The following is a 57671-nucleotide window of genomic DNA, read 5'->3' as shown; positions in this document are numbered from 1 at the left end:
CGTCGGGCTATATCGAGTTCAATACACTGCCATTGGATTATGGTCCTATTTTTTCCACTTTTGGGTTTAACGAAGTGGAAGGTTTGCGACTGCGAACGGGTGGCCGCACCTATTTTGGGCCGAACGATTTATGGCGTTTGGAAGGTTTTGTGGCTTATGGGCTTCGAGACGACAAGTTTAAATATGGTTTGTCTGGAAAATGGCTCCTCGATAAAAAAAGCCGGTTTATTATTTCCGGCGGAAACCGTCGTGATGTGGAGCAAACAGGGGCGAGCTTAACCACCAGTACCGATGTATTGGGGCGCAGTTTGGCGTCGTCGTCATTGGTGACCACGAGTGCCAACGATAAGCTTACCAATATCAACCTTACCAGTGTAGCTATTGAGGCCGAACCGTGGCGAAATGTGGTACTGCGCTTGGGCGCCAACTACCGAACGTTGGAGTCGGCATCGCCAACTTTTAGTTTGGATTACAATACGCCCGATGGTGTGAAATCGGAAATTAAGCAATATGAATCTACCTTTTCGGTATCGTATTTCCCAAAGCGGAAAATGACCGGTTTTGGTGTGGAACGCCGAACCGCCAACGATGATTTTGCACGCTTGTTTGCGCAAGTGAGTCGTGGTGATAAAACGGTAATGGATAGCGATTTTGATTATACCAAACTGCAGCTTTCGTATTTGCAGCCCTGGCAAGTGGGCGGCTTTGGGCGATTGACCACCTCGGTGGAAGTCGGCAAAACCTTTGGCGAAGTGCCTCTGGGGCTTTTAAGCGTCGTGCCGGGTAACCAATCGTATTTTTCCATTTATAACACCTTTTCGCAACTCGATTTTTATGAGTTCGTAACCGATACCTATGCCTCGTTCCATTTTGAGCATAATTTTAACGGGCGATTCTTTTCAAGAATTCCGTGGTTGCGCAAACTTAACCTTCGTGAAATTGTGAGCGTTCGTGGGGCTTGGGGCGAACTGTCCGACGAAAATATAGCACTAAGCACTACCAATAATCCCAACAACATCGAGTTGGTAGCGCCATCAAACGAGCCGTATTACGAATACAGTTTGGGTATTGGCAATATTTTTAAGGTGTTTAGAATAGACTTCAATTTTAGGGGCAACTATAAAGATAACGGGGCTTACCCCGATGTCCGAAAATTTGGTGTTACGGGTAGCTTTGGGTTTTATTTTTAAGGAAGAATTGGTTTGGGTTTTATAAAATAATGTGCCTCCTTAAAATGGGCGTTTTTTATAGTGTTTTACGAGATTATTGGATTGTGCGACGATTGCCGTTGTTGCTAGTAGTTTTTATTTCAGATTTTTCAATTTGACTTAATGTTCTTCCTTTAGAATCTTTCCAAGTTCTTCTGCCGTTTATTGAATATCCAACGATTACTGCAGCTGCAGCAGAAGGACTTGCAAACAAATACTTTTTAGTAAAAATGAAAGGTCCATTTTCAGTTTCTTCGATAGTTCCGTCTTGAATTAATTCATTTCTTAATGTCTTATATCCGTAATTTTCCGAAGGATTTTCCGAGACTTGTGAACCCGCTAGAACGACAATCCCTTCATCAGTTTGAATTGCCTTAGCTGTAATGTTTTTTACTTTTAAATTCAGTTCAGTTTCCTCTTCCTCGCTAATTAGAGTTGTTTTGTCAATTTTGTCATTTGGAGTTGCTAGTTTTTCAATTTTATGACTTATCTGACTTTCTAGAAATTTATGTCCTAAAACACCATTTAATAACTTGATGTTATTTATAAACTCTTCCATGGCATCTCTGTCTGGTAATGGCAGGGAGTTTAAACTTGGAAAACTACTGTTATCTAATAAATAGCGTTCGGTCTGTTTTGTGATTTCTATTAATCTACTCTCAAGGTATTTAATGTGTGATTTTGTAATGTTGTCGTCTTTACTTGTAAATAATACGACTTCGCTCCAAAAATCTTTTTTAACTGCGTGACTTTTTAGTCTTTCCCAAACATTTTCTCCTTCACCTATATATACTTTTGATTTTCCTGTTTCGTCATCTGTCCCAATTAAAAAGTAGACACCTTGCGTATTTATCTGACTTTGGAAAAACTCATTCAATTCTAATAGTTTCTTTCGAGGACTTGATAAAGCTTGAATAGTTAAATTTACAACTTCAGCAAGTTTAATTCCAGTAACAGAACCTTCTTTTAAATAAATTCTAATGCTTTTTCCTAATATCATTGGCTGGTTTTAAATTGTTGGCAACGGTTCCGAATATGTAAAGTAGCGCTGAAAATCAGCTGTTACTTTGACGACTTTTCAAAAATGCCAAACCATTATGTTTTCAATAACTTTCACTATTTTTATATACAATGTAACCCGCAGTTTAATACGTGCTTGTTGTGTTTCGAATTACTAAAACAATATCCGCATTTCTCTCTGATTTTTGCTCATCATTTTTATTTAAATCTTGACTTGCGTTACTGTCAATAGCCTTGCTAAAATATTCCTCAATATTTTCACTATCTAATCTTTCGTAATTATTTAGCTCTTTACCAATTTCTTCATGATTATAAGATTTGATGCCATTTTCTTTTTGGTTTTTGCAACAAACAAGTTCTGATAAAGGTGATGAACGATTTGGGTGAAAGAAATTAAAATTCCAGCTAGCTTTATTTGAAATCACTGATTTAATATTGTCAATACTGGTGTAACTCAATCCATATTGCTCTTCATTGAATGCGGTTCTGCACTTATTGTTTCCAGAATATGTATAATTGGCAACACCATTATAGAATAGATAATTTACATAACAGCTTTTATAAATACCATAATTTTCGAGCTTTTGGTATTGGTATGATCCATTTGAATGTCTATTCAAATCACTATATGTTTGACCGATTTTTAAGAGTTTTGCTTGAAATGCATAAAGTAAGAAATCATCAACACCTCTTTCGATATAAATATCAATATCACTTCCCCATTTTTTTTCCAGTCCAGGCTCTTTTGCAAAAATTGAATAATTCCAAGATTTGGTGTGAGTTAAAATAAATGAAATTATTTTTTTTGTGTAATATATTTCAGAAGATTCTTGACCGGTAGAATGTAATGAGATTATATCTTCCCAAATGTTTTTCGATACGTTCTGTATCAAATGACAACGATTAGTGTTTCGATGTAATAGATTACTCATTATTATTTAATTAAGGGGGTGTTCCTTATAAATTACAGGTGACAAGTGAATAAATATAAATAATTGTCTGCAATCAATAGTTGAAAAATGCTACAAAATTAAAATGGTATAAAAAAGAGGCGGTTTAAAACGTAATAAATAAACGTCATTGCGAGGAGGTACGACGCGGCAATCTATTTAAATGGAGTAGTTCCCTTTTTAACAGATAACTTCGGTCATGCTTCCCTCGTAATGACGATGTGTTGGCCGTTTTAAGCTATAAATCTAAATAATTCCGTCATTGCGAGGAGGCACGACGTGGCAATCTCATCATCAGTAACTAGAATTTTAAAGATTCCCACGTCGCTTCTGTTGTCGCTCCTCGTAATGATGGTCTTACTTTTTAAACCGCCTCTTCAATTTTTTTTAGAAGCCGGGTTTACACAAAGGTAATACCGTGTTCGCCGCAAATGGCAGCCACTTTTTCGAAGTCGGGTGGGCCAGGAGGCAGTTGCGCCAATGTATTAAACATGTGTTCAATGCCGGCGGGAAAGGCGGAGGTAATCATTTTGGCTTTTTCGGTGCCCACCACGGTCCAAGCATGGGCGATGCCTTTGGGGGCAAAGGCGGTGTCGCCAGCTTTTAAAACAGTGGTGTTGCCATCAACGGTTATTTCAACTTCGCCTTTAATCACCCTAAAAATTTCGTCTTCTTTGGTATGGATGTGCGGCGGAATGCCCACTCCGGGTTCTACGTTATCTACCCATTCCACAATTTGGTTGTTGGTGTCGCTGCCCACCAGTTTGTGGGTTTGTATGTCGCCGATTACGTTTAAAACCTCGCCCTCGCTGTCTTTAACGATTTTGGGCTGGGCGGTGGTGTTGCCGTTGTCTGCTTCTGCGGTTTGGCACTGAATGCTACTGGGAATAAGGACCAGCCCTAAACCTAATCCTGATGTTTTGATAAATGTTTTTCGGTCCATAATAAATGCTTTTATGCAATTTACAATGGGAATGAAAGTGGCACAATGTGAAAAGTGCCGTAAAACCTTAGATTTTGTTTTGGCTTAGGCTTTTCGGAGTTCGGAAGGTGGTATGCCTGTATGGGTTTTAAAGAAGGCACTGAAATAGTCGGGCGACGAAAATCCCAATTCGAAACTGATTTCCTTTATGGTTTTGTTCGAAAATTTTAGGGCGTGCCTAGAGCGCATAAGCAACTGTTCTATTAAAATACTTTTAGAACTCACGTGCAGCACTTCCTTAACGCATTCGTTGAGGTATTTTGGTGTAATGTTGAGCATTTTGGCGTAATCGCCCACCTCGTGATAGTTGAAAATATGCTGGTCGGCCAGTTTTTTAAAGCTGTAAACAATGTTGGCTTTAGAGCTGTTGTCGTGTACCATCGTTTTGATGTTGCATTGTCCGTCGCAATAAATAAAAAAGGTATTGAGCAACGAAAGGATGGCTTCATCTTTGTGGTTGAGGTGTGAACCCAAAAGTTCGTCGATCATTTCTAAAATGGACTGTGTGCGCTTTTCAATACCCGGGCTTAACTTAAACATCGGGATATTGTCGCTGCTGAATAAGCGCACTTTATTAATGTGCAGATTGCTTAACGTGGGCAGGTTCAACACGGCTTCACTTAAATACAGTACGTAACCGGAAGCATTGGTGTTTTGGATGGAGAGACGCCATTGGTGTTTGGAGTCGATAAAGAATACGGTATCAGACACGTTTTTATGAAAAGCACCGTTAATTTCGATGCCGTCAATTTCATTTTTCACCCAACACACCACAGAGTAACCTGGTTTTTGTTTTGGGATTTCAGTTTGGCTAATGGGCGATATGCTAACGGAACTTGGCGTCATTAACACAAATATAAGCGTTTTCGTTTTAAAATATGGGTGCTGGTTTAAAACGAAAAAAGACGGTTTAAAAAGTGAAATCGTCATTCCGAACAAAGTGAAGGAATCTTTAAAATCAAGTTACTGATTATTAAGATTGCTTATTGAGCGTTTCATTTTATAATAATGCAGCATAGCGATTCAGGTTACACATAACAATTGAATAAATACCATAGCGTTTATGCTAAGATGTTTTTTTCGGATTAACACCCGTTGTGCATTTTAACCATAAAATTTAGTTTGAACGTCAGTTCGAATGATTTTTTTTCAAAATGCACAACGGGTGGATTAACATAAAATATTAGTTGTTGAAATAACTGAAAATATTATAGTCTAAAAAGCTTCAAAAAAAAACAGGTTGTAAAATTTGCAGCCTGTTTTCAACGTTATAAAAGATTCCTTTTTTTCAAAGGAATAGTTATTCTCCCAAAAACGGGTAACGGTAATCGGTTGGGGTTACAAAAGTTTCCTTTATCAATCTTGGCGATACCCAACGCATTAGGTTTTGTGCGCTACCGGCTTTGTCGTTGGTGCCAGACGCTCTGGCGCCTCCAAAAGGTTGTTGGCCTACAACGGCTCCGGTACATTTGTCGTTAATATAAAAGTTTCCGGCACTGTTTTGCAGGGCGTCGGTAGCCTCGGTAATGGCGTATCGGTCGGTGGACAAAATAGCTCCCGTTAAGCCATAATCGCTGGTTTCGTCAACCAGTTTTAAGGTTTCCGCGTAAGCGTCGTCTTCATAAACATAAATGGTCAACACAGGGCCGAACAGTTCGGTGCACATGGTGGTGTATTTAGGGTCTTGTGTAACGATTACGGTAGGCTCCACAAAATAGCCTTTGCTTTTATCGTAGTTTCCGCCGGCAATGATTTCGGCTTCATTGTCATTTTTGGCCGCGTCGATGTACTTCGCCAATTTATCGAACGAGCCTTCGTGGATTACAGCCGTGATAAAGTTGTCCATATCTTCTGGTGAGCCCATTTTAAATGATTTCACATCTTCCAAAAGATATTTTTTTACATCACCCCAAATGCTTTTCGGGATGTAGGCACGGGAGGCCGCACTACATTTTTGGCCTTGGAATTCGAACGCACCACGCGAAAGCGCCGTTGACACCTGTTTAGGCACTGCCGAGTTGTGGGCTATGATGAAATCTTTTCCTCCGGTTTCGCCCACAATACGTGGGTAGGTTTTATAATTATGGATGTTGTTTCCTATTTGTTTCCAAAGTTCCTTAAATACAAAAGTAGAACCTGTAAAGTGCAATCCAGAAAAATCGGGACTCGACAATACGGTGTTGCTAATCATCTCTGGGTCGCCAAACACCACGTTGATTACTCCTGGTGGCACACCGGCTTCTTCAAAAATATCCATAATAACCTTGGCAGAATACACTTGGCTGTCGCTGGGTTTCCAAACCACCACATTGCCCATTAAGGCCATGCACGAGGGTAGGTTTCCGGCAATAGCCGTAAAATTGAAAGGGGTTACCGCATATGTGAAGCCTTCCAATGGACGGTACTCCACACGGTTCCAAGCGTCGCTGGTGCTTTCGGGCTGTTCCATGTAGATTTCGGTCATGTACTGCACGTTGAAACGCAGAAAATCGACCAATTCGCAAGCCGAATCAATTTCAGCTTGATGTATGTTTTTAGATTGCCCCATCATGGTGGCGGCATTTATTTTGGCGCGGTAAGGGCCGGCAACCAGTTCGGCAGCCTTTAAAAAGATGCCCGCACGTTGTTCCCACGGCATTTTGCTCCATTTTTTTCGGCCTTCCAAAGCCGTAGCAATAGCGTCTTCCACATGCTGCTTTTCGGCCAAATGGTAACTGCCAACTATATGTTGATGGTCGTGGGGAGGCGAAATAGGCTTAGTATTGCCCGTAGAAACGTATTTCCCGTTAATGTACAATGGTATTTCTATCTTGCTGTTGTACATGGTTTTGTACGCTTCTAAAACAGCAGTACGTTCTGGCGTTCCGGGCGCATAAGATTTTACAGGTTCGTTTACGGCAATTGGTACATTAAAAAAGCCTTTTCCCATAGTTTTGCAGTTTTTATTATTAAAAATTCAGTAAATATGTAACAAAGCTAGTAATTTTCAAATGATAAATGGGGGCGCGAGTTGCTAAATCGGCGTTAAAATTTGTAGAATTTTTGTAAGTTGGCTATCTGATTTAAGACTACTGGTTTTATGTGTACTGTAACGATTGTTCCGCAGAATAACAACGACTTTGTTTTGACCACCAATAGGGACGAAGCATCCAATAGAGTATCGCTCGACCCCGATTTTTATAACCATGAAAATACCAAACTATTATTTCCGAAAGATAAAATGGCCGGAGGTACGTGGATTGGTGTAAGCGAAAAGCAGCGCGTAGTGTGTGTGTTGAATGGTGGATTTGAATATCATAAACGGAAATTAAGTTACGGAAAAAGCCGGGGCATTATCGCTAAAGATGTATTGGCAGCCGATGCTGTTTTAGAAACTGTTAACGATTATGATTTGATTGAAGTTGAACCGTTTACTATGGTAATTGCCGATTGGAACCACGGTTTAAAATTCATGGAATGGGTTTGGGATGGAAACCAAAAACACATTACCCAATTGCCTCTGGAAGCCTACATTTGGTCGTCGTCCACTTTATATTCACCAAAAATGAAAGCGGAACGGTTAAAGTGGTTTCAAAATTTTAAATTGGATCATCAACTGAATGCCGAGACGCTGTTGCGTTTCCATAAAACCGGAGGTTGCGGCAATACTGATTTTGGTGTAATTATGGACAGAGGTTTTGTGAAAACTACGAGCATTACCCAGGTGAAAAAAACTGACAAAAAAGTAAGTATGCGTTATGAAAATCTTCAGAATAGTACCTCGTCTTCAGTCAACTTCAATTTACCACAAACCGTAAATGAATAATACCGGCATCATTTTAACCTTAGCTTATCCGGAAACGATTGTTATGGTTTCCAAAGAATGGTTTTCGCCATTTTTACGTTTCTTCGGCATTGGTAAAAAGAATTACTTGCGGGCTGGGCATGCGGCTTTGGTGCTCATTAATAAAGAAACGGGTATTTTGGAATACCATGATTTTGGGCGCTACATTACGCCCGAACCCACCGGACGTGTTCGTGGAAAGGATACCGATAACGAATTGGATTTTCCGTTGATGGCGACCATTGAAGGTGGGAAAATCACCAATTTAGATGACATTCTGTCTTTTTTGGGTACACATCCTAAATTGACGCACGGCGACGGAAAATTGATTGCTTCGGTGTGCGATGTGGTTGATTATCAAAAAGCGAGAACGCACATCACCAACATGCAAAATAAGCACTTTATTCGCTATGCCGCTTTTATTAAGGACGCCTGCAATTGTGCCCGCTTTGTTACCGATAGTTTGATTGTTTCGGTAACCGATAGCAAGATTAAAAGGAGACTTGAAAAATCGAAATGGTTTACGCCCAGTACGGTTGGAAATGTGGTGTTGGCCAATACCGAAAATAAGGTCTATGAGGTTTCGGAAACGGGTGATATTTCAGAATTTAAAGGCTCACAAAAAAGTGAAAATATCCGTTGTTTTTTGGACAGGTTGAAAAATCATAAAGTGAATTTTGTGGGAACGTTACAGCCTAAACCTGTTGACGACTTGCATGAAAAAGCACAATGGTTGCCCGGTATTGCTGCTGGTGCGTGGTTCGAATTACATGCTAACGGTCACGACACAGAATTTGATTATAAACGCATTTCACCTCATGGGAATATTGATGTGCACGATAGGTTTGTGGCGCAGGACGAAGGTTTTGATTACAATTCAGAATTTGAATTCGTGCATTATTCCAACTGCAAATTTTTTCATGTGAAACAAAATGGAAGGGTATTTCGGTTTAAACGAAAGGTTGACTGATTTTGTCCTTTATAGAAACCGACCTTAATTTATAGCAAACGGCGCACTCAGCCTAAACGTAGGGATGGCCACTAAAAACTTTTTGGTGGTGGTAAAATTAACCATGCTGTAATGGCCCTGCATCGCTCCAAAAGGAGAGGTAAGCAAACAGCCCGAGGTGTAAGTGTGTGTTTCTCCAGGTTTCAATACCGGTTTTTTGCCAATTACGCCTTCACCGGAAACAGTTTCCACATTATTGAGGGCGTCCATGATTTCCCAATGGCGGGCATTCAATTGTACGGTGTCTTTGCTTTGGTTATGTATGGTTATGGTGTACCCAAAAGCGTACTGTATTTTATAGTTTTTATAAAATGAGCCTTCGTAGTGGGTTTCCACCGAAATTTTTATGCCTTTTGTAACTTGTTGAACCATGCTAACTATTGATAAACAAAGCGTTTTGCGCTGCTAAAATAACTAAAATAAAGCGGATGGCGTTAAATTTTAACGCATACCGATAAAATATTAGTTGAAATGCGCGATTAGTTCGAGATATTAACCGAGCTGCCTTCGCCCAAACCAATAATTTGGTCGTAGCGCGCACCCAGATCGCGATAATACACCAGTACTTTGTAGTTGTTTTCGGTTTGGTAAAAGTTTCCGCCAATATGGCCTTCGTCAATACTGCCGTCGTTGTTTGCCACTACATATTTGTAGTTGTAAAACCCTTGTTTTAATAAGATGGGTTTGGTGAAAACTTGATTGTTTTCATCGTATTCCAAGCGGGTGGATTCGTCTGTCACATAATTGTTGAAGTTTCCGTAAACATGGATGTTTTTGCCGGCTAAATGCGCTTTGTTTTCCAACGAAAAATGTACCCAAACATAATCGGCCTCAATGCTGGGGTTGTCGGCATCAATGTTTAAAATCACATAGTTTCCGTTAATATCGGGGTTGTAAGTGTAGGGTCTGTTGGCTCGAACAATATTAGTGTAAAGGTAATTGTGATACAGGTCTTTTAAATCGATAAACTGAATGCCCGTATTGGCTGCCCGAACATCTTTGTTTTCAAAGAAAAAATACTCGTTTCCGCCCCAAAAACTGGTTTCGGTGTCGTATTTGTAAATCAGCTGGTTGCCAATGGTGTACTGTGGTTTTAGGTTCGAAATGACGTTATGCAGATTGTTGTTCTGAACAATAACAGCCTTTACGGTTTGTTTGGGGTTGTTCAGTTGCATGTTGTTGGGGGTGATAACAATATCCACACGTTGTTTTTCTTCAATATATTGAATATCGCGAGAGCGTTTAATGCTCACGCCGACCGAAGCTTTGTCTTCGTAAATCATAAATTTCCGTGAAAATACCAACTCGTTGTTGCTGTTGAAAATGGACAGGAGGTAGTTGCCCGAAACCTTTAACGCCCTGGTTTGGTTGTTCGGGATGGTGAGTTTGTAATGCGAATAGATTTGGTAGGTGTTGTACGAGTTCTCATAGTCGCGGATACGTTGGTTATCGAAACCGTCCATAAATTCGGAGCGCACCAAAACCGAAGGCGTCCAATCGAAATTAAAATGTTCTATTTTATAGTAGTAATCGTCTTCATTGCCGTTTAGGGCATCAAACTCCAAAACCAAATATTCGCCCAGCCTTAAAATCGGCAATTGGGTTTCGGGGGTGTCGCCTTTAAAATTTATGGTTTTAATATAATCTGGCGGCGGGGTTTCTTCCACTTGTGCAAATCCGATAACGGAAAAAATGGCTATAAAAATGGAAGTGATGAGGTTTTGTTTCATAGGGAAAAGCGAATAATAAAACGTAAAGATATGCAAAATCCATTCCTTTTTGAAAATCGATTATTTAGAATGGATACAAATAACAAAGTCTGAAGAACATTACGTTTTTTTACTGAAGAAATTCGTATTTTTGCACCGATTTTTAGACAACTAATTTCAATAAAAATAAATATGTCAAACGACATTCGTATTAAAAAAGGTCTGGACATTAAACTTAAAGGTGAAGCTGAAAAAACCTTAGAACAGGCGATTATCAGCAACTACTGCACCGTAAGACCAGAAGATTTTCATAGCGTTACACCCAAACTTGTTGCAAAAGAAGGTTCCTCAGTTAAAGCTGGGGGCGTTTTGTTTTACGACAAAAGTAACGAGGCTGTGAAATTTGCATCTCCAGTTTCAGGACAAGTGATTGAGATTGTTAGAGGGCCAAAAAGACGTATTGATGCCATTAAAATCCAAGCGGATAAAACGCAGGAATTTGAGGATTTCGGAGCATTTAATCTAGATGCCGCAAAACCGGAAGAATTAAAGGCGCATTTACTTAAATCGGGATGTTGGCCGTTTATTAAGCAGCGTCCGTACGATGTAATCGCTAATCCGGCAAAATCGCCAAAAGCTATTTTTGTTTCAGCTTACGCTAGCGCACCATTGGCAGCCGATTTAGACTTTACGTTAAAAGGAAAGGAAGCCGAATTGCAAGCCGCGATTACAGCACTTGGAAAATTAACTGAAGGTAAAGTGCACGTTTCGGTTGGTAAAAACGCCAATTCTCCATTGGCAGGACTGTCGGGTATTACTTTACACAAAGTATCTGGGCCGCACCCATCGGGGAATGTGGGCACGCAAATCAATAAAATAAACCCTGTAAACAAAGGTGAGGTAGTTTGGACGGTTAGTCCGCAGGATCTTGTGATTATTGGGGAACTTTTATTAACCGGGAAATTCAACGCCGAGCGTATCGTTGCTTTGGTAGGTTCTTCAGTTAAAAAGCCACGTTATTTTAAAACCCTTATCGGTAGTGAAGTATCAACCATGATTTATGATAACGGCGTTGAGAAACGAGGCAACGACCGTATTATTTCAGGAAACGTGTTGTCTGGTAAGGAAATTAAACCGGATGGCGCTCTTGATTATTACAGCAATACACTATCGGTGATTCCAGAAGGCGACGACTACGAATTGTTCGGGTGGAATAAGCCTGTTTTCAATAAAATTTCTACCACTAGAGCCATGACCTTTTCGTGGTTGAACCCAAACAAGAAATACGAATTGGATACCAATACCAATGGCGAGCACAGAGCCTTTGTGGTAACTGGAAATTATGAAGAGGTTTTTCCGTTGGATATCTATCCTTTGCAAATCCTAAAAGCCTGTATGTATAAAGACTTAGACGAAATGGAAGCTTTGGGTATGTACGAAGTGGCTCCAGAAGATTTTGCCTTAACGGAATTTGTTTGTGTATCTAAACAACCACATCAAAAAATAATAAGAGAAGGCTTAGATTTAATGCTTAAAGAGATAGGATAATGGAACTTAAAAAGAGATTACATATTTTAAAGAGAAAGTTCAGGAACAAAAAAATGGCTCCTGCTTTTAATGCCTTGCATACTTTCTTATTCCTGCCTGATGAAACCACTCATGGTGGTACACATATTAAAGCAGCAGACGATTTAAAGCGTACCATGAACACCGTAATCATGGCTTTGGTGCCTTGTTTGATTTTTGGTATGTTCAATGCCGGTTACCAACATTATGTAGCTATTGGTGCGCCGGTAGAATTCTTGTCTTGGGATGCCTTTTACATCGGTTTAATCAAAGTGTTGCCGTTAGTAATTGTGTCCTACGGTGTTGGTTTGGCCATTGAATTTTTATTCGCCGTAATTAAAGGTCACGAAGTAGAAGAAGGTTACTTAGTAACAGGTATGTTAGTGCCGCTAATTGTACCAGTAGATTTACCACTTTGGATGTTGGCCGTTGCCGTTGCTTTTGGCGTGGTGATTGGAAAAGAAGTTTTTGGAGGAACAGGAATGAACATTCTTAACCCTGCATTGACTATCCGTGCCTTTTTATTCTTCGCTTATCCAACTTGGATGTCGGGTGATAAAGTTTGGGTACACGGAGCTGTAGATCGCGCTCAGGAAATTGCCGGTGGAGCCAATCTTGATGCTATTTCGGGCGAAACCATTTTAGGTAGCTTGGCACAAGGTAATCCAGCAGGGTATTCCATAGCCGATATGTTCTTCGGATTTATTCCCGGTTCAGTAGGAGAAACATCAACTTTATTGATTCTTTTAGGTGGGTTGTTTTTAATCTTTACCAAAATTGGAAGTTGGAGAATCATGTTGTCATCTGTAATCGGTGCTTTGGTAATGGGCTTGATTTTCAATGCTGTTGTAAGTAGCGGATGGATTGCAGAAAGCAGTAAGTTTTACGGATTGATGAGTACTGAATTCTGGCACCATTTATTAATTGGTGGATTTGCTTTTGGTACGGTATTTATGGCTACCGACCCGGTAACGGCTTCTCAAACCAACAAAGGAAAATGGATCTACGGATTTTTGGTTGGTTTTATTTCCATCCTTATCCGTGTGTTCAACCCGGCTTACCCAGAAGGTGTGATGTTGGCCATCTTATTGATGAACGTATTTGCACCAACCATCGATCACTACGTGGTACAAGGTAATGTGAAGAAAAGAATGAAACGTTTAAAAGTTAAAACGGCTTAATACAATGAGTAATAAAACAGATAGTAACGCATATACTATAATATTTGCCATAGGCATGGTATTGGTAGTTGGAGCATTATTAGCGTTCACTGCAGCGTCTTTAAGGCCTTCAATAGATAAAAACAGAGAAATTGAAACCCAGCAGAACATTTTGTATGCTATGGGCGTAAATGAAAACGACGAAAGCAGCGCGCAGTTTGTTGACGCTTCAAAAGCTCCCGATTTATTCAGCCAATACATCAAAAAACAATTGGTGATTACTGAAGGGACTAACGTGAAGGAAAACGATAAAGCATTTTTGATCGACGTTAAAAAAGAGCAGGCTAAAGCTAAAGAAGGTGAAGAAAGACGTTTGCCATTGTTCGTTGGTGAAAAGGACGGACAAAATTATTACATAGCTCCAATCCGTGGAAAAGGACTTTGGGATGCTGTTTGGGCATACATCGCTATGGACGAAAACATGGTGATTCAAGGGGCTTACTTCGACCACAAAGGGGAAACACCAGGTTTGGGAGCCAACATTAAAGAACGTTTCTTTATGGACGACTTTATTGGCGAGCACTTGTTGGACAACAACGGTAACTTTAAAGGGGTGGAAATCACAAAAAGTAACGCCGACCCAACCAACCAAGATAAAACCGATAACGAAGTAGATGCAATTGCAGGTGCTACAATTACAGGAAATGGTGTGGCAGCAATGATTAAAAGTGATTTGTCGTTGTACGTGCCGTATTTCAAAACTTTAAAAAATTAATCGTATGGGATTACTTTCTAAAAAAGACACAAAATTAATTACAGATCCATTAGCGGATAACAACCCTATTACCATTCAGGTATTGGGTATCTGTTCGGCATTGGCTATTACGGCGCAGTTGAAAGCTTCAATTGTAATGTCGTTGTCTGTATTGTTCGTATTGGGGGCTGGTAACGTCGTTATCTCTTTAATTCGAAACATTATCCCATCAAAAATTAGGATCATCGTTCAGCTTACCGTTGTTGCTGCTTTGGTAATTATTGTAGACCAAGTGTTAAAAGCGTTTGCTTATTCTTTAAGTAAAGAACTTTCGGTTTTCATTGGTTTGATTATCACCAACTGTATCATTATGGGACGTTTTGAAGCCTTTGCTTTAGGTAATGGCCCTTGGAAATCGTTCTTGGACGGGATTGGTAACGCTTTGGGTTATGCCGTAATCTTGATAATTGTTGGGTTCTTTAGAGAGCTATTGGGTTCTGGAACCTTATTAGGATTCAAAGTGTTGGGAGACCCTATTGAGAAAACGGGATTGTACGCTATTGGTTATGAAAACAACGGATTTATGTTGTTGTCGCCTATGGCATTGATTGTTGTGGGTATCATTATTTGGGTACAACGTAGCAGAAACAAAGACTTAATTGAAGATTAATAAAATTAGTAAGCAGTTAGCAGTCGCCAGTAAGCACTTACTAAGGACTGAAGACTGAAGACTGAAGACTTAAAAATATGGAACATATAGAATTATTTTTCAAATCGATTTTTATAGATAACATGGTATTTGCCACATTCTTGGGGATGTGTTCTTACCTTGCGGTATCTAAAAAAGTAAGTACAGCCGTTGGGCTTGGTGCTGCCGTAATCTTTGTATTGGCAGTAACCGTTCCTGTTAACTGGCTATTAGATCAATATATATTACAACCTGGAGCTTTAAAGTGGTTAGGTGCAGAGTATGCCGATTACGATTTAAGTTTCCTATCGTTTATCATGTTTATCGCAACTATTGCAACCATGGTACAGTTGGTTGAAATCGTGGTAGAGAAATTCTCTCCATCACTTTACAACTCTTTAGGAATATTCTTACCGCTTATCGCCGTAAACTGTGCGATTTTAGGAGGTTCTTTATTTATGCAGTCTCGTGAAATCCAAACCATAGGGTTGGCTTTTAACTACGGAATATCTTCAGGTATCGGTTGGTTCTTGGCTATTTTGGCCATTGCCGCCATTCGTGAAAAAATACGATACTCTAACGTTCCTGCTCCATTAAGAGGTTTGGGTATTACGTTTATCATTACCGGTTTAATGGCGATTGGATTTATGAGTTTTGGTGGTATGTTAACAGGTGGTGACGACGAAGGAAAAGAGCAAACCGAAACGGCAAAAATTGAGCAGGCCGAGCAAAAAGAAGAGAACAAATTAGCTGAAAACACCACTACAATAAACGAGTAATATGATATTAGCAGCAGGTACATTAGGAACCATTTTAGCAACCGTAGCCGCCTTTTTAACGGTAACCTTACTTTTGGTGGCCTTGCTATTGTTCGTAAAACAAAAACTTTCGCCATCTGGTCCGGTAAAGATCAAAATCAATGGTGAAAAAGAAATAGAAGTAGAATCAGGTGGAAGTTTACTTTCTACCTTGGGTAACAAAAAAATATTCTTGCCATCGGCTTGTGGTGGTGGTGGAACGTGTATCCAGTGTGAGTGCCACGTTCTTGAAGGAGGTGGTGAAGCACTTCCAACGGAAACACCACACTTTACGCGTAAAGAATTACAGCACGGTGCCCGTTTGGCTTGCCAGGTGAAGGTAAAGCAGGATATGGAAATCACCATCCCTGAAGAAGTGTTTGGTATTAAAAAATGGGAAGCCGAAGTAGTACGTAACTACAACGTAGCATCTTTCATTAAGGAATTCGTTGTACGTATTCCAGAGGATATGAATTACAAAGCGGGTGGATATATTCAAATTGAAATTCCACAATGCGAGATTAAATATTCTGATATCGACATTACGGCTCACCCAGAAGAGCACGAAACACCAGATAAGTTTCAAGCAGAATGGGATAAGTTTGGTCTTTGGCCATTGGTAATGAAAAACGATGAAGTGGTAGAGCGAGCTTATTCTATGGCTTCTTACCCAGCTGAAGGTCGCGATATTATGCTTAACGTACGTATTGCGACCCCGCCATGGGACAGAGCTAAAAATGGATGGATGGATGTAAACCCAGGGGTGGCTTCATCTTATATTTTCTCAAGAAAAGCAGGAGATAAGGTTACTATTTCAGGACCTTACGGTGAATTCTTCATTAATGAAAGTGATGCCGAAATGCTTTATGTTGGTGGTGGTGCTGGTATGGCACCAATGCGTTCGCACTTATACCACTTATTCAAAACATTGGAAACAGGCCGTACAGTGACCTATTGGTATGGTGGACGTTCTAAGCGTGAATTGTTCTACTTAGAGCATTTCTACGAATTGGAGCGTAAATTCACTAACTTTAAGTTCTTCTTGGCATTGTCTGAGCCATTACCAGAAGATAACTGGAAAGTGAAAAAAGACATCCACGATGCAGAAGGAGATGGTTTTGTTGGGTTTATCCACAATTGTGTGATTGATAACTACCTAAGTAAACACGACGCTCCAGAGGATATTGAATTGTATTTCTGTGGACCGCCATTAATGAACAAAGCGGTTCAAAAAATGGGAGAAGATTTTGGTATCCCAGATGAGAACATTAGATTCGACGACTTTGGTGGATAGACAATAAATGCTGAACTTGATTCAGCATCCCACAAATAAAATTAAGCCCAATACTGCTGTATTGGGCTTTTTGTTTTTATTAATTGTTTGTGGTTTACAATGACATTTGGTCATGTTCGAACTCAAATAATTTGGTATAATCCATGACGTTTGGAATGCCATCCAATTCACATAGAAAAGTAACCACAGCACTCAATCCTTCAAAAAGAATGGTTTTGTCGGTGGGATGTATTGGTTTATTGTTATTATGGTGAAGCGGAAGTTGGTATCCACAGGCTTTTAAAAAGATGGCTTCAATATTCAAAAGTTCATGAGGGGTATAACCGTTAAAGGTTCGTCCGAAGTTTTGGTGTACCAGCCCCACATAGTTCAATTTGGTGGATCCGTGTTCATCCGAAAGGTGTTTCCAACTATCGGTATGGTCCAAAATGTTTCCAACGGCACATTGCTTGCAACACTCAGGATTCAGGGTATTAGAATGAAAAGCGGTGTAAAGCTTTTTAATGGCGGCATCAAAACGATTGGTGGTTTCCATAACTTCTTTCTTTCTAAGATAAGAAAAAAGAACGACTTTGCCGCCTTACCTAAAAAATCAAAGGCAGAACAAAATTAAACAAAGTTATTAAAAGCAATACCGAAATGATGTTCAAAACAATGCCAACCCTCGCCATTTGACTCACTTTAACGTGACCGCTAGCAAAAACAATGGCATTGGGGGGTGTCGCCATGGGAAGCATAAAAGCACAACTACTGGCTATAGTAACGGGAATTAAAAGGTGTAGAATGGGGATGTTCAAACCAAGGGCTATACCTGCCACTACGGGAGCTAAAACTGCTGTTAGGGCCACGTTGCTCATCAGTTCGGTCATAAACAGCATTAAGAAGATGAGGGCAGAGGCCATCAACAAAACACTGATGTTGCTATTTGAAATGGCCGTTGCGACTACATCAACAATACCAGTGGCCGACATGCCATTGGCCAGCGCTAAACCACCACCAAATAATATTAAAATACCCCAGGCCAGTTTTTCGGTATCGTTCCATTGCAATACAAAATTGCCTGTTTTTAAGTTGAAAGGAATTGCGAAAAGGGCAATAGCACCCAATACACTAATGATGGTGTCTGAAAGTGCTAAGGCAGGAAGTAACGAATTGATTAGACTTCTGAAAATCCACAGAAACACAATGCAAGCGAAAATGATTAATACGTGCCGTTCTTTTTTAGAGGTTTTTCCGAGTTTTTTCAGTTCGGTATCAATAAATTGTTTTGAGGCTTTAAATTCCATGTCGTGGTTTGGGAACATCCATTTAACTAAAACCCAATAAATAATAGCTATTAAAATGATGGAAAACGGAAGCCCCATAACCATCCATTTTACAAAGGATATCTCAATGTTGTATTCGTTTTCCAATAACCCAATCAATACCGAATTGGGTGGTGTGCCAATCACGGTAGCAATACCTCCTGCATTGGCCGAAAACGCAATACCGAGCATCACGCTAAGGGCAAAATTTTTATCATTTTTTGTGAATCCGTCGGCATCATCAATGAGTAGTTTAATAACCGACATGGCTATGGGCAGCATCACAACGGTACTGGCGGTGTTGCTTATCCACATGCTCATAAATCCGGTGGCTATCATAAAGCCCAAAACAACCCGATTGGGTGAGGTGCCCGTTCGTTTTATGATGTTTAAGGCAATCCGTTTGTGTAGGTTCACTTTTTCGAGCGCCAAGGCTAAAACAAATCCGCCAAAGAAAAGAAACACAATGGGGCTGCCGTAGTTGGCGCCAACCTCGTCCATGGGCATCACCTTAAACAACGGAAAAATAAAAAGTGGCAATAGGGCAGTTACCGAAATGGAAACGGCTTCGGTAATCCACCAACAAATCATCCAACAGGCCATGGCAATCACCGAATTGGCTTGCGTAGAAATGATTTCGGGCGTGAAAAATTGTATGATTATAAACAACAAAGGACCAAACAAAAGTCCGAGTCTTTTAGATATAGGGTGTGTTTTCATGTCCCAATGATTGTTGGTTTAGTTAGCTAAAGGCATGCGGAATTTAGTGAAACTTTTTTGGGAAATCAAACTGAAGTATTTAAGCAGACTCGGCTTTTCTTCTCAAGCGTTTAAGCAAAAGTAAAGCAACAATGAGAAGTATGGCTCCCCCTAAAACCCAGTACAAAACGTTTAAATAAGGTGTGAAATGAATGGGGCTGGCATCTCCAATGAGCACGAGTCCTGCCCAATAATTCGGCGCTTTAGTCCGTCCATGGGCAGTAGTTAGGTACTTGAGTTTGGCTTGCTGCAAGGCTTTGTCTTTTGCCATCCCCTTTTTTATGTTTCTGTAGAATAGTTCGATGATTTCGGTACTCGTTTTTTCATCAATTTTCCAAAGGCTAGTTAAAATGCTTTCGCTTCCGGCATAATTAAAGGCGTGCGCCAAAGATATCATGCCTTCGCCCGCTTGGTAGGTTGGTTTTCCTGTTTCGCAGGCCGTTAAAATGGCTAGGTTTGAATTTAGATTTTCGTTATAAATTTCATAGGTGTAGAGTGAGTTGTCTTCATCCATATTGTTTTTGGCAAAAATTAATCGTGATAGCTCCGGAGTGATGTTATTCGATTCGGCGTGGGTTCCAATGTGTATAATTTTATGCTCGTTGGCTTCATTTTTAAAAACCTGTTTGGAGGCATTTTCATTAATAAAAGAGGTGCCATTAAAAAGCCTGGAATATTCTTTTGCTAAATCGACGCTAAAGGGTTGAGGCAATAGGGAGAGGTAGGTTTTATCTACCGAAACCGAATCGGTTATGCCAATGCTGTACTGTTTTTTCATGTCTTCGGTAAACTCTGGGGCAAAGGCTACAAAATCGTTTTGGTAATCAACAGTAATTTTGTTTTTGCCCAACAGTAGCAAGCTGTAATTATACGAAATAATGTATTTTTTTAGCAAACAGTTGTTCGTTAATCCATCTAAAGAAGTTACGGGTGTTGGAGTTAAACTTTCAAAACTGAGGTTAAAAAGTACACCATCTGGAATAATAACCACATTTTCGGTGGTGATACTGGCTTCCAATGGCTGCCACAATTTGGTGTATAATTGATGGAGTTTTTGGCTGGTTTTTTCAAAATCCAATTCGTTTTCAGAGAGTTGAGTAATCTCTTCGGCAATTTTAGTATCGTCGAGTAGAAATATTTTTTTTCCGTTTGATGTAAAAACCAAGGAATACAACTTTTTTTCTATGTAAAAGTAGCGAACTACCGTCGTGTTGTTGGGGATATTTTGGTTTAGGTTGTCCAGTGGTTCTTCAATACTGGCATAGCGCATTTTATAGTATTTGGGGTAGTTTTCTTTTAAGGAATCCAAAAAAGTATTCCAGTTAGCATTGGCTTGAAAAAAATGTTTAAAGCTACCATCGTTATTCTCAATGGAACTGCTAAGTGTATTAAGGAGGTGTTTTTCGCGTTCCAAAACAGTATTGGGAAGGTTGGCAAAAGCCAAATTGTTTTTTAGGTTTAGTCGCGACCTAATACGGTTGTAAAGACTCGACTCGTGGATGGTGAGCAGTCGGTTTAAATAGGTTTCATTTTTAGTAAGGTTGAACAAATCTAAAAGCAATTGCTTTGAAAAATTGAAGAGCTCGTTATTTTCCGAAATGAGTAAACTTAAATCGTCATAAGACTTGATAATGGATTTCCGTTGTTCTAAAATGTCAATTCCCGAATTAATTTCTTCTAAAAGTACTTTTAAATCGGTTTCAGTGGGGGTATCGTTTAATAGGAACTTTGATTTGGCATTGATTAAAAACGCTTTGGGTTTGCGGTATTGAATCTGCACCGAATCCTTAAAGCCATTGGTGGTAAAGTATGGTTTGTCGAGAAAAGTAATGGCCTCGTTGCTGTAGGTTGCTGCTTTTTGGTATTGCTTCAATTTAAAGTGAACTTCGCTCAAATTGACAATATGATGAAATTCTTGGATGCTGCTTTTAAAGTCGCTCGATTTTATAAAACTATAGCTTTCTTCAGCCAAAGTAATAGCCTTATTTGCATTGTTGATGTCTGCATAAAATTGAGACATGTTGATAATCTCATCAAGAAAATCGCGGGTGTAATCGTTTTTGCCAAGTGATGTTTTGTAAAGTGTATAGGCTTCATCGTAAAATTGTTTGGCATTTTCGTTATCGCCCAATTCGTGACTAATGGAAGCTTTTGTAGATAGGGCACTAGCTTTCCAGAAAAACATGGTGTTTTTGCTATTTTTTATCCTTTCAATGGCTTGGTCTATCAATTTATTCGCGGCGTTGAAATCCCTAAGTCCGATTTTAGATTGCGCCGAAATGATAAGTGAAATGGTTAAGTTATTATCATCAGGAGCCAGGTTTTTTAACTTTTTTTGATAAGAATATGAGATCAATTGGTCGGCCCGTTCAAACTCGCCAATGGAATGGTAAAAGGAGCCTAAATTGTCGATGGCTACCAATTGATGCTTAAGCGTACGAAGCTTACCAGATTCATCATTAGAGACATTTAAATAATTTTGAAAGTTATGGATTACCTGTTTTGAAGATTCAATAGCTTCTTCAATGTGCCCCAAAGCATGATTGATAACGGCTATGTTCATTTGCACCAAAGCTTTCCTATAATATTTATTTTCGGGAGTTTGCTCCAAACTATCGAGCATTTTTGTCGCCTTTTCGAAATAAAATCGACTACTATCTAGTTTTGCCGAATACCACATCATGCCACCAAGAGCATTATAAGTTTGGTGCAGCGATAAATAATCTTTGCTTTTTGAATTCAGCATGATTTTTATCGATTTGGCATATTGTTTTTTGGCTAACGCGTAATCGCCCAAATTTGAAGCCAAGTACCCTAAGTTATGGTGTATGGCGCTTAGGGATGCCTTTTTGGGGTTTTTGATATTTTGTGCAATTTTCAAAGCCTGTTCAGTGATGTTATAGGCTTTTTGTGTAAGTCCGGCATCATCGTAAATCCAAGCAAGTTCGAGTGAAAATTCCTTGTTTACATAAGGACTATTATAAGCCTTGAGTTCCTTTCCGAAGGCTTCAGCATTTTTTATGGCTAAGTCGTGATTGTTGTTGGCCAATTTTAAGCTGCCCACCAAAAAAATATACTTTAATAAACTATCTGTGTTTTTTTCGGATCGGTAAACATCCAGTTGCGATTTTAATTCTTTTTTGGCCTTGAACAGTGAATCTTGTTCAATGAGGTTTTGAATGTATTTGATGCCAGAAATGGAATCGTTTTGGGCATGGGTTTTTAAGGTGAAAGTGAAAAGAACCAGAAAAACGATTTGTTTGTAATATGGAAATAACCTGCCCATATGGTTAAAGTTTTAATCCGTTAACTCAAGAATAATTTTTTTGCTGGAATCGGTTTTGGATAGTTTGAAGTGTTTTTTTGCCAGTTCAATATTACCTTCCTTTAAATAGGCCAAACCCAAATAATGGTTGGCCTCGTTTATTAAAGGAAACGAATCTTGCGATTGAACGGTTCTTTCTAAAAACGGAATGGCACGGTTTACATCTTTGCTGTTCATGTGGGCCATGCCAATAAAATAATTTAAAGTGTCGTTTTGTGGTTTTGTTTCGAGTAATACCGTCCACTTTTCAATAGCCTTATTATAATCACCATGTTTGTAACTTACCATGGCATCATAAAAATCGAAATTATTGGTGCTGCTCATTGTAGTTGGTAAACCGGGGTCTGGTGTGAAATATTTGGCATAAAGTTTTTCACTGGGGGAGGAACTAAAAAACCAAATGCTAACCATGGCAATAACAACGGCCGCGGCAGCCACCCATTTGCTGAGTTTTAAAAACTGGATTTTTTTATAGTTATCTTTCTTGTTTTGTTGGTTTTCAATGTCTTGATGAAAAATATTCAGTTCTTCTTTTAAGGCTTGGGTTTCAATACCAGATAGTATGGTTTTAATCTCTTCAACCTGTATCCTAAAGTCTGAGTCTATTTTAAGATAATCGTCAAAATCCTTACGCTCTTTTAAGTCCATAGTACCGTTAATGTAACGCTCAATGGCTTCAAGCACTTCTTGCGATATGTCGTTGTTTTTATTTTTCAATTTATGTGTTTTTTGAGGCCAAAACCATGGTGCGCAATTTTTCCATGCAGCGGTATTTTTTGTTCCTAGCGGTGCTCTCTTCAATGTTTAATTCTGAAGCGATATCGCGCAAGGACTTCTTTTCAAAATAAAAGGTCTTTAAAAGTTGTTTGCAGGGTTGGCCTAAGTTTTTAAAGGCTTCCATGGTCATTTCCAGTTTGGTGTTTTTGGGTTCGTTGTCATCTTCTTCATCCCTCAACACTCTTAACGTAATATTGTCGAGCGATTTGGAATTTTTATAGCTTTTGGATCTTAATACATCTGTCCATTTATTTTTTGCAATTTGATACAGATAACCTTGTAAAGCGGTTTCGTTCTGCGGAACAAATTTTCCGTTGTTAACGTTGGCCCACACCAAAATAAAGGCCTCTTGGTAAATGTCTTTGGCATGCTCTATGGTGCCGCTGTTTTTTAAAACCAAGGTTTCAACCTTTGGGTAATTGGCTACATAAAACTGTTTTAACACGCTGGTGTCGTTTGTTTTTATGGCTCGTAGTAGCTGCGACTGACTTAATAAGTATAGTGTTTTCCCCATATGATAATAGCTAGGGGAAAGATACAATTATTTAGATTTCGTTCAAATACAAAGCCTTAAACGGCATATAATTTTGTTGTTCTACTAAGTATTGGCACTTGCAGCTACTTTATCCTTTCATAGTTTTCTGTTGAAACGATCGTGGTTGTGTTCCTGTTTTCAAGGACCAAGGTGTTGTCGTTTAGTGTTTTTATCTTTTGTGAAAATCCATTTTTTTCATCAAGTTCATTAAAAAAGAATACCTCTCCGTTCTCAATAGCATAACATGTGGGAATAACGGTTAAAATTTCGCAATTGCCTCCAGAAAAATTATCCCATATAAACTGGGTTTCGGTTACGGTGAGTTTGGTTTTTAAGTCGCAATGTTCTACTAAAAGTTGCCCGCCGCTAACGGTTCCTGTAAACAGCCACTCTCCAAAAATTTGTGGTGTTGTTGTGTTTTTGGCAGGACAATCATTTTCAGATTTCGCACTATCATCATCACTGTTTTCATTGCACGAGAGATATAACGATGCTACGGTTATTAAAAGTATGTACGGAATGTTTTTCATGATTTCTGGTGTTTAAATTTATTTTCGCTAGAGGTCCTGTGTAATAATTTATATGAATGTTTTGCCCCGTTTGCAACCCTCAACGGTTTCAGGAAAAATACCTGTATAAAAGCGGGCTTGTTGTTTATTTTATAAAAACAGAAAATGCCCGTCCTAAATTCTTGCCATCTGTTAAACTGGTGGCTACGCCATTTTTCCACAACATGGCCTTGTCGTTTTGTGCTCCGCGTTCGCTTCCTGCAACATATATGTCGTCGTTATGTATAAAAATAGAATTTGCCCTGGCATTTTTACTGCCATCTGTAAGTCTTGTAGGTACGCCATTTTTCCATAGGGTAGCAACCTCTTCAGAAGCATTGCCAAGCATTTCCCATCCTACTGCGTAAACATCATCCCCAGAAACAAGAACATCTTCAATAAGTGCATTTTTAGTGCCGTCTGTTATATTGATAGGGGTACCGTTTTTCCAAATCTTGGCAACTAATGTTTTGTCGCTTTCGTTATTGTACTCTGATCCGCCAACGTAAACATTGCCGTTTGAGACATAAACAGAAGTTGCTGAGGCAAATTTTGAGCTGTCTGTTAATGGTGTGCTAACTCCATTTTTCCATACTACTGCGGTAAATTCTATATTATGTAATTGCCATCCTGCAGCATAAACATCGCCATTTGATATAAATACCGATCGTGCCCTAGATTGCTTACCATCAGATAGATCGGTTGCAATACCGTTTTTCCATAGCCTTGCGTTAAACCCAATGTTTCCTACTTCATCGCCTGCAACATAAACATCATTTCCATCCACAAAAATGGATGCAGAGGTAGAGTTTGTTGTGCCATCTGTAAGTTGGGTTGGTGTACCGTTTTTCCAAACAGTAGCGATATTGTTGTTGCCGCTTAATTCATAACCGGCCACATAAGCATCATTGCCCGAAACAAATACCGAGTTGGCAATTCCAGGGTTGTTATTGCTAGAGATGTTCAACGGTGCGTTGTTTACCCATAATTCGGCAACCGAAGTGTTTTGGTTTTCGGGCTTGGTTCCTGCCACATATATTTTTGGGCCAGCACTGTCGTCTATCTTCTCATCATCTGGGCTGCTCTCACTACAGCCTAGATTGGCTAGCATGATTAAGCTAATTAAGGCTGATGCCATTCTTTTAGATAGATGTAAAACTTTCATGATTATTTTTTTTTTGGATTTTTAACTTACATTCGGATTATCTGGGGCAATGTCGAAAATATCGGGTACGCCATCGTTATCCCTATCTGAAAGGTTTTCTCTGTCGGGAAGCAACAATTCAAAAGTGATGGGAAAGAAAACATTCATAACCAAACTGTCGTATTCATTGATGGGACCAGCAGAAATTGAAATTGAAGCAGAACTTCCCAAAGGCGTAGGAACAACGGCGACCGATATTATTGCCCTTGTATTGCCAAAGCGTATGGCCCTGTTGCTAACGGTTCTGGTAATTCCGCCAAAATCTACGGTTTGGTTTGGGGTTGCGCAATCTACGGTTGGTATACCGTTAAACCCATATTCGTTTGCCAAAAAATCATTGATAAAAAAGGCCCTTATTTGGTCTATATTGGTAGTGTTGAATGAGACCACCGGATAATAACGAAAAAAGACTTTATTTTGGGCGTCGTTGTTTGACCGTCTTAAATCTACGCCAAATGCGCTATTGGGTACGGCAATTTCGGTCGCTGTATAGCCTTGCGGAAAATCAAAAGCAATATTAGTCTCGATAAATGAGTGTACAAACCTAGTTTTGGCACCTTGCATTATAGGAATACTGGTAAAAGGCGCCGGAATACCGTTTGCGGCATCCCAATAAACGGCCGTTGGTCCCGTTACATTGGGGCAGCCCTCTCTTGAGGTTGCGTTCGCAAAATTTACGCCATCGTTATCGTTGTCAGCGCTACATGCACATAATAGAAGAACTAAAGCTATAAGACTATATGTTTTTAGTGTTTTCATAAATGGTTTCATTAAATTCATATTTACATCGAAATAGTTTTAAAATGTCATCATTTTATTAATTTTCAATATCGTATTGGGTCCAGTTTTGGTCGTTCATATTGGGTCTAAATTAGGGTTGTACAAAGCGTTATCTGTACCAATGTATCCATCGTCATTATTGCCGTAATAATAGTCGTACTGACCTTCTACTTGGTACGATTGCCCAGAATTGGGGTTGGTTACGGTGCTGCGTTCCCAAATACCACTGTTAACGGTTTTGGCGTGGCCGGCACTGTTCATGTCGTTTCGGCGTTTCCAACTTTCGTGGTTGCTATCGATAATGGAACTGTAGGTGTTTCCGTTGTTTATAATGGCTTGGCCCTGTGCTTTTATCGCAGCCATGCGTTGCTGGTGCGCTGCGGCACTCTGGCCAGATAGTTTGGCATAATGCTGGTTGCTGGCCTGGACCCATTGCGGGTTTATTTGAAAGTTCACCAAAGAGTTTATAAAGTCTTTTTTAGCTTGCTTATACTTATCGCTCGGGGCACCCATAGAGTTTAGGGTGTACCCCCAATCCATACCGCCCAAAGTAGTATATTGGTTGGTGAAATAGCGAATAATACCTATGGATTTATCTCCGTTTTGGTCTTCCCACTCTGTAGCTATGCATTGAAATTGCTTGTTTTCCGGAACGCCCTTAAACAAATAGCTGTCAAATCGCTTATCAAATTGTGCAAGCTCTGGTATAGGAAATTGATTGACCAAGCGCAAACCCTGCGATTCGGCATAGGGCTTTATATCTTCTTGGATAACCCGACTGATGCTTTTTGGGGGCATAACGATGCTGCCACCCTGCTTTGCAAAATAATTTTGCTGCTGGTTGTTTGAGTAAAAATGGGATTTAAACCGCTCACCATATACTTTAACACCATCGGCAGACTCAAATAAAATCCCTTCTTTTTTATTGTTTTTTACTTGCCATGAACTAGGGATGGGCATCGTTCCAACGGGCATGCCAAACTGCTTGCTCATCACTTGGTAGCCCTTTATACTATTTGTGGCTTTGTGTTTTTTTATGTTTTCATCAGGTACGTTTTCGGTGTAACCGTCTTCATAATTAGCGAAGTTATTTTCTTTTTGTTGCCCGCACGAAATAAACGAGAGGATCCATAAGGCCAATAGTAAATGCACAGTTTTCATGTTTTTTTGTTTTTAAGATTCACTTTACTTCTACATCGAAATACTTTAAAAATGTCATCATCCCCTATTAATTTTTATATTTTTGTACCATGGGCAGACCACTAACAGAACAAGAATTGCACAACCTTGCCATGAACCACGTGGGAAAGGATTTGGAACAACGGGGCTTTGAGTTTATAGCTGTTAACAGTAAACTGAAAAAACACCCGCAGTTTGTGTGTATCGACAAAAACAAGCAGTATTATTTCGTGATCGTGCGGGCTGTGATTTTACCCGATAACCCTAATAATTATGATGTGGTTTGGATGGAAACCTTTAAAAAACATGCCCGTGAAAAAGAAGCCAAAGTACTCTATGCCGGTGTGGGCATAGGTAGTTTAGAGGGCGAAAAAGAACCCATTTATATGAACGAGGAATATTTAATGGAATACAACGGTATTCAGGTAATTGAAACCCATTTGAATTAAAGTTTTGCATCGTTATGAAACGAATTTTAATCTTTTTTTGTCTGTTCTTTTTGATGCTTTCCTGTAAAACGGAAGTGAAAAACAGCAAACTTTCAGGCCCTGTTTTCGGAACCAATTACTCCATTATTTATGATTCTGAAATCAATTATCAAAAACAATTTGATAGTTTGTTTTATGTTATAAACCAATCGATGTCTACTTATTTGGAAGATTCCGATATTTCAAAAATCAACCGGAATGAAGTGGCCGAAGTAGATGCCCATTTTAAAAATGTTTTTGAAACTTCAAAAGAAATATACAAACAAACTCAAGGAGCATTCGATCCCACCATTGGCGCTGTAGTCAACGCGTGGGATTTTGGTCCCGAAGGCAAAATAGCCAATCTCGACAGTTTGAAAATAGATAGTTTGATGCTTTCGGTAGGGTTGGATAAAGTAAAAATGAACGGGCATTCCATTGAAAAACCACAAGGTGCTTTTATTGATTTTAATGCCATAGCCAAAGGTTACGGGGTAGATGTGGTGGCCAATTTTTTAGAAAGCAAAGACATAAAAAATTATTTGGTTGAAATAGGTGGCGAAATTAGGGTGGGAGGCATTAACGCCGACTGGAAAGTAGGTGTGGAACAGCCCCATTTTGATGGCACTCAATCTATTTTAAAAGCGGTTACTTTAAAGGATGCGGCCATGGCGACTTCGGGGACTTACCGAAAGTTTAAAATAGACCAAAACGGCAACCGTTACGCCCACATTATCGATACCGAAACGGGATATCCCAGCAAAACCAATTTACTGAGTATTTCGGTGATTGCCAAAACCTGCATGGTAGCCGATGCCTATGCCACGGCATTTAAGGGCATGGGATTGGAGCGAGTGAAATCCTTTTTACAAACGCACCCCGAGCTTAAAGTATTTTTGATTTTTGAAAACGATAAAAAGGAATTCGAAACCTTGTCTCTTAATAACTTTCCGGAGTAGTTTTTATAAGGTTTGAAGTGCCATAGCAGCCCATCCGGCGACAAAAAGTAAACCGCCAATGGGCGTAATTGGGCCTAAAAATTTTAATTTCTTTCCTTTGGCGTCGCTCAAAATAAGTCCGTAAATACTAAAAGAGAACAAAACAATTCCTAGCGAGAAGCACCAGTACATCGCTGTTGAGTAAAATTCAGGATTAAAACCGAGAATTAATAATACAATAGCGTGGTACATTTGATATTTTACTCCCGTTTCAAAACTTTTTAGTTGGTCGTCGTTTAAAACTTTTTTTAGAGCATGTGCACCAAAAGCACCAAAAATAATGGATAGCATGCCAAATACTGCGCCAGTTATTATAAAAATATGTTGTTCCATTTTGTGTTTATTTATAGACTACGGGAATAATTTCGCCTTTTGCCAAGCAATAGCGTTCCATTAAATCGGTTGAAAGTTTTGAGGTATAATCCACTTCTTCAACTTTAAATCCTATGCTTCTCAGTTTATTAAAATAATCTCGCCCATAAACCCGAACATGGTCGTACTGACCAAAAATTTTAGCTCGCTCTTTTTTATCGGTAATGCTATCGTCTTCAAATGTGCTTTCCCGATTTAAATCTTGTGGAATTTGAAAAATACCCCAACCACCGGGTTTCATCACGCGTAATAATTCCTGCATGGCCTTGGTGTCGTCGGGGATGTGTTCCAAAACATGGTTACAGAAAATAACGTCAAAAGTATTGTCGCCAAAGGGTAGGTTACAAATGTCGGCTTTCACATCGGCAATTGGCGAGAGCAAATCGGTAGTGGTGTATTCGAGATTTTTAAGACTCCGGAAGCGTTTCAAAAAACATTGTTCGGGGGCAAAATGCAACACTTTAAGCTTGTCTGAAAAAAAACGGGTTTCATCCTTTAAATATAACCAAAGTAAACGGTGGCGTTCTAAACTTAAGGTTGAAGGAGATAATACATTGTTACGTTGATTACCGTATCCGTAGGGTAAAAAAGTTTTAAAACTCTTTCCGTCAATTGGGTCGGTATAGGTATCTCCCTTTAGGAAATGCGCTAATAACGGGCGAACCACATAACTCAACCTAATCAATAAAGGCCGTGGGACAAGATTGAGTATAAGTTTGAAAATTTTTTTTGACACGAATTTCACAAATTAGCACCAATCATTCTAAAGAACAATTCGTTTATATTTTAGGCTTTCTTCTCCAAAGTTTACCAGAAGGCCGAGTTTCAAATTTGACATTCAATAGCTTTTAATTCCAAAAACGATTTTATCGTTTACAGTAAAATCTGCTATGTATTTATGAGGAAGCAAATTACCTTTATAATTAATATCGAATTTTTTCTCTCTTGAATAGTTAATGTTATTATCGATAAATTCAATCTCCAGAGCATCAGCATAAACCACTTCGTTAAATCCCTTCCCTAGTTGATTGTGAATCTCCATACAAATCCCAATTATTTTATAGGCTTCCTCTTTGTAAATTAATGAAGTCATATGTATATTGGAAATCGGTTTTGTAGCAAAGTGATTTGTGGAAATTAGTGGAATTCGTGTCTATATTAAAGTACTAAAGCGTTTTGCCTAAACTCGTCTTCTTCATTACTTTCAATACCTAAGGCATCGTAGATATACGCAAAGGTTGATAGCAACTCTGGTTTGCCGTCAACTAACGCAACATCGTGCTCGAAATGTGCGGAAGGTTTGCCATCGCGCGTGGTGATGGTCCAGCCATCGGAGTGCTGTTTTATGCGCTGTGTACCCAAATTAATCATGGGTTCAATGGCTACAACCATACCCTCAACAAACTTTTTGCCACGTCCGCGTTTCCCATAGTTGGGCATTTCGGGGTCTTCGTGCATTTTACTACCTAAGCCGTGCCCCACCAATTCTCGGACCACACCGTAACCATGGTCTTCACAATATTTTTGAATGGCATAGCCTACGTCGCCAACACGGTTGTTGGCTTTAAATTCTCGAATACCAACATAAAGGGATTCTTTAGTAACCTGAAGCAATTTTTCGGTTTCGGGAGCAATTTCTCCTACCGGAAACGTATAAGCATGGTCGCCATAAAAGCCATTTTTTAACGCCCCACAATCAATGGAAATAATATCGCCCTCAACCAAAGGGTCGTTATTGGGGATACCATGTACCACTTGCGAATTCGGACTCATACAAAGTGTGTTCGGAAAGTCGTAAAGCCCCAAAAAACCAGGGATAGCACCATGGTCGCGTATACAGGTTTCAGCAATTTTATCAAGTTCAAGAGTGGTTACCCCAGGCTTTATTTCTTTGGCCAATTCGCCCAAGGTTTTCGATACGATTAAAGCACTTTCGCGCATCAATTCAATTTCTTCTCTTGTTTTTACAATAATCATAAGTATAAATAATAGGAATGCAAAGATACTCAAAAAGTTAAATGCATTATTTTGAAATTATATCATCGGAATTTTAGCCGAACAACCCGAAAAACCCTTTCTTTTTTTCTTTTAAAGGTTGTGCAGAACCATCGGTAAGCATATGGTACACTTCGCCCCAGCCGGGAAAACCACCAATATTTCGGTCGTCAATAAACAAATCGGCGTTTATCTTTCTGCTGATATCGTTGGTATATTCTTCTTCGGGAAAACTTTTGTTTACCGCATAAAACTCAATGCCATTTTCTTTACAAAATTGAACGGCTTCATCCAACCGGTCACCACATCTGTAGGTCCATAAGATAAGCCGATGCCCATCCTCTTGAAGCTTTTTTAAGGTTTCAAAAGCAAATAGCATTGGCTTTCCTATTTTAGGATACGCATCTTTAACGATGGTACCATCAAAATCGACGGCGATAATAAGGGTGTCGCTAAAATTCATTTCGATTTAAGGCATTAAATTTTTGCAAAGTTACACCTTTTATGTTTACACCAATGGATGTTGCGTCATCGCTGTTGGCTGCTCAACATCCATAAGTTTTAATATGGTTGGTGCCACATCGCCTAAAATACCATCTTTTATTTCCTTAAGTTCGTTATCGATCAAGATTACAGGAACAGGATTGGTAGTATGTGCGGTGTGCGGCGAGCCGTCTGGGTTGATCATGGTTTCACAATTGCCGTGGTCTGCAATAAGCAGCGTGGTATATCCATTTTCCAATCCGGTGGTAATGATGTCTTTTGCGCAAATATCAACCGCTTCGCAAGCTTTGATAGCCGCTTCCATAACTCCGGTATGGCCTACCATATCACCGTTTGCGAAATTTAAGCATACAAAATCAGCTTCTCCTTTTTCCAATTCAGGAACTAGGGCATCGCGGAGTTCGTAGGCGCTCATTTCGGGTTGTAAATCGTAAGTGGCCACTTTAGGTGAATTTTTTAGAATACGTGATTCACCATCAAACGGTGTTTCTTGTCCGCCAGAAAAGAAAAACGTAACATGCGGATACTTTTCGGTTTCAGCAATACGAATTTGATTTTTCCCTGCTTTTGAAAGCACTTCACCAATGGTTTCAGTGATGTTGTCTTTGTTGAAAATTACTTTGATACCTTTAAAATCATCACTGTAATTGGTGATGGTAACGTAGTAAAGGTTTAATTTTTTGGTGTTGTAATCCGGGAAATCTTTTTGGTTGAGCATTTCTGTTAGCTCACGACCACGATCGGTTCTAAAATTGTAGAATATCACCACATCATCTTCCTTGATTTTTACGATGGGTTCGTTATTGCCATCGGTTAAAATAAGTGGCTCAATAAACTCGTCGGTGATGTTGTTGTCATAGTTTTCTTGAATGGATGCGGTAGCATTTTGCGTTTTTGTGCCTTCACCGTTAACCACAGCATCGTAGGCCAGCTTTACACGTTCCCATCGTTTGTCTCTGTCCATAGCGTAATAACGGCCTGTAACGGTGGCGAGCTTGGCATTAGTGCCCGCAATATAATTTTCCAAATCTGCAACGTAACCTTTGCCCGATTTAGGGTCTACATCACGACCATCGGTAAAGGCATGTACGTACGAGTTAACGCCGGCTTTGTTGGCTGCATCAATAAAACCTCTTAAATGACTGGTGTGTGCGTGTACGCCTCCATCACTTAAAAGCCCCAAAAAATGAACGTTTTTATTGTTTTCTGAAGCGTATTTTAGAGCGTCAATCAGCTCTTTTTCGTCTTTTAAAGTATCTTTTTCAATGGCCAAATTGATTTTCGCCAAATCTTGATATACAATTCTACCAGCACCCAAATTCATGTGGCCCACTTCACTATTTCCCATTTGGCCTTTTGGCAATCCAACGTGTTCGCCATCGGTGCGTAATGTGGCAAACGGGTATTTTTTGTAAAGTGAATCGATAAACGGTGTGTTGGCGTGGTCTATTGCTGAAACTTTAGGATCTGGCGAGTTTCCCCAGCCATCAAGAATCATTAAGATAACTTTTTTGCTCATTTTTTTGTTAAAATTTTAAGATGCCGCTAAGATAATGAAGTTTGATAAAAGAGTGCGTAAAATGCTTTTAAAAGCTTTGGTTTTTAAAGGGTTTTGCGTTTTTTTCAAAAAGAAGGCTTTCCGTTAGTTTTATACTAATTAAACGTTAAAAAATATTTTTTGTGTAACAGTTAGGAAATTAAATCGTCTCTTTAATATATCAAAAAACGTAAATCAATTCATCAAATTAAAATCTTTCATCATGAAAAAAACAATCATCATTCCAGCCGTTGCGCTGTGCCTATCTATGGCATTTGCAAATGCAACCCCTAACCAATTTGAAAAAACTTATGAAGTTGAAGCCTATTTTAAGGTAAATTCTTTTTGTGTTTCAATTGCTAAAGGCGATTTAGAAACCGTACAAAAACTGATTGCCCGAGGTGCCGATGTTAATGCCAAATCGAACGGGATGACCCCCGCAATGTATGCGGCCAAATTTAACCGCTCTGAAATTTTAAAACTTTTAATTACCCACGGAGCTGATTTAAAGGCAAAATCTGATAAGAAAATGACCGCCTTAAAATATGCCGAATTGCACGGAGCCACCGATGCAGCAAACCTTATTAAGGCCACTTTGAAAAAAGCTAAAGACGAAAAGAAAAAGAAAAAATAATTTCGTAATTATTTTGAGTTAGTCACTCTAAAAAGCCCTGTTGAAAACAGGGCTTTTTTTGTTTATTGGTTTCTGTATTTGTCAATGGCTTCCTGTATTTTTTCAATACGGTTGTCGGGGTCGGGGTGGGTACTTTGGAATTCGGGCACACGGTTTGGTCCGGCGGCGGCTTTTAAAATTTCCATAACGCCAATCATTTCCTGCGGATTGTAGCCTGCCTTTATCATGAATTTAACGCCCAGGTCGTCACTTTCCAGTTCATCGTCACGTCCGTTGGTCAATAAGGTGTTTTGGCCAATACTGCCAACTAATCCGCCCATATCGGCGCCAACGGCACCCGCTGTGGTTAAGCCTTGCCAATATTCGCTTTCGGCAATACGCTCGGCACTGTGACGCCCCAAAACATGACCGATTTCATGGCCTAAAACGCCAGCCAGTTGGTCTTCGTTTTCCAATTGAGAAAATAGGGCGTAGGTGATAAATATTTGTCCGCCCGGAAGTGCAAAAGCATTGATGGTATTGGGGTCGTTGAGTAAATGGAATTCGTACCGATATGGTGTTTCTCTAGCTATACTATTATTTACCAAATTTTCGCCGACATTATCAACTAGGGCTTGGTACTGGTTGTTAGGGTGCAAACCGCCATGCTGTTCGGCCATTTGGGGTGCACTTTGCAAACCAATGGCGATTTCGTTTTCGGGAGACATCGATATGGTTTGGGTACGGCCAGTATAAGGGTTCACTTCTTGTTGGCTGCAGCGTTTAAAAACAAAAAACAGGGCAATGGCCGCGCCAATTAATAGTCTGAATTTTAAATTTCCTCCTCTCATGATTCAATAAAAAAAATGTAGTTATTAAAGCTACGAAATTTTAAACTATAAAATAGTAAAAAGGTTAAAGAGGTTTATGCATAACGTAGTGTATGCCAACCGTTTTTATATTGAAGGGCTCACCAGTAATTTTGTACCCATTTTTAATGTAGAAAAGTGTTGCGGTTTCGCGTGCGTTGCACCAAACCAAATCAGCTTGTTTTGTTTTTAGAATGTTTTCGCCATGTTTTATTAGTAATTGCCCTAAGCCTTTTTTTTGGTGGGATTCTACAATAGCCATACCGCGCAGTTGGTATTGTTCTTTTTCGGAAAAAGAAGAACTGTTGTTTTTAAAGAAAGAACATACGCCCAATAATTTTGATTCTGAAAAAATGCCGATATGAAAAGTGGTTTCCAAATTGTCGCCATCAAAAACACAGCTTTCAATGGGGTAGCCGGCTCTTAAAATTGGATGCCGTACGCTATGGGTTTCTTCTGAAGGGATTTGTTTGATGTTGAAATTCATCGAATTAGTATTTTGCGAAAAAAAGTTGCGTTTTTTTCTTGCAAGATAATTAAGAGTTTGTATATATTTGCATCCGATTATTGCGGGAGTAGCTCAGTTGGTAGAGCGTCAGCCTTCCAAGCTGAATGTCGCCGGTTCGAACCCGGTCTCCCGCTCAAAGAAGCTTCACTGAAAACGGTGGAGCTTTTTTATTGGTTGGATTTTGTAAAAGTATGAAGATGTAGGGGTAAGAAGTTTATACTGAGCGCAGTCGAAGTGAACCCGATCTCCCGCTCGAAGAAGTCTCATCCAAACGATGGGACTTTTTTTTATGCTTTCTATTTTAAATCACTCAAATCGGTTTCGGCATCGACTTCGTACGCAGGTTTGTTGTATTCAAAAATTCTGGCTTTCAGATTTCCTTTCAAAACAATGTTATTTCCTGTTACTTGCAGCCAACTCCCTTCGCGCAAACCTATAACGGGTGGTGTGTTGTAGACGTGGAATTCCTTAATTCGCGTTTCTCGAGTTTCGCCCATGTGTGTGCTGGAAGTATCGGGGTCTAAATAATGGGGGTTGATGTTAAAAGGAACCAATCCCAAAGCGTTAAAACTTGGTGGGTATACAATGGGCATGTCGTTGGTGGTTTTTATGGTGAGTCCGCAAATGTTACTGCCCGCACTGGTGCCCAAATAGGGCGTTCCGCTATTTACAGCCTCTTTCAACGGGGCTATCAGTTCATTTTTATATAGTTGCTGGGTTAAAACAAAAGTGTTTCCGCCACCCACAAAAATAGCTTGAGCATTTTTAACGGCTTCAACGGGATTGCTGAATTCATGGATACCCATAACGGTTTTATTGGTTTTTGAAAATCCATCTTTGGCGATTTTGGTGTAATCATCGTGCGAAATACCGCCCGGTCTGGCATACGGGATAAAAAGAATATCATTGGCATTTTTGAAAAATGTTTCCAGTTCGCTTAAAATATATTCCAAATAGCCGCTGCCGTGAACTGTTGATGTGCTTGCGATGATAATATTTTTCATGGGTTAAATTTTCAAAATTAATTTTGGGCTGTGTGTAGTCTTGTTTTTTGTGAGTCCTAATAAAACGGCTAAAACTAGTTAAAATTTAAGTTTTGTTCATATTTTGAAGTCTTATTCTTTACAAAATGAAAATAAAATGGTATTTTCAAAATAAAAAACATGAACAGAATCATCTTCTTTTTGGCAGTTTTAATTTCAGTGTCTGCGGTTTCGCAAAATATTATTCGGGTTTCTGTTTCCGGAAAAATTATTGTTGAAGACAGCGATTTAACAGGTATTACTGTTTTTAATGCTTCGTCGAACATGGGAACTGTGACCGATAAAAATGGCGAGTTTACCATAAAAGTGGCTCTAAACGATGTTATTGAAGTGAGTGCCCTGCAATATCAAAATATCAGTTTTAAAATTAATGAAGATATTTTAGAATCGAGAAAAATGAAACTGTTCTTGATTGAAGAAATTAATAAATTGGAGGAGGTTGTGGTGGTTACCCAAGGGTTAACGGGCAATTTGGATACCGATATGGAGCGTTCAAAACCTTTTAAGCCCAAATTGGACGCCTTGTATTTTGGTGTAAAAAATAGCGGTGAATTTGAGTTTGATAAAGATTATAAAACAGAAGCCGAGAATGTGGCCATGAATACCGAGGGCATTGCGGTGGTAAATGGGTTGAATGTGGTTAACGTGGTAGATCAGTTGTTGTTGCCGTTGTTTCGTTCCAAAGTATCGGAAAAGAAAAAAGTTAAGGTGCCAGAAGTACCTATTGAATCGATAAAATACTATTTCGGAGCCGAATTTTTGGTCGATAATTTTAACATTCCAGAACATCGCGTAGAGGATTTTATCCAGTACGTGCAAGCCGATGATTTCGATTTTTCACTGCTCAATTACGGTCGTGAAATGGAGTTTTTAGAGCTATTGAACCAAAAAAGCAAAGCATTTTTAAAATTGAAAAGCTAAATTTGGGAGGTATCTTTAACAAAAGATTAAAGCGGATTTGTATTTTTTTAAGATTTCAAAAGCGTTCTTTACGGTTTAATTAACTTCGTTTGAAACGCCTATCTGTTTTTTTGCTTTTTAATGTGCTGCCGTTTGCTTTGTATGGCCAGTCCATCGAGTTGTCTGGCAGGGTATCTGGCGCCACCGATGTTGAAAATATTCACGTTATAAACAAAACCCAACAGCTTTTTACTATTACCGATAAAAACGGCCGCTTTAATATTTTGGCCAAATTGAATGATACGCTTGCGTTTTCGTCCATTCAGCACCAACCTAAAGAAGTGGTTGTTTCGGGCAATATCATAAAAGAAAAAGTGATGTTCGTGTTTTTGGAAGAACAAATTAACAAACTGGACGAGGTGGTTGTTGGTAAAGTGTTAACTGGCAATTTAATGTCTGATATTGAAAATTTCGACGGCAACCGACCCATTAATTTTTTCGACGTAGGTATTCCAGGTTATACCGGAAAGCCGGCTACCCAAAGCGAACGGCGTTTGGCTCAAGCAGGAGAGTTTAAACCAATTATGTTGTTAGGGTTGCTTGGAGGGTCAATGCCTTTGGATCCACTTATTAATACCATTTCGGGCCGTACCAAAATGCTTAAAAATAGGGTGGAACTTGAAGAACGGGAAGCTTTAATGCAGCGTGTAAAATCCAGATTGGCTAAAGATTTCTTTCTTTCCAATCCTTTGGATGATGATTTAAAAATGGACTTCTTCTATTTTTGTGCCGACGATGAACATTTTATTAAGTACTGTAAAAACAAAACCGATTTCGAAATACTTATTTTTCTAAGGAAAAAGTATAGGCAGTACAAAGAAAACCTAAGCACAAACAAAAAATAAATGCTGTTTGGAATACTTTTTGAAAACGTTACATTAGCATAAATATTTAAGAATGAAACCTGTAAAAATACTACTACTAGCGTGTGCGCTGTCCTTTTTTTCTTTTTCGGCAGTGCACAAATATTATATCAGCCTAACGCAGATTGAATACTTGACCAATAAAAAATCGGTCCAAATTATTTCAAGGTTGTTTGTTGACGACTTTGAGAATGCCCTGCGCTCACGCTATAATGATAATATTACTTTTGGTGACCACCAAGAAGCAGAAAAGATAGATGAATATATTGAGCGCTACATAAATGACAAACTGACCATTAAAATAAACGGAACAAAAGCCAATTTTACATTCATCGGGAAAGAAAGTGATGTCGCTATTGTAAAATGTTACCTGGAAATTGAAGGGGTAGAGCGTATTGATTCGTTTGAGGTTACCAATAAATTATTGTTCGATTTAATTGAAGAACAGCAAAATATTGTAAAAACAAAAATAAACTCCAATCAAAAAAGTGTTATTCTTATTCCACAAAAGGACACCGCAGTGTTAAAATTTAATTAAAAGTAATTTACTTGTTTGAATATTTTTTTAATTTTAACGACTTTTTGTAAGAATAATTTAATTGAAATTGCTTAAAGCAACTTTTTTTTCATAATACATTTCACTTTAAATGAGTCTAACCATATTAAGAACAACACTAAGAACGCTCATTCACGCGAGGTTGTTTTTATCCTTTAGGCCGTAATCTTTAAAACAATAAAATTTCACATATGAACAAGTTATCCTATTTCTGTCTATCATTTTTGCTAATGTCTTTAGTGATCAATGCACAAGAGCAAACGGCAGTTAAAAAAGGGCATACCAATACCAACAAGTTCAAACAGTTGTATGATGAGTTTTCTACGCCTAATATGTATAGATCTGCCTCGGGAGCTCCGGGTCCCGCTTACTATCAGCAGCAAGCAGATTATGAAATGGATATTGTTCTGGACGATAAAAACGCCAAGCTTTCCGGGTTTGAAACCATTACTTATACCAATAATTCGCCCGATGAATTAAAATATTTATGGGTGCAATTAGATCAGAACAAAAGAGCAAAAGATTCTAAGTCTCCTTTAATAGAAACAAGCGGTGTAGCACCGGTTATGCTTCCAAATGCATTTGCAAAAGAGTATATGCAACAGCCATTAGAACGTGGTTTCAATATTTTGGAAGTTAAGGATGAAAGTGGAAATCCGCTACAGCACATGATAAATAGAACCATGATGCGTGTGGAATTGCCAAAGCCAATGAAAACTGGGGATAAATTTTCGTTCACAATAAAATGGTGGTATAATATAAACGACCACGTTGTTGAGGGTGGCCGTTCGGGCTATGAGTATTTCGAAAAAGACAGAAACAGAGCTTATGTTATTGCGCAGTTTTTTCCAAGAATGGCGGTTTACAACGATGTTGAGGGGTGGCAAAATAGCCAGTTTTGGGGGCGCGATGAGTTTGCCTTGCCATTTGGTGATTATGAAGTAAATATTACCGTTCCTGCCGATCATATTTTAGATGGTACTGGTGTGCTTACCAACAGAAAAGAAGTGTATAGCAAAACGATGATGGACCGATATGAAGCAGCAAAAAAATCATTCGATAAGCCCATTTTAATTGTAACACAATCTGAAGCCGAGGCGGTGGAAAAAGGGTTTTCTGAAGAAACTAAAACATGGAAATTAAAAGCCGAAAATGTTAGGGATTTCGGTTTTGCTACTTCAAGAAAATTCATTTTGGATATGATGGCCGTAAAAGTTGGCGGTAAAGATGTTATGGCGGTTTCTATGTATCCAAAAGAAGGTAATCCACTTTGGGAAGAATGGTCAACCCGCGCAGTAGCTAGCACCTTGGAGTCATATTCGAGAATGACTTTCGATTATCCCTACCATAAGGCCATTTCGGTACACGCCAAACAACAAGGTATGGAATACCCAATGATTTGCTGGAACTATGGTCGACCAAAAGAAGATGGTACATATAGCGATCGTGTTAAGTACGGTATGATGGGGGTAATTATCCACGAAGTAGGACATAACTTTTTCCCAATGATTGTGAACAGCGACGAGCGCCAATGGACGTGGATGGACGAAGGTTTGAATACTTTTGTGCAATACGTGGCAGAACAGGATTTCGGTGAAAAGTATCCTGCGGCACTTTCGCCCGAGGATAAACATTTCCCTTCAGATCGTGGGCCTGCAAAAATGATTGTGCCTTACATGGGCGGCAATCAAGATTTTATTGCACCTATAATGACCAAAGGGCTCAATACCTATCAATTTGGAAATAATGCCTACGGAAAACCTGCTACAGCATTAAATATTTTAAGGGAAACCGTTATGGGACGCGAGTTGTTCGACTATGCGTTTAAAGAATACGCCAATCGTTGGAAATTTAAGCACCCAACACCAGAAGATTTCTTCAGAACCATGGAAGACGCTTCGGCTTTCGATTTGGATTGGTTTTGGAGAGGTTGGTTCTACACTACCGATTGGGTGGATATCGCGATTAAAGACGTAAAAAAATATTATGTGTCCGATGAGCCCAACGCTTACATGAGAAAGGTTATGGAAGAAAGGGGCATTAAGAAAAAACAACTTAAACCTTTAGTGTATTTGGTTGAAGAAAACAGTGAAGATTTTAAAGCGAGCATGAAAAAGAAGTCACTTTTAGAGAATTCAAAGCCGTTGCAAGAGTATCTTATGGACAACTTTTCGCCAGAAGAACGCAAAAGTATAAAAGAGCCAAAATACTTTTATAATGTTACTTTTGAAAAACCGGGCGGCTTGGTTATGCCTATTATTGTTAAGTATAATTATACCGACGGTACTTCAAATGAAGTAACTTATCCGGCGCAAATTTGGAGATTGAACGACAACGAAGTAAGCAAGGCTATTGCTTCTGATAAGGAAATTGTAAGCATAGAAATAGATCCTGACGAAGAAACGGCCGACATTGATACAGCAAACAACCATTGGCCTAAAAAAGCACAGGAAACCGAATTTGATCGGTTTAAAGAAAATAACAAAGGGTAACCATTGAAAGTCGATTTTTTTAAATCGACTTTTTTTATTCTCACAAAACTACTTAGTATATTTGCAGTGTGATACAGCAAGCTACATTTTTATTTATTAGCGGAGCAGAAATAGCTTTTATACTATTTATTGCCATTATGGTTTTTGGTGCCGATAAACTTCCCGAAATAGCCCGTGGTCTGGGCAAAGGTATGCGTACCCTGAAAGATGCTACCAACGATATTAAGCACGAAATTACCAAAACAGCCGAAAAAAATGGGATTGATACAAGCGTAACCAATGATGTGAAAAAACAGCTAGATCAGGTGAAAGATGATTTAGATGATTTTACTGGTTCGGTTAAACGGAAGTTTTAACCTTTAGTCTGTTCGTCGATGTGTATTTCATCTATTAGTCAACTTCTTCTTGCATTTTAACGAAATTATATTCCCGCTTTTGTATTAAAAAAATACTTTAGGAGTCCCAAACTCTACAAACAAACAAAATGAAAACTAACCTATTAATCTGTTTTCTATCTTTCGCCATTTTGGCCTTCGGAAAAGAGGAACGCGAAATTATCAAACATATTGATGATATCAACGCCTCTGCCATTCAATACTACAATGAAAATAATCTGGTAAAATCGTACGAAGGTTTTGTAAAAGCCAGGACGTTGTCAGATTCTATCCAAGACCACTATGGTTATGCGGTGGCCAGTTTTAATCTTGGTAATATTTACAGTTTGGTTGAAAACTACCAAACTGCCGAAGAAAGTTATCTGTTAGCCATACAGTCGCTCAACGAACTGAAAGATAATGTTCTTATGGCTGAAGTGTACCTTCACTTGGCTAAAATATACAAGGTTAAAAAAGAGTACGATACAGCGATTCCGTATTTTGAAAAAGCTTTGGGTTTTGCTTTACAGGAAAATAATATTGTTCAGGCCGATAAAGCTAAAATAAATGAATTGGTATTCAACATTCGATTGAATCTGTGCGAACTTTATATCGATAGTAATAGCTTAAACCTTGCTTTGATGGGGCTTTTAAATGTAAAAGACTATTTAGAGGTTGAAAGTTTAGACCCTAGTTCGCAGGCTTATTTTAATTATGTGAACGGCTTGTACAATGCCCGAAAAGAGTTGTTCAATCATGCACAAAGTAATTTTAATAATGCCATTAGTTTGTTGGATGATAACAATGAAGACCATTTAGGTCTGCTGAGTAACGTATACATGCAGCAGTCTATAGCGCAGGCAAAATCGGGTAAAAGCACAGAAGCTTACCTCTCTTTATTAGATCATAATAAGATAAAAGAAAAGTTTTTAAGTCAAAAGGAGCAGCAGCAAGATGCAATCACCAAAGCAAGACTTCAAATTGAAGAATATAAAAACAATGCTTCCTTGGCCAATTTGGAGCGTTTACAGCAACTCGAAATAACCAATAAGGTAAAAAAGATAAACGTAATCATTATGATTGCGACGGTAATGTTGCTTATCTTTTTAATAATTATCTACATAGGTTATGTGTCTAAAAGAAAGCTAACGCAAACCCTGAAAATTAAGAATGCTGAGCTGGAAACGGCCAAAAACGAAGCCTTGAAAAGTTCTGAGTTAAAAACTAAATTTATCTCGAATGTTACGCACGAGTTGCGAACACCGCTTTACGGGGTTGTGGGCATAACTTCACTGTTGTTGGATAATAGCAACCTGAACAATCGCGATCGTAAATACTTGAAATCTTTAAAGTATTCAGGAGATTATCTGTTAAACTTGATTAACGATATTCTGCAAGTAGGCAAAATGGAGTCTAATAAAGTAGAGCTTCAAAATGTGTCGGTCGATTTAAAAAGTATGCTCGAAGATATATCGAATTCCTTCGATTACAGATTGGTAGAAACCAATAATAAAATCAAGGTGTTTGTAGATGAACATGTGCCAAAGCGCATTATGTGCGATAACGTTAGGCTATCTCAAATTTTAATAAATTTAATAGGCAACAGTATAAAGTTTACTAGCAATGGCGTAATTAATTTGAGAGTGAGTTTAACAAGTTTGGATGAAGACCAAGTAGGGCTTCGATTTGAAATTGAAGACAACGGAATAGGTATTCCGAAGGATAAATTCGATGCCATTTTCGAAACCTTTTCGCAGTTAAAAGACAGCAACGTGAATTATCAAGGTACGGGGCTGGGGCTTTCCATTACTAAAAACCTAATTACCTTGTTCAACAGTAAAATTGATTTGAAGAGCAAAGAAGGGGTGGGAACAACTTTTAGTTTTGAAGTGGATTTCGAAATCGACAAGAGCAAAGCTATCGAAGAAAAAGAAGCGCTCGACAATAAAATTGAAAGGCCAAAAGAGAAGTATGAGATTTTAGTGGCCGAAGACAACAAAATTAACCAAGTGGTCACCAAAAACCTACTGGAGAAGCAAGGCTATGGATGTACCATTGTTAAAAATGGAAAAGAGGCTTTTGAAGCCGTAAGCCGCAAAAAATACGATTTGGTCTTAATGGACATCAACATGCCTATTATGAATGGAAATGAAGCGACCGAAGCCATCCGTGAGTTTAACAAAACCATACCCATTATAGCTTTAACTGCTGCCGATCTCGAGGAAATTAAACAAATGTACGCGAGTATTGGCTATAATGATGTGGTTATTAAGCCATTTGATAATTACGAGTTTTTCCAAGTGATCAGTACACACATTCAAAATAGCAGGCGAGGTAACCTTAAATTGATAAAGGCTTCTTAAAAGATACTTGCTATAATTTCCGGCTTATGGTTAGCCCATCACGAATGGGTAAAATAACGGTTTCTACTCTAGGGTCGTCTTTTAAAAGTTTGTTGTATTCAATCAGCGCCGGGGTAGAGGTGTCGTCTTTTTTAAATTTGGTATCCAGAACTTTACCGCTCCAAAGCACGTTGTCCGATAAAATAACGCCACCGGTGTTTAGCTTGTCCATAATCACTTCAAAATAGTTGGAGTAGTTTTCTTTATCGGCATCAATAAAAACCAAATCGTAGGTTTTGTCCAGTTGGGGGATAATGTCTAGCGCATTCCCCAAATGCTGCACAATTTGTTTTCCGTAGCCCGATTGGTCAAAATATTTTCGTTGGAAATCGAACAGCTCTTCGTTGATATCAATGGTATCCAAAGTGCCGTTCTGTTGCATGCCCTCGGCCAAACATATCGCCGAATATCCGGTGTAAGTGCCAATTTCCAAAATGTTTTTGGGATTTACCAGTTTTGAAATCATACTCAACACCCTACCTTGATAATGGCCACTAAGCATGCGTGGTTGCAAAATCTTCTGGTTGGTTTCGCGGTTTAATTGCTGCAGTAATTCTGGTTCGTTTTCAGAATGCGCTTCAACGTAATTATCAATATCTTCTGGTATAAAATGCATTAGTTCAATATTCTATTAATTAATTTTTCTTTTGCGGTTTGGTCTTCTCCGCACAGCCATTGTATCACATTATCCTCCCACATGGCATCGTGGTCGGCTTGGGTAATTATATTCCTTTCTTTGGCCAAATCTAAAATTTTTCCGGGATACGAGGATTGCTTGGTGCTTTCCATTTCGCCCAGTGGATAAGGGTCGTCCAGGCCCATAAGCACCTGTTTGGCACCGTGGTTTTTAATCAGTAATTCCAGTCCTCCAGTATCGTGCACCAAGGTGTCGAAAAAAATATTTTTATGCCCTACGGCTTTTCGGGGGTGGTGTTTGCCTTCAAATAAATCCGGTCTGCCATCAAAACCTTGTATTCGTCTTCCCAAGTTGATTTGTGCCAATTGACCGCCATGTGCAAAACAAGTACGCATATTGGGGTATTTATCTTGATAGCCATTTAAGGTTAAAAAATGATAGGCATCGCCACATTGGGCCAGCATCCAAATTAAATGGAAACGCCAAGCCGTATTTTCAAGTTTAATAAATTTTTCACCGTCGTAAGGATGGATTTCAACAGCAAGGTTGTAATGGTTTGCGAGTTCAAAAATCGGTTCGTTTTCCTCATCAAAAATACAGCGCCAAGTGCCAATGGTGTCCATGTAATGTGTGGGCAAACATAAAAGCTGCATACCGTGCTCTTCAACACAGCGTTCAATTTCCCAACAGGCACTGCGCACAAAACCGGGATGCACCACAAAACCACAAGTAAATTTATTAGGGTGGTCGTGCTGTATGCGTGCGTTAAAATCGTTTTGAAACCGTAAGGCTTGTTTCATTTCCTCCACACGTAAACCGTTCCCGTAAAGTTGCGACAGGTTTAAAACCACCGCATGATCGATGTTATAACGGTCCATCCACTCTAATTTTTCGTAAAGAAAGAAACTGGAATCGGTAACGGGGCGGCTCCAATCTTTTTGTAACATGAACTTGCGGTCTTTGTCCACCCAGAAAATACCTTTTTCACGCATGTACTCGGGTATTTCCTCAGGGTAGGGCAGCAAGTGCGAATGACCGTTTATGCGAAGTTTACGTTTTTCCATAGTTAAAATTTAATGGGTAGATTTCTTTGCAATCCATCACGCTATAATTGCTTTAAACTGATTTAATCTTCAAGCTGAATCTTTTTTGGCGGTTGCATCACCTCTCCACAATTGGGGCAACTGCGTTTGCTTTTGTCTTTGTAATAATTATCGAAAATTTTGGGCATATCGGTTTCAATATTTTCAAGTGTAAAATCTTCTTCGTAAAGTTTGGTGGTGCAATGTTCACAAAACCAAACCAGGGCATCTTTCATACCTTTGGGGCGTTTGTATTCAATAACCAAACCCACAGTATTGGCGCCCCGTTGCGGAGAGTGCGGAACTTTGGGCGGAAGCAAATAAATATCGCCCTCTTTAATATGAACATCTTTAGGCGTGCCATTGTCAATAATTTTTAAAACAATATCGCCTTCCACCTGATAAAAGAATTCGGGCGTTTCATTGTAATGATAATCTTTACGGCTATTGGGGCCGCCAACCACCATCACAATAAAATCGGCATCTTTCCAAACCACTTTATTGCCCACCGGCGGTTTAAGCAGGTGTCGGTTTTCTTCAATCCAATCTTTAAAATTTAATGGGGAAACAAGCTTGCTCATAGTTCCATATTTTTGGGCGTGTCCCTATCGGGTCGGGCTTTTCGCGCTACACGGTAGCTAGCTTCAATCCCTCACGCAGTTTACGTTTATAAAATTAAGTATAAAACTATAAAACAAAAAGTGTTTGTTGTTAATGTTGGATTATAGTGATTTGGTTCTACCACCATCAACCGGAATGTTAATACCGTTAATGTATCCAGCTTGTTCGCTAGCCAGAAAAACCACGACACTGGCGGTTTCCTCAGGCTGGGCAAAACGTTTTGCAGGAGTATAATTTTTCATGATTTCAGCCATGTTTTCAACCGATGTATCTTCATTTGCAGCTTTTATTTTAATGATCTCATTGAGCCGTTCCGTTTCGGTAAAACCAGGAAGCACATTGTTAACGGTAATGCCAAAAGCGCCAAGTTCGTCGGCTAAAGTTTTGCTCCAATTGCCCACAGCGCCCCGAATGGTATTGCTTACGCCCAATCCGGGGATGGGTTCCTTTACCGATGTGGAAATAATATTGACAATTCTCCCAAAACCCTCTTGTTTCATAAACGGAACGGTGGCTTGTGCCAATACGTGGTTGCATTTAACGTGCATGGTAAAGGCGTTGTCGAACTCATCCAGACTGGCCGTTAAAATTTCGCCGCTTCTGGGGCCGCCTGTATTATTGATAACAATATGGAAACCGTGATTTTTCTCAATGAATTTGATTACTTGCTCCTGTAGTTCTCTCGGATTTGTAAAATCGGCCACAATATAAGAGTGGTTTCGGTGCTGAGGCAGTTCGGCGAGAACTTCCTTTAATTTCTCTCTGTTTCGGGCTACTAGGGTAACGTTAACCCCTTCGTTGGCCAATGCTATGGCGGTAGCTTTTCCTATGCCTTGCGTGCTTCCGCACACTAAAGCGTTTTTGTTGTTTATGTTTAAGTTCATATTAATCTTATTGTTTTTTTAAAATTGTCAAATTCAATTTGTGCAATTTGATTGGCCTCTTTTGATTGATGACAATTAAAATCATAGTAAAAATCGTTGTGTTCAACTTTCAAAACTTTTAGTTCAACCCGTAGCGGTTTTTTAAGTTCGATATGCTCAAATAGGTATTGTGCATCGTATTCATAAAACTTGCAGTTGCTTTGAAAAAATGGTTCATGTCTTTTCAATACTCTAAAGTCCTTTAAAAGATTTGAAACACCAATTTCAGAAAACTCCATTAATTCTTCAAAATTTTCAAAATCAAATTCTTCAAGTTCTGATTTATGAGTAATATTTAGTGTTATTGTTGGGGAAAAAATGCCTTTGTATTTTGGTAAATCATGGTAGTATTTTGTGGCAATACATATAGGGTCGCCCAAATCCTCATAAACTTCATCCTTAATTTCTTCATAAAAATCATTAAGTATTTGCTCCTGTTTTAATTTTCCAAAATCTTTAACGCTTATATAGCCCCAATCGGTTGGGATTTCGAAAATAATGCCAAGTTTTTTATTAACGTAAATATTGTCTTTAATGTTGACAGCTTGCAAAGGGTCGACCATGGTGCCTGCTAGAGCTAGGCTTGATAAGCGTAAAAAACTTCTTCTTCCTATCCCCATGTTAATATTTTATACATACATTTTTTTGTTCCGTAAAAAAACGCAGGGCTTCAAATCCGCCTTCGCGACCCATTCCAGAGGCCTTTATTCCCCCGAAAGGGGTACGCAAATCGCGCATCATCCAAGTATTTGCCCAAATAATTCCTGCTTGGATGTGCTGACTCATGCGCATAGTGCGTTTTAAATTGTTGGTCCAAATGGTAGCCGATAAACCATATTCCGTCTGGTTGGCTAAGTTCAGGGCTTCATCTTCCAAATGAAACGGCATAACAGTCACCACGGGGCCAAAAACTTCCTCTTGGTTGATGCGGCAGTTATTATTGGTAACCTCAATAACAGTTGGTTCTAAGTAATAGCCGTTTTCAAAGTCTTTCAGCGCAACCTTATTTCCGCCACATAATATTTTTCCGTCTTCGTCATTGGCTATTTTGATGTAATTCATCACTTTTTCTAAATGAGCTTTTGAAACCAATGCTCCAATTTGAGTGCTTTCCTCTGATGGGTGTCCCACTTTAAGTTGCTTCACTTTTTCAATAAAATCATGTTTGAATTTATCATAAATGGAGGCTTCTACAAAAATACGGCTGCCGCATAAACAAATCTGACCTTGGTTTGAAAAAGATGATTTTACCGTGGTGTTCAGCATATCCTCATAATCGCAATCGGCAAAAATGATGTTGGGATTTTTTCCGCCCATTTCTAACGACAGTTTTTTGAACATGGGTGCCGCTATTTTGGCAATTTCAGCTCCTGTTTTGGTGCCGCCCGTAAAACTAATAGCTTTAATGTTTTGGTGTTCAATGATGGCTTGTCCTGTGGTTGTGCCACTACCGTGAACAATATTTAACACTCCTTTGGGCAATCCAGCTTTATTACAAATGTCCCCCAAAAGATAGGCCGTCATTGGCGTCACTTCACTGGGTTTGGCCACTACACAATTTCCGGCAGCAAGGGCTGGAGCGATTTTCCAAGTGAATAAATACAGAGGTAAATTCCATGGAGAAATACAACCGACAACGCCAATGGGTTGCCTTAAGGTATAGTTGATAGCATTTTGCCCAACTGATTCGTGGCTCTCGCTAAAAAACTGGATAATGGCATGGGCAAAAAAACGGAAGTTACTGGCCGCTCTAGGAATATCGACCGATTTGGCTAAACTAATCGGTTTACCGTTATCCTTGCTTTCGGCCTCGGCTAATTTCTGAAAATTGTCTTCGATTAATTCTGAAATTTTTAAAAGAATGCGGCTGCGTTCTTCCATTGTGGTTTGCGACCACTGCCCAAAAGCTGATTGGGCACTTTGGTATGCTGCCTCCACATCGGCTTTTGATGAATTTGGTATTTGACCATAAATCTCGCCATTGGATGGGTTATAATTATCCAGCCATTCATTGGAAATAGGGTCTGTAAATTGTCCGTTTATGTAATTTTGGATTTTCATTTTTTAAATGCCACAACTTTAATTTCGACCACTAAATCGGGGTGCGGTAATTGATGCACGGCTACAGTGGTTCGGGTGGGACCAGTTTCCGCATTAAAAAATTCGGCGTAAGCTTTATTGTATCCGGCAAAATCGTTCATATTTACCAAAAAGGTGGTAACATCAACCACATCATTTAAACTAGCGCCTTCTTTATTTAGATTTTTTTCGATGTTTTTTAAAACTTCTCGTGTCTGTACTTCAATGTTGAGGTGCTTGGTGCCCATGTTATCAATAATTTCAACACCGGCAATACTGTTGTCTGCCCTTCTCGAACTGGTGCCCGAAACAAATATAAAATCGCCAACCCTTTTTGTGTGGGGGTAGGCGCCACGAGGTGTTACGTTTTGGTTTTTCATAATTTAAGCCCACCCTTATTCGGGCGGGTAAGACATTTTGTTAAACTTTTTAAAGCACTATGATTCCCTTCCTTTGGAAGGGTTAGGGAAGGCTTCGTTTTTATTTCAATCCCGCAATTCTATCGTCTTCTAAAATTGCTTCGGTTTCATTTTTAATTTTTTCTAAGTTTGATTTCAAGTCGCCGTTAATATCTATTTTTTTGTCCGTTAACAGGTTTAAAATTGCTTTGTCTTGTGCGCGGCCTCTAATCATAGCTTCGCGGTAGCCTATATTTTCATTGAAAGTCACCATGGAATATTTTGAGGCATATTCATTAGGGAATTCCTTTTCCAGAGCCATTTCCAATTTACGTTTTTCTTGAAAAATGGGGTTGGCCACGTGGTCTTTCATTTCATGGAAATTGTCAATAGCCAAATCGGCAATGGCATCGGTGTCTTTTTTTCTGTTTTTTTCGAAGGTTTTAAAAACCGCTTCCCAATTATTCAACCCTTGGTCTAAAACTTTATCGAATTCGGAGACATCTTCAAAAGAAGCATTCATCCCCTGGCCGTAAAACGGAACGATGGCATGGGCCGCATCACCCATTAAGAGCGTATTGCCTTTATAATGCCAAGGTGAACATTTTATAGTGCCCAGTGGAGAAGTGGGGTTCGTAAAAAAATCATCCAAAAGATTAGGCATAATCGCTAAAGCATCGGGAAATTCTTTTTTGAAAAACTCCAAAACCCGGTTTTCGGTGTTGAGGTTGTTGAAATTGTACTCGCCCTCATCGTAACTTAAAAATAGGGTTACGGTAAAACTGCCATCCAAATTAGGTAGGGCAATGAGCATAAAATTGCCGCGAGGCCAAATATGGAGAGCATTTTTATAAGTTTTGTAGTCGCCGTTTTTTTTAGGTAAAATGGCCAATTCCTTGTATCCATGAGTAAGCCAATCCTGAGAAAAGCTGAACAGGAATTTCTTGCCTAAATAATAGCTCTTTCGAAGTGCTGAGCCAGCACCATCGGCGGCAATAATAATATCGGCGTCTTCTACAAATTGCTTTTTGGTGTTATAATCTTCAAATAGGGCGGTGGTGTTTTCAAAATCGACTGACAAACATTTACTATTGAAAAAGACCTTGACGTTTTCGTGCTTTTCGGCTTCATCCAAAAGTAGGGTGTTGAGCCCCCTACGGGAAATAGAATTGATGTATTCGTGCTCCCTACCGCTGTAATTTGAAAGAAAGGTGTTGCCGTGTGTGTCGTGAATCATCCGCCCAGTCATGGGGATGCAGAGTGCTTTTGCTTTGTCTTCCAAACCAACCAATTTCATAGCTTTTTGTCCGCGGTTGGAAAACGCCAAATTAATGGAGCGCCCAGAGCTAATGTCGACTTTTCGTAAATCGGGACGCTTCTCGTAAACAGACACGTTGTAGCCCCGTTGACCTAAACGCAATGCCAACAGGCTGCCACAAAGGCCGGCGCCGATGATGAGTATGTTTTGCTGATTATTCATTTAAAATAACCTTTAATTTTTTAACCAATTGATACACATCCTCAAACGAATTATAAAACGGTGTGGGCGCACAGCGAATCACATCGGGTTCACGCCAATCGCTAATGACGCCTGCTTGGGTGAGCTTGTCATGTAATGATTTATCGGCGTTTTTAACTTGAATGGATAATTGGCAACCGCGTTCGTTTGGGTTTTCTGGGGTTATGATTCTAATAGTATCTTCGCCCAATTGCTTCAATAAAAATTCGAAATAGCCCGTTAGTTTTTTCGATTTTTCGGTGAGCTGTTCCATGCCTACTTCGCTAAATATATCGAGCGAGGCTTTAATGGCAGCCATCGATAAAATAGGCGGGTTACTGAGCTGCCAGCCTTCAGCACCCGGAAGTTGGTCAAACTCGTTGCGCATGTTAAAACGGGTTTGTTTATTGTGGCTCCACCAGCCCGTAAACCGGTTGAGGTTTTTATTATGGGCATGGCGTTCGTGCACAAAACAGCCCGCCAAACTGCCCGGCCCCGAGTTTAAATATTTATAGGTGCACCAAACGGCAAAATCGGCACCCGAATCGTGCAAATTCAACTGTACGTTGCCTGCCCCGTGGGCACAGTCAAAACCTACTTTGCAGCCGTACTGGTGTCCCAATTTGGTGATGCGTTTTAAATCGAAAAACTGCCCAGTGTAATAATTAACACCACCAATCATAATCAGTGCGATTTCCTCGCCTTGTTCCTTGAGGATGGTCTCTAAATCTTCATAATTCAAAAGCTCTTCGCCTTTTCGGGGTTTCCATAGAACCAGTCCGTCTTTATCATCAAAACCGTGATGGCGTAATTGTGATTCCACTGCGTATTTGTCCGAAGGAAAAGCATCACTTTCAATCAGTATTTTGTAACGGGTTTTAGTGGGTTGGTAAAACGACACCATCATAAAATGGAGGTTGGCGGTAAGGGTATTCATCACCACCACTTCAATAGGTTTGGCGCCCACCACATTGGCCATACTTTCGGTTAGAAATTCGTGATAAGGCAACCACGGGTTTTTAGCTTCAAAATGACCTTCGACCCCCAATTGAGCCCAATCGTCAAGCTCTTGGTTTACGCAGGCTTTGGTACTTTTAGGCTGAAGTCCCAACGAGTTACCCGTCATGTAAATACAATCGCTTCCATCTGGGTTTTTCGGAATGTGGAATTGAGTTCGGTAAGCTTTCAGTTTGTCGTTTCGGTCTTGTTCGAAGGCAAAATCAAGACCCGTTTTATAATGGAACAAGGTGTTTTTCTTTTTGGGTTTCTAACAAAAATAAGCAATCTAAACCAACCAATGGGCACAGTGAAAACAAGAAAATTGTCCCAAATTTTCGTATCTTTAGTGAAAACACCTACTATGACTGGGATTAAGGAATATACCAACGGCGAGGTAACCATTGTTTGGAACCCCGAGGCCTGTATACATTCGGGGATTTGTGTGAAAGGGCTGCCCAAGGTTTTTAGGCCCGATATGCGTCCGTGGATAACCATTGGTGGCGCTCAAACCGATGAAATTATCAATCAGGTGGTGCGTTGCCCTTCGGGTGCTTTGAGCTACTATATGAATGCCAGTGTTGATGAAAGCACGGTTGTTGAAGAAGCCAAAGTGGAAGTGTTGAGCAACGGCCCGTTATTGGTACACGGAACGATAAAAGTGATTGATTTGGACGGCAGTTCTGAAATGAAAAGTAAAACCACGGCATTTTGCAGGTGTGGCGCCTCGGAAAATAAACCGTATTGCGATGGCAGCCATGTGAAAACAAAATTTAAAGGATAAAACCATTGAAATGAAAAAGCGCTTCAACCATTGATTGAAGCGCTTTTAATATATATAGACGCATAAGCGGAATAGTAATTTCTATACTTTATATACGCCTATAATTGGTGTTTGGATGTTTTTATTTACAAAAATGAATTCGAAATTACTCTAAAACTACGGACACATTAGTAAAATCGAGACTCCAATCGCCTTCGCCTTTTTTGTGTTCCAAAGCTATTTTTATGCCGTTAAAATCTTGCAGGTTCTCGAAGGTGTTGGTGAGTGACGGTTCGGTTTGGTTGCCACGTCTAAAAACCCATTCTTTGATGATGTAGTTGTCATCATAAAAAATATCGTAAGCATCGCCAGGCGTGTAACCACCTTCGTTTGGGTAAGTCATTGTGATTTTATTGAGCACGGTATTTGCAATTGGAGCAGTGACTTTTTCGGGCTCGGAAATGGAAGCACTGCTATCCCAAACCAATTGAAACGGAATAAGCAACCAAAACTTGTCGTTAATAAAAGCACGGTCGGCTTTTAGGGCGGTGCTGTCCATTTGTTTTCGGTTGTAGGTTAGTGTGTCCGTTGCTGATTTTAAAGTGACTTGGTTGGTTTTTGGGAGCCATACCCAATGGCGTTTTCCCGCAAAGGTAAATTGTACCTCGGCAACGTTTTTCCAATTTTGGTAACCGTGCGCGTTGGCTATTTTTTCGGCTACCGAAATTTCTGTTTTTTTAACCTCGGTTTTTGGGGTTTGTTTGCAGTTGGTTAAAAACAATAGGCAAATAGCTATATAAGTTATGTGTTTCATTAGTTTTTTTGATGGTTAGTGTAAAGATAGTGCGGGTTTTGCATCTGAGTATTTTGTAGAAAAATACAGATAATCTAACTTCAGGTTAAGAAACCAAGTTAGTATTGTTATTATACTGTATTGGCAACGGACTTTAATTCCGTTCACTAAAGTTAAATTGGAATTTATACTCAATAAGTTTTAAATTTTTTATCTGTCTTGAAGCAAGAAGTACTCTTTCGGAAAATCCACTCGCTATTATTATTCCTCTAACTTCACAATTATCTTCTTCCGAAACAGCTTCCATATAGGCTAAAGTTTGAGCAATAACACTTGGCCTAGCTTCAATAGCTTTTAATTCAATAATCACTTTTCGTCCATTCTGGTCTTGAGCAGTTATATCAATTCGTCCAGCTTTAGTATTTCTTTCATTTCCGCCATCAACAATTTTTAATCCAAATTCGATTGTTTCTATATTTAATCTTAATGCGGATTGCAAATCTTTTTCTAGACTAAAAGTTAAATCATTATTGTCTTCATTTTCAATATTTTCAATGTCTTCATCCTGAATTTCGGCAATTACTTCTTCAGCAAATTGAATGTTATTATTTTCGTCAGGTCTAATTAAAAATACATCACCGTTAGAATTCCTTAAATTCCAATTTAGTTTTATAAGTCTACTTCTGATTTGTGATGTAGTTTGATTGTCAGGGTCAAAGTCGCTAGTTAATTGGTCTAAATTTTGTCTAACCCAATTTTTTAAAGGGCTTTGGATAACTTCATTTAGTTTGTTCTTTACAATTGCGTAATGTTTCGCCATTTCATTTTCAGTTTATTGCCAACGGTCGCCTAAACAAAATAAGTTTAGTCCTCATTATGTTTATTTCAATATTAAAAATTATATGCTAACGAAAATAACCGAAATTTTCTACAAAGTCAAAAAACGAAATGCAATTTAATGGTTGTCCTTCAAAACCTCGGGCATTTTGGATTTAAAGCGATTTAATCTTGGAATGGATACATTTTGGATATACGGGTGGTTGGGGTGTTTTTTTTCGTAGTCTTGGTGGTAATCTTCGGCTGCCCAAAACTTTTGGAAGGGATAAACTTCGGCGGCAATTTTGGCATTTAGCTTTTTGGCCAAGGCTTCTTTTTTCTTTAAAATAATCTGTTTTTGTTCGTTGTTCTGGTAAAAAATAATGGAACGGTATTGCGATCCTCTGTCATTGCCTTGTCCGTTAACTTGGGTAACGTTTTGCGAGGCAAAATAGACATCCACCAAGGTTTCAAAACTCACTACATTGGGGTCGTAAATAATCTCGACGGCTTCGGCGTGGCCGGTCTTTCCTGTATTGCTAGCCTCATAAGTAGGGTTTTTTGTATGCCCGCCGGAATAACCCGAAATGGATTCCTTTACACCTTTTACGCTCTCGTAAATGGCCTCGACGCACCAAAAGCAGCCACTCGCAAAGTATGCTTTGGCCAAGCCGTTTTCCATGGGGACTTCAACGGGTTCGGCATTAATTACGGCTTGCTGCTTTTTGTTGGTTTGTGCCGTGTTTTGGCAACTGAAAAATAGAGTAATGGCTAATAATGGGAGTAAGGTTTTCATGGATTGTTTTTTATGTTTTTTGCAACTAAAAAGTTATCTCGTCATGCTATCTCGATAACTATTTGGACTATTTCAGTATATCACAATTAAATTCGATGATGCATTGAAATAGCACTTCGACTGCGCTCAGTGTGACAATTCGGAATGACGACTTTTTAGATTTATTGATTTTAATAAATAGACGAAACAAACCGCAAAACCTTAAATAAAAAAGCCTTCAAAATTAATTTTGAAGGCTTTTGATATTTTAAAAGGAACGATGGTTTAGCTTATTTTAGCAAACAATTTTTCCATTTTTTCTTTTTCTTCTTCGGCTAATACAGGGTCTACCAAAATACGTCCACTGTGCTCATCGGTAATCACTTTTTTACGAGAAGCAATCTCTACCTGAACCTGTGGTGGAATAGTGAAGAACGAACCTCCAGAAGCACCTCTTTCAACCGGTACTACAGCCAAACCATTCTTAACATTGGTTCTAATTCTGGTGTAGGCCGCTACCAAACGGTCTTCGATTTGGTCTTTGTATTCTTCCGATTTTTGCAATAAGGCTTGCTCTTCTTTTTCGGTTTCGGCCAAAATATCGTTAAGCTCACCTTTTTTATGCTTTAGGTGGTTTTCGCGCTCTTTTAAACGCTCTTTGGTTTCGGCAATTACCTCTTTTTTCTGCTCTATTTGCGCCTTAAATTCTTTAATATGCTTTTCGGCCAATTCTATTTCAAGCTCTTGGAACTCTACTTCTTTGGTCAACGAGTTGTATTCCCTGTTGTTTCTAACGTTTTTTTGTTGCTCTCCGTATTTTTTAATCAAAGCTTTCGATTCTTCAATTAAATTCTTTTTACCTGCAATATCATTGTCGATAACCTCTAAACTGGCAACAAGTTTTTCTAATCTTATGTTTAATCCAGCTACTTCATCTTCCAAATCGCGAACTTCCAACGGCAATTCTCCACGAACATTTCTAATTTCGTCAATGCGCGAATCGATGAGTTGTAAATCGTATAAAGCTCTTAAACGCTCTTCAACAGTTGCTTCTTTCTTTTTAGCCATACTTTAAAAATACTTAACAGGATTGGTATTTGTCTTTGATAAAATGATTGCAAAATTAGGAATTTTTTTTGTAAGATAGGCTACTAAAAGGTTTTTTGTGAACTGTTCGCTTTCATAATGCCCAATATCGGCTAGAAGGATGTTGTTTTCGGCCTGAAAAAAGTCGTGGTATTTTAAATCGGCCGTTACAAAAGCTTCAGCGCCAGCGGATTTAGCGGCTTGAATGGCAAAACTCCCCGAGCCACCCAAAACGGCTACTTTCTGTACTTTTTTGTTTAAAAATGCCGAATGCCGAATGCAGGGCGTTCCCATTTTTGCTTTTAAATGATTTAGGAATGCGGTTTCGTCCATCGCTTCTTTCAATTCGCCCACCATACCGATGCCAATATTTTGGTTTTTGTTTTCGAGAGTGGTGATTTCGTAGGCGACTTCTTCGTAAGAATGTGTTTCAAAAAGCGTTTTTAGTAGTTTTTGCTCCAAATGCTTGGCGTAAGTAATCGTGATTTTGGTTTCTTCTTCGGTGTGAATTTGTCCCCTTTCGCCAATAGTCGGGTTGGAATCTTCATTGCCGTTAAACGTGCCGTAACCCTCTACGTTGAAGCTACAATCGTTGTAATTGCCAATACTGCCAGCGCCGGTTGCGAATAATGCTTTCCGAAGATTTTCGGCTTCACTTTTTGGCACGTAAGTCGTCAATTTTTTTATGGTGGCATTCTGCGGAATCAAAATGCGTTTTTTGCTCAGTTCCAATTGGTTGCAAATCATGTCGTTTACGCCTTGCAGGGCATTGTCTAAAGCCGTGTGCATGCTGTAAATGGCAATGTCGTTTTTTATGGCTTTCATCACTACGCGCTCCACGTACGATTTTCCGGTGAGTTGCTTCAATCCTTTAAAAATAATAGGGTGGAAGCTCACAATCAGGTTACAATTGTTTTCAATGGCTTCGTCAACTACCGTTTCAAGGGTGTCTAAAGTCACTAAAACGCCTGTTACTTTAGCATTTTTGTCGCCCACCAAAAGGCCTACGTTGTCAAAATCTTCGGCGTAAGCCAAAGGCGCCAAGGTTTCTAAATGGTTTACAACGTCTTGTACAATCATGTTGGATAAAGTTTTACTTCAAAGATAAAATAATTACTTTCACACTTGATTTTAGAATTAGTATATTTCGAGATTTATAACCTGTGTTCGATATAAAATGTTTTGATTAATAATTAGGAAATCAACAGTGTTTTGTCACTTCGAGCGGAGTCGAGAAGCTTATTACCTAAATATTGCTTCAAAAAGGGTCTCGACTCCGC

General features: G+C 39.2%; 58 protein-coding genes and 1 tRNA gene (1 of these 59 running past the window's edge). 20 read left to right on the top strand and 39 right to left on the bottom strand.

Going from position 1 to position 57671, the window contains the following annotated elements:
• A protein-coding gene (locus ABI125_14230; GenBank protein XCF05861.1) for a DUF5686 family protein crosses the window boundary here: on the top strand, positions 1-1190 show its end. The gene continues 1315 nt to the left of window position 1, outside the view; the window shows 1190 of its 2505 coding nt (coding positions 1316-2505); its start codon lies beyond the left edge, outside the window; it ends in the stop codon at positions 1188-1190.
• Between the two features lie 73 nt (positions 1191-1263).
• On the opposite strand, the gene ABI125_14225 is transcribed toward ABI125_14230, so the two are convergent.
• The 5 genes from ABI125_14225 to pruA form a co-directional block, all read right to left on the bottom strand.
• Complete coding sequence (locus ABI125_14225; protein ID XCF05860.1) at positions 1264-2208, bottom strand: GIY-YIG nuclease family protein; 945 nt, start codon at positions 2206-2208, stop codon at positions 1264-1266.
• A gap of 145 nt (positions 2209-2353) precedes the next feature.
• Complete coding sequence (locus ABI125_14220) at positions 2354-3160, bottom strand: hypothetical protein (GenBank protein ID XCF05859.1); 807 nt, start codon at positions 3158-3160, stop codon at positions 2354-2356.
• Positions 3161-3578: 418 nt separating this feature from the next.
• A complete protein-coding gene (locus ABI125_14215) occupies positions 3579-4121 on the bottom strand; it encodes a cupin domain-containing protein (GenBank protein XCF05858.1) in 543 nt (180 codons plus the stop codon).
• 84 nt (positions 4122-4205) lie between these two features.
• Positions 4206-5006, bottom strand: coding sequence for a helix-turn-helix domain-containing protein (locus ABI125_14210; GenBank protein ID XCF05857.1), 801 nt, complete (start codon positions 5004-5006; stop codon positions 4206-4208).
• A gap of 454 nt (positions 5007-5460) precedes the next feature.
• Positions 5461-7089: an L-glutamate gamma-semialdehyde dehydrogenase gene (gene pruA / locus ABI125_14205; GenBank protein ID XCF05856.1), complete on the bottom strand. Its 1629-nt coding sequence runs from the start codon at positions 7087-7089 to the stop codon at positions 5461-5463.
• A 150-nt stretch (positions 7090-7239) separates the two neighbouring features.
• Between pruA and ABI125_14200 the strand changes: the two genes are divergently transcribed.
• Together ABI125_14200 and ABI125_14195 are read left to right on the top strand one after the other, a co-directional pair.
• The gene (locus tag ABI125_14200) at positions 7240-7965 is read left to right on the top strand and encodes an NRDE family protein (protein ID XCF05855.1); all 726 of its coding nucleotides are present in this window, start codon (positions 7240-7242) and stop codon (positions 7963-7965) included.
• Positions 7958-8953 carry a DUF6695 family protein gene (locus ABI125_14195; GenBank protein XCF05854.1) on the top strand — a complete coding sequence of 332 codons (996 nt, stop codon included), beginning with the start codon at positions 7958-7960 and terminating at the stop codon, positions 8951-8953. The genes ABI125_14200 and ABI125_14195 overlap by 8 nt, the downstream gene beginning before the upstream one ends.
• Positions 8954-8977: 24 nt before the next feature.
• Here the strand turns inward: ABI125_14195 and apaG are convergent, their stop codons facing one another.
• On the bottom strand, positions 8978-9364 hold the full coding sequence (gene apaG / locus ABI125_14190; GenBank protein XCF05853.1) for a Co2+/Mg2+ efflux protein ApaG: 387 nt from the start codon (positions 9362-9364) through the stop codon (positions 8978-8980).
• 107 nt (positions 9365-9471) lie between these two features.
• Positions 9472-10722, bottom strand: coding sequence for a DUF5103 domain-containing protein (locus ABI125_14185; GenBank protein XCF05852.1), 1251 nt, complete (start codon positions 10720-10722; stop codon positions 9472-9474).
• A 171-nt stretch (positions 10723-10893) separates the two neighbouring features.
• Between ABI125_14185 and ABI125_14180 the strand changes: the two genes are divergently transcribed.
• The 6 genes from ABI125_14180 to nqrF all read left to right on the top strand — a co-directional run bounded on the left by ABI125_14180 (position 10894) and on the right by nqrF (position 16960).
• Complete coding sequence (locus ABI125_14180) at positions 10894-12249, top strand: Na(+)-translocating NADH-quinone reductase subunit A (GenBank protein ID XCF05851.1); 1356 nt, start codon at positions 10894-10896, stop codon at positions 12247-12249.
• Positions 12249-13448 carry an NADH:ubiquinone reductase (Na(+)-transporting) subunit B gene (locus ABI125_14175; GenBank protein XCF05850.1) on the top strand — a complete coding sequence of 400 codons (1200 nt, stop codon included), beginning with the start codon at positions 12249-12251 and terminating at the stop codon, positions 13446-13448. The genes ABI125_14180 and ABI125_14175 overlap by 1 nt, the downstream gene beginning before the upstream one ends.
• Before the next feature lie 4 nt (positions 13449-13452).
• Positions 13453-14202, top strand: a complete 750-nt coding sequence (locus ABI125_14170) for a Na(+)-translocating NADH-quinone reductase subunit C (GenBank protein XCF05849.1) — start codon at positions 13453-13455, stop codon at positions 14200-14202.
• Positions 14203-14206: 4 nt separating this feature from the next.
• A complete protein-coding gene (locus tag ABI125_14165) occupies positions 14207-14851 on the top strand; it encodes an NADH:ubiquinone reductase (Na(+)-transporting) subunit D (GenBank protein XCF05848.1) in 645 nt (214 codons plus the stop codon).
• Between the two features lie 77 nt (positions 14852-14928).
• Positions 14929-15648: an NADH:ubiquinone reductase (Na(+)-transporting) subunit E gene (gene nqrE, locus ABI125_14160; GenBank protein XCF05847.1), complete on the top strand. Its 720-nt coding sequence runs from the start codon at positions 14929-14931 to the stop codon at positions 15646-15648.
• Position 15649: 1 nt separating this feature from the next.
• Positions 15650-16960, top strand: coding sequence for an NADH:ubiquinone reductase (Na(+)-transporting) subunit F (gene nqrF, locus ABI125_14155; GenBank protein ID XCF05846.1), 1311 nt, complete (start codon positions 15650-15652; stop codon positions 16958-16960).
• A 94-nt stretch (positions 16961-17054) separates the two neighbouring features.
• Here nqrF and ABI125_14150 read toward each other — a convergent pair whose 3' ends face one another.
• The 9 genes from ABI125_14150 to ABI125_14110 all read right to left on the bottom strand — a co-directional run bounded on the left by ABI125_14150 (position 17055) and on the right by ABI125_14110 (position 27353).
• Positions 17055-17495: a Na(+)-translocating NADH-quinone reductase subunit F gene (locus tag ABI125_14150; GenBank protein XCF05845.1), complete on the bottom strand. Its 441-nt coding sequence runs from the start codon at positions 17493-17495 to the stop codon at positions 17055-17057.
• 49 nt (positions 17496-17544) lie between these two features.
• Entirely contained in the window at positions 17545-18984 is a 1440-nt protein-coding gene (locus ABI125_14145) for a DASS family sodium-coupled anion symporter (protein ID XCF05844.1), read from the bottom strand.
• A 79-nt stretch (positions 18985-19063) separates the two neighbouring features.
• On the bottom strand, positions 19064-22309 hold the full coding sequence (locus tag ABI125_14140; GenBank protein XCF05843.1) for a CHAT domain-containing protein: 3246 nt from the start codon (positions 22307-22309) through the stop codon (positions 19064-19066).
• A gap of 12 nt (positions 22310-22321) precedes the next feature.
• Entirely contained in the window at positions 22322-23065 is a 744-nt protein-coding gene (locus ABI125_14135) for a hypothetical protein (protein ID XCF05842.1), read from the bottom strand.
• Position 23066: 1 nt separating this feature from the next.
• A complete protein-coding gene (locus ABI125_14130) occupies positions 23067-23639 on the bottom strand; it encodes a sigma-70 family RNA polymerase sigma factor (GenBank protein XCF05841.1) in 573 nt (190 codons plus the stop codon).
• A 104-nt stretch (positions 23640-23743) separates the two neighbouring features.
• Complete coding sequence (locus ABI125_14125) at positions 23744-24190, bottom strand: hypothetical protein (GenBank protein ID XCF05840.1); 447 nt, start codon at positions 24188-24190, stop codon at positions 23744-23746.
• 124 nt (positions 24191-24314) lie between these two features.
• Positions 24315-25373, bottom strand: coding sequence for a hypothetical protein (locus tag ABI125_14120; GenBank protein XCF05839.1), 1059 nt, complete (start codon positions 25371-25373; stop codon positions 24315-24317).
• A 21-nt stretch (positions 25374-25394) separates the two neighbouring features.
• A complete protein-coding gene (locus ABI125_14115) occupies positions 25395-26171 on the bottom strand; it encodes a hypothetical protein (protein ID XCF05838.1) in 777 nt (258 codons plus the stop codon).
• A gap of 96 nt (positions 26172-26267) precedes the next feature.
• On the bottom strand, positions 26268-27353 hold the full coding sequence (locus ABI125_14110) for a hypothetical protein (GenBank protein ID XCF05837.1): 1086 nt from the start codon (positions 27351-27353) through the stop codon (positions 26268-26270).
• A gap of 89 nt (positions 27354-27442) precedes the next feature.
• On the opposite strand from ABI125_14110, the gene ABI125_14105 reads away from it, so the two are divergent.
• Both ABI125_14105 and ABI125_14100 read left to right on the top strand, forming a co-directional pair.
• Complete coding sequence (locus ABI125_14105) at positions 27443-27820, top strand: Na(+)-translocating NADH-quinone reductase subunit F (GenBank protein XCF05836.1); 378 nt, start codon at positions 27443-27445, stop codon at positions 27818-27820.
• A gap of 14 nt (positions 27821-27834) precedes the next feature.
• On the top strand, positions 27835-28797 hold the full coding sequence (locus ABI125_14100; GenBank protein ID XCF05835.1) for an FAD:protein FMN transferase: 963 nt from the start codon (positions 27835-27837) through the stop codon (positions 28795-28797).
• Positions 28798-28800: 3 nt separating this feature from the next.
• Here the strand turns inward: ABI125_14100 and ABI125_14095 are convergent, their stop codons facing one another.
• The 6 genes from ABI125_14095 to gpmI all read right to left on the bottom strand — a co-directional run bounded on the left by ABI125_14095 (position 28801) and on the right by gpmI (position 33226).
• Complete coding sequence (locus ABI125_14095; protein ID XCF05834.1) at positions 28801-29169, bottom strand: DUF423 domain-containing protein; 369 nt, start codon at positions 29167-29169, stop codon at positions 28801-28803.
• Between the two features lie 7 nt (positions 29170-29176).
• A complete protein-coding gene (locus ABI125_14090; GenBank protein ID XCF05833.1) occupies positions 29177-29893 on the bottom strand; it encodes a methyltransferase domain-containing protein in 717 nt (238 codons plus the stop codon).
• A gap of 153 nt (positions 29894-30046) precedes the next feature.
• Positions 30047-30250 carry a GxxExxY protein gene (locus ABI125_14085; protein XCF05832.1) on the bottom strand — a complete coding sequence of 68 codons (204 nt, stop codon included), beginning with the start codon at positions 30248-30250 and terminating at the stop codon, positions 30047-30049.
• A gap of 116 nt (positions 30251-30366) precedes the next feature.
• Positions 30367-31185: a type I methionyl aminopeptidase gene (gene map, locus ABI125_14080; protein ID XCF05831.1), complete on the bottom strand. Its 819-nt coding sequence runs from the start codon at positions 31183-31185 to the stop codon at positions 30367-30369.
• A 73-nt stretch (positions 31186-31258) separates the two neighbouring features.
• A complete protein-coding gene (locus ABI125_14075) occupies positions 31259-31666 on the bottom strand; it encodes a hydrolase (protein XCF05830.1) in 408 nt (135 codons plus the stop codon).
• Between the two features lie 45 nt (positions 31667-31711).
• Positions 31712-33226 carry a 2,3-bisphosphoglycerate-independent phosphoglycerate mutase gene (gene gpmI / locus ABI125_14070; GenBank protein ID XCF05829.1) on the bottom strand — a complete coding sequence of 505 codons (1515 nt, stop codon included), beginning with the start codon at positions 33224-33226 and terminating at the stop codon, positions 31712-31714.
• A 241-nt stretch (positions 33227-33467) separates the two neighbouring features.
• Between gpmI and ABI125_14065 the strand changes: the two genes are divergently transcribed.
• Entirely contained in the window at positions 33468-33878 is a 411-nt protein-coding gene (locus tag ABI125_14065) for an ankyrin repeat domain-containing protein (protein ID XCF05828.1), read from the top strand.
• Positions 33879-33940: 62 nt separating this feature from the next.
• Here ABI125_14065 and ABI125_14060 read toward each other — a convergent pair whose 3' ends face one another.
• Together ABI125_14060 and ABI125_14055 are read right to left on the bottom strand one after the other, a co-directional pair.
• Positions 33941-34708: a M48 family metalloprotease gene (locus ABI125_14060; protein XCF05827.1), complete on the bottom strand. Its 768-nt coding sequence runs from the start codon at positions 34706-34708 to the stop codon at positions 33941-33943.
• 64 nt (positions 34709-34772) lie between these two features.
• Entirely contained in the window at positions 34773-35213 is a 441-nt protein-coding gene (locus ABI125_14055) for a GNAT family N-acetyltransferase (GenBank protein XCF05826.1), read from the bottom strand.
• A gap of 82 nt (positions 35214-35295) precedes the next feature.
• Here ABI125_14055 and ABI125_14050 point away from each other — a divergent pair.
• A tRNA-Gly gene (locus ABI125_14050) sits at positions 35296-35368 on the top strand.
• A gap of 162 nt (positions 35369-35530) precedes the next feature.
• On the opposite strand, the gene pepE is transcribed toward ABI125_14050, so the two are convergent.
• Positions 35531-36238, bottom strand: coding sequence for a dipeptidase PepE (gene pepE, locus ABI125_14045; GenBank protein XCF05825.1), 708 nt, complete (start codon positions 36236-36238; stop codon positions 35531-35533).
• A 159-nt stretch (positions 36239-36397) separates the two neighbouring features.
• On the opposite strand from pepE, the gene ABI125_14040 reads away from it, so the two are divergent.
• The 6 genes from ABI125_14040 to ABI125_14015 all read left to right on the top strand — a co-directional run bounded on the left by ABI125_14040 (position 36398) and on the right by ABI125_14015 (position 43885).
• On the top strand, positions 36398-37198 hold the full coding sequence (locus ABI125_14040) for a carboxypeptidase-like regulatory domain-containing protein (GenBank protein ID XCF05824.1): 801 nt from the start codon (positions 36398-36400) through the stop codon (positions 37196-37198).
• A gap of 89 nt (positions 37199-37287) precedes the next feature.
• Positions 37288-38082, top strand: a complete 795-nt coding sequence (locus ABI125_14035) for a carboxypeptidase-like regulatory domain-containing protein (GenBank protein ID XCF05823.1) — start codon at positions 37288-37290, stop codon at positions 38080-38082.
• A gap of 52 nt (positions 38083-38134) precedes the next feature.
• Positions 38135-38638, top strand: a complete 504-nt coding sequence (locus ABI125_14030; protein XCF05822.1) for a DUF6702 family protein — start codon at positions 38135-38137, stop codon at positions 38636-38638.
• A 209-nt stretch (positions 38639-38847) separates the two neighbouring features.
• Positions 38848-41148 (top strand): M1 family metallopeptidase, encoded by a 2301-nt coding sequence (locus ABI125_14025; GenBank protein XCF05821.1) that lies wholly within the window; start codon positions 38848-38850, stop codon positions 41146-41148.
• A 68-nt stretch (positions 41149-41216) separates the two neighbouring features.
• Positions 41217-41504 carry a twin-arginine translocase TatA/TatE family subunit gene (locus ABI125_14020; protein ID XCF05820.1) on the top strand — a complete coding sequence of 96 codons (288 nt, stop codon included), beginning with the start codon at positions 41217-41219 and terminating at the stop codon, positions 41502-41504.
• Between the two features lie 128 nt (positions 41505-41632).
• Positions 41633-43885 (top strand): ATP-binding protein, encoded by a 2253-nt coding sequence (locus ABI125_14015; GenBank protein ID XCF05819.1) that lies wholly within the window; start codon positions 41633-41635, stop codon positions 43883-43885.
• A gap of 10 nt (positions 43886-43895) precedes the next feature.
• Here the strand turns inward: ABI125_14015 and ABI125_14010 are convergent, their stop codons facing one another.
• The 9 genes from ABI125_14010 to kynU form a co-directional block, all read right to left on the bottom strand.
• Positions 43896-44540, bottom strand: a complete 645-nt coding sequence (locus ABI125_14010; GenBank protein ID XCF05818.1) for an O-methyltransferase — start codon at positions 44538-44540, stop codon at positions 43896-43898.
• On the bottom strand, positions 44540-45625 hold the full coding sequence (locus tag ABI125_14005) for an amidohydrolase family protein (GenBank protein XCF05817.1): 1086 nt from the start codon (positions 45623-45625) through the stop codon (positions 44540-44542). The genes ABI125_14010 and ABI125_14005 overlap by 1 nt, the downstream gene beginning before the upstream one ends.
• Before the next feature lie 62 nt (positions 45626-45687).
• Positions 45688-46224, bottom strand: a complete 537-nt coding sequence (locus ABI125_14000) for a 3-hydroxyanthranilate 3,4-dioxygenase (protein ID XCF05816.1) — start codon at positions 46222-46224, stop codon at positions 45688-45690.
• Positions 46225-46365: 141 nt separating this feature from the next.
• Positions 46366-47148 carry an SDR family oxidoreductase gene (locus tag ABI125_13995; protein ID XCF05815.1) on the bottom strand — a complete coding sequence of 261 codons (783 nt, stop codon included), beginning with the start codon at positions 47146-47148 and terminating at the stop codon, positions 46366-46368.
• Complete coding sequence (locus ABI125_13990) at positions 47145-47807, bottom strand: hypothetical protein (GenBank protein ID XCF05814.1); 663 nt, start codon at positions 47805-47807, stop codon at positions 47145-47147. Before ABI125_13990 ends, ABI125_13995 begins: the two co-directional genes overlap by 4 nt.
• A gap of 1 nt (position 47808) precedes the next feature.
• A complete protein-coding gene (locus ABI125_13985; protein ID XCF05813.1) occupies positions 47809-49248 on the bottom strand; it encodes an aldehyde dehydrogenase in 1440 nt (479 codons plus the stop codon).
• The gene (locus ABI125_13980; GenBank protein XCF05812.1) at positions 49245-49646 is read right to left on the bottom strand and encodes a RidA family protein; all 402 of its coding nucleotides are present in this window, start codon (positions 49644-49646) and stop codon (positions 49245-49247) included. The genes ABI125_13985 and ABI125_13980 overlap by 4 nt, the downstream gene beginning before the upstream one ends.
• Positions 49647-49746: 100 nt before the next feature.
• Positions 49747-51144 (bottom strand): NAD(P)/FAD-dependent oxidoreductase, encoded by a 1398-nt coding sequence (locus ABI125_13975; protein XCF05811.1) that lies wholly within the window; start codon positions 51142-51144, stop codon positions 49747-49749.
• On the bottom strand, positions 51137-52408 hold the full coding sequence (gene kynU, locus ABI125_13970) for a kynureninase (GenBank protein ID XCF05810.1): 1272 nt from the start codon (positions 52406-52408) through the stop codon (positions 51137-51139). The genes ABI125_13975 and kynU overlap by 8 nt, the downstream gene beginning before the upstream one ends.
• Before the next feature lie 114 nt (positions 52409-52522).
• On the opposite strand from kynU, the gene ABI125_13965 reads away from it, so the two are divergent.
• The gene (locus tag ABI125_13965; GenBank protein XCF05809.1) at positions 52523-52942 is read left to right on the top strand and encodes a (4Fe-4S)-binding protein; all 420 of its coding nucleotides are present in this window, start codon (positions 52523-52525) and stop codon (positions 52940-52942) included.
• Positions 52943-53087: 145 nt separating this feature from the next.
• On the opposite strand, the gene ABI125_13960 is transcribed toward ABI125_13965, so the two are convergent.
• The 5 genes from ABI125_13960 to ABI125_13940 all read right to left on the bottom strand — a co-directional run bounded on the left by ABI125_13960 (position 53088) and on the right by ABI125_13940 (position 57471).
• A complete protein-coding gene (locus ABI125_13960; GenBank protein ID XCF05808.1) occupies positions 53088-53735 on the bottom strand; it encodes a hypothetical protein in 648 nt (215 codons plus the stop codon).
• A 133-nt stretch (positions 53736-53868) separates the two neighbouring features.
• Positions 53869-54534: an endonuclease NucS domain-containing protein gene (locus tag ABI125_13955; protein ID XCF05807.1), complete on the bottom strand. Its 666-nt coding sequence runs from the start codon at positions 54532-54534 to the stop codon at positions 53869-53871.
• A gap of 135 nt (positions 54535-54669) precedes the next feature.
• Positions 54670-55326, bottom strand: a complete 657-nt coding sequence (gene msrA / locus ABI125_13950) for a peptide-methionine (S)-S-oxide reductase MsrA (GenBank protein XCF05806.1) — start codon at positions 55324-55326, stop codon at positions 54670-54672.
• 264 nt (positions 55327-55590) lie between these two features.
• Positions 55591-56373: a C4-type zinc ribbon domain-containing protein gene (locus ABI125_13945; protein XCF05805.1), complete on the bottom strand. Its 783-nt coding sequence runs from the start codon at positions 56371-56373 to the stop codon at positions 55591-55593.
• 3 nt (positions 56374-56376) lie between these two features.
• Positions 56377-57471, bottom strand: coding sequence for a Nif3-like dinuclear metal center hexameric protein (locus tag ABI125_13940; GenBank protein XCF05804.1), 1095 nt, complete (start codon positions 57469-57471; stop codon positions 56377-56379).
• Between the last annotated feature and the right edge of the window lie 200 nt (positions 57472-57671).

Origin of the sequence: Tamlana crocina (assembly GCA_040429635.1) — a bacterium.
GTDB classification, from domain to species: Bacteria; Bacteroidota; Bacteroidia; order Flavobacteriales; family Flavobacteriaceae; genus Flavisericum; species Flavisericum crocinum.
The sequence above is the reverse complement of the archived record's forward strand: the minus strand, read 5'-3'. Positions and strand labels throughout refer to the sequence as shown.

Excerpts from the sequence above, each read along its gene's own strand:
- ABI125_14225 (XCF05860.1), bottom strand. The coding sequence starts at position 2,208 with ATGATATTAGGAAAAAGCATTAGAATTTATTTAAAAGAAGGTTCTGTT.
- ABI125_14220 (XCF05859.1), bottom strand. The coding sequence starts at position 3,160 with ATGAGTAATCTATTACATCGAAACACTAATCGTTGTCATTTGATACAG.
- ABI125_14215 (XCF05858.1), bottom strand. The coding sequence starts at position 4,121 with ATGGACCGAAAAACATTTATCAAAACATCAGGATTAGGTTTAGGGCTG.
- ABI125_14210 (XCF05857.1), bottom strand. The coding sequence starts at position 5,006 with ATGACGCCAAGTTCCGTTAGCATATCGCCCATTAGCCAAACTGAAATC.
- pruA (XCF05856.1), bottom strand. The coding sequence starts at position 7,089 with ATGGGAAAAGGCTTTTTTAATGTACCAATTGCCGTAAACGAACCTGTA.
- ABI125_14200 (XCF05855.1), top strand. The coding sequence starts at position 7,240 with ATGTGTACTGTAACGATTGTTCCGCAGAATAACAACGACTTTGTTTTG.
- ABI125_14195 (XCF05854.1), top strand. The coding sequence starts at position 7,958 with ATGAATAATACCGGCATCATTTTAACCTTAGCTTATCCGGAAACGATT.
- apaG (XCF05853.1), bottom strand. The coding sequence starts at position 9,364 with ATGGTTCAACAAGTTACAAAAGGCATAAAAATTTCGGTGGAAACCCAC.
- ABI125_14185 (XCF05852.1), bottom strand. The coding sequence starts at position 10,722 with ATGAAACAAAACCTCATCACTTCCATTTTTATAGCCATTTTTTCCGTT.
- ABI125_14180 (XCF05851.1), top strand. The coding sequence starts at position 10,894 with ATGTCAAACGACATTCGTATTAAAAAAGGTCTGGACATTAAACTTAAA.
- ABI125_14175 (XCF05850.1), top strand. The coding sequence starts at position 12,249 with ATGGAACTTAAAAAGAGATTACATATTTTAAAGAGAAAGTTCAGGAAC.
- ABI125_14170 (XCF05849.1), top strand. The coding sequence starts at position 13,453 with ATGAGTAATAAAACAGATAGTAACGCATATACTATAATATTTGCCATA.
- ABI125_14165 (XCF05848.1), top strand. The coding sequence starts at position 14,207 with ATGGGATTACTTTCTAAAAAAGACACAAAATTAATTACAGATCCATTA.
- nqrE (XCF05847.1), top strand. The coding sequence starts at position 14,929 with ATGGAACATATAGAATTATTTTTCAAATCGATTTTTATAGATAACATG.
- nqrF (XCF05846.1), top strand. The coding sequence starts at position 15,650 with ATGATATTAGCAGCAGGTACATTAGGAACCATTTTAGCAACCGTAGCC.
- ABI125_14150 (XCF05845.1), bottom strand. The coding sequence starts at position 17,495 with ATGGAAACCACCAATCGTTTTGATGCCGCCATTAAAAAGCTTTACACC.
- ABI125_14145 (XCF05844.1), bottom strand. The coding sequence starts at position 18,984 with ATGAAAACACACCCTATATCTAAAAGACTCGGACTTTTGTTTGGTCCT.
- ABI125_14140 (XCF05843.1), bottom strand. The coding sequence starts at position 22,309 with ATGGGCAGGTTATTTCCATATTACAAACAAATCGTTTTTCTGGTTCTT.
- ABI125_14130 (XCF05841.1), bottom strand. The coding sequence starts at position 23,639 with ATGGGGAAAACACTATACTTATTAAGTCAGTCGCAGCTACTACGAGCC.
- ABI125_14125 (XCF05840.1), bottom strand. The coding sequence starts at position 24,190 with ATGAAAAACATTCCGTACATACTTTTAATAACCGTAGCATCGTTATAT.
- ABI125_14120 (XCF05839.1), bottom strand. The coding sequence starts at position 25,373 with ATGAAAGTTTTACATCTATCTAAAAGAATGGCATCAGCCTTAATTAGC.
- ABI125_14115 (XCF05838.1), bottom strand. The coding sequence starts at position 26,171 with ATGAAAACACTAAAAACATATAGTCTTATAGCTTTAGTTCTTCTATTA.
- ABI125_14110 (XCF05837.1), bottom strand. The coding sequence starts at position 27,353 with ATGAAAACTGTGCATTTACTATTGGCCTTATGGATCCTCTCGTTTATT.
- ABI125_14105 (XCF05836.1), top strand. The coding sequence starts at position 27,443 with ATGGGCAGACCACTAACAGAACAAGAATTGCACAACCTTGCCATGAAC.
- ABI125_14100 (XCF05835.1), top strand. The coding sequence starts at position 27,835 with ATGAAACGAATTTTAATCTTTTTTTGTCTGTTCTTTTTGATGCTTTCC.
- ABI125_14095 (XCF05834.1), bottom strand. The coding sequence starts at position 29,169 with ATGGAACAACATATTTTTATAATAACTGGCGCAGTATTTGGCATGCTA.
- ABI125_14085 (XCF05832.1), bottom strand. The coding sequence starts at position 30,250 with ATGGAGATTCACAATCAACTAGGGAAGGGATTTAACGAAGTGGTTTAT.
- map (XCF05831.1), bottom strand. The coding sequence starts at position 31,185 with ATGATTATTGTAAAAACAAGAGAAGAAATTGAATTGATGCGCGAAAGT.
- ABI125_14075 (XCF05830.1), bottom strand. The coding sequence starts at position 31,666 with ATGAATTTTAGCGACACCCTTATTATCGCCGTCGATTTTGATGGTACC.
- gpmI (XCF05829.1), bottom strand. The coding sequence starts at position 33,226 with ATGAGCAAAAAAGTTATCTTAATGATTCTTGATGGCTGGGGAAACTCG.
- ABI125_14065 (XCF05828.1), top strand. The coding sequence starts at position 33,468 with ATGAAAAAAACAATCATCATTCCAGCCGTTGCGCTGTGCCTATCTATG.
- ABI125_14060 (XCF05827.1), bottom strand. The coding sequence starts at position 34,708 with ATGAGAGGAGGAAATTTAAAATTCAGACTATTAATTGGCGCGGCCATT.
- ABI125_14055 (XCF05826.1), bottom strand. The coding sequence starts at position 35,213 with ATGAATTTCAACATCAAACAAATCCCTTCAGAAGAAACCCATAGCGTA.
- pepE (XCF05825.1), bottom strand. The coding sequence starts at position 36,238 with ATGAAAAATATTATCATCGCAAGCACATCAACAGTTCACGGCAGCGGC.
- ABI125_14040 (XCF05824.1), top strand. The coding sequence starts at position 36,398 with ATGAACAGAATCATCTTCTTTTTGGCAGTTTTAATTTCAGTGTCTGCG.
- ABI125_14030 (XCF05822.1), top strand. The coding sequence starts at position 38,135 with ATGAAACCTGTAAAAATACTACTACTAGCGTGTGCGCTGTCCTTTTTT.
- ABI125_14025 (XCF05821.1), top strand. The coding sequence starts at position 38,848 with ATGAACAAGTTATCCTATTTCTGTCTATCATTTTTGCTAATGTCTTTA.
- ABI125_14015 (XCF05819.1), top strand. The coding sequence starts at position 41,633 with ATGAAAACTAACCTATTAATCTGTTTTCTATCTTTCGCCATTTTGGCC.
- ABI125_14010 (XCF05818.1), bottom strand. The coding sequence starts at position 44,540 with ATGCATTTTATACCAGAAGATATTGATAATTACGTTGAAGCGCATTCT.
- ABI125_14005 (XCF05817.1), bottom strand. The coding sequence starts at position 45,625 with ATGGAAAAACGTAAACTTCGCATAAACGGTCATTCGCACTTGCTGCCC.
- ABI125_14000 (XCF05816.1), bottom strand. The coding sequence starts at position 46,224 with ATGAGCAAGCTTGTTTCCCCATTAAATTTTAAAGATTGGATTGAAGAA.
- ABI125_13995 (XCF05815.1), bottom strand. The coding sequence starts at position 47,148 with ATGAACTTAAACATAAACAACAAAAACGCTTTAGTGTGCGGAAGCACG.
- ABI125_13990 (XCF05814.1), bottom strand. The coding sequence starts at position 47,807 with ATGGGGATAGGAAGAAGAAGTTTTTTACGCTTATCAAGCCTAGCTCTA.
- ABI125_13985 (XCF05813.1), bottom strand. The coding sequence starts at position 49,248 with ATGAAAATCCAAAATTACATAAACGGACAATTTACAGACCCTATTTCC.
- ABI125_13980 (XCF05812.1), bottom strand. The coding sequence starts at position 49,646 with ATGAAAAACCAAAACGTAACACCTCGTGGCGCCTACCCCCACACAAAA.
- ABI125_13975 (XCF05811.1), bottom strand. The coding sequence starts at position 51,144 with ATGAATAATCAGCAAAACATACTCATCATCGGCGCCGGCCTTTGTGGC.
- ABI125_13965 (XCF05809.1), top strand. The coding sequence starts at position 52,523 with ATGACTGGGATTAAGGAATATACCAACGGCGAGGTAACCATTGTTTGG.
- ABI125_13960 (XCF05808.1), bottom strand. The coding sequence starts at position 53,735 with ATGAAACACATAACTTATATAGCTATTTGCCTATTGTTTTTAACCAAC.
- ABI125_13955 (XCF05807.1), bottom strand. The coding sequence starts at position 54,534 with ATGGCGAAACATTACGCAATTGTAAAGAACAAACTAAATGAAGTTATC.
- msrA (XCF05806.1), bottom strand. The coding sequence starts at position 55,326 with ATGAAAACCTTACTCCCATTATTAGCCATTACTCTATTTTTCAGTTGC.
- ABI125_13945 (XCF05805.1), bottom strand. The coding sequence starts at position 56,373 with ATGGCTAAAAAGAAAGAAGCAACTGTTGAAGAGCGTTTAAGAGCTTTA.
- ABI125_13940 (XCF05804.1), bottom strand. The coding sequence starts at position 57,471 with ATGATTGTACAAGACGTTGTAAACCATTTAGAAACCTTGGCGCCTTTG.